Origin of the sequence: Sphingobacterium sp. UBA7249, from assembly GCF_002472835.1 — a bacterium.
Classification (GTDB): Bacteria; Bacteroidota; Bacteroidia; order Sphingobacteriales; family Sphingobacteriaceae; genus Sphingobacterium; species Sphingobacterium prati.
The window spans coordinates 1-49,637 of sequence record NZ_DKST01000016.1 but is presented as its reverse complement, the minus strand read 5'-3'; the positions used below and the strand labels follow the sequence as shown (position 1 = coordinate 49,637).

The following is a 49,637-nucleotide window of genomic DNA, read 5'->3' as shown; positions in this document are numbered from 1 at the left end:
ATATTTTGATAGTAGCAAATTGCAATCTTTATATTTCTTAATCTGCCAACACTTCCTGCAACATGATTCTATTAAATTTTTCCGGTTCTACAAATGCAGCATAATGCCCTGAGTTTTCAAACCAGATGATTTTTTTTTGAGGCGCTTTTAATTTTCTGAAAAATTTATGTGCAAGTGTGGAGGGGGCATTATAGTCACACCGACCGGCGATAAAGTAAACGGGAACTTTTACTGCTGGAACCGTTTTAAATAAATCTATCTGCATTACTTCATCCCACATTGCATTCATTGTAAAGGCCTGCCCCTTGGCTATCAGGCTATCTTGATAATATTGCTTGGCAAAGGAATCCATATTTTCATAGAGCTTACCAACATTGCTGCCTTCGCAAAAATCACCATGAAAGTGTCTGAGCCATTTTCTTGATAAATACAGGTCTGATAATTCATTTTTAGAGCGAGACGGATAGTGCTTACGGAGCTTTTGCAATTGAGCCATTGCTACACTATCCTTTTTCAATGTGGCCTGTTGAATTGAATAACCGAGCGAAACCTTTTCATTCAAATACATATTGGTGACCTGTCCCACACCAATATAAGCCTGAAATAGCGATGGATATTTTTGAATCAGATGTATGCCAATAATAGAACCAAAAGAATAACCAACCAAATATATTTTATCTTTCTTAAATCGCTTTTTAAGGACCTGTATTAAACTTAGCGCATCATCTTCAAGTTGTTTGATGGTAATGCTTCCGGGCGGTAGTGTATCGTTGTAGGATAAGCCTGTTCCCCTTTGGTCGTAAGTAACCACCGTGAAGCGCTGTTCCAATTCCTTATTGTGTGTTTGCCAAAAATAAAAATCGGAAAAGCCAGGCCCACCATGCAATATAAGTAAAACAGGATTTAATACATTATTACTTTTAATAAATACGCCGTGTTTGACACCATTTAATTCAATACGGTTGTACTCCTTGATGGAATTAATCTGGGCTTTACAAAACTGCCAGCTGATTGAGATCATTATCAAAACTATGAGGAATTTTTCTTTCATGAGGTTCTTTTTAAAATACAAATAGAATCATAATGGTATCACCCTATTTTACTATTACTATTTATCCGATTCTCTTTCCAGTGTATTATAAAAGCTTTTGATTAAATAGCCATTCCGCTTCCACCAACTACTTTTATACCTTCGGGAAACTTTCTCCAAAAACGTATATATCTATATTTAGCTTCAAAAGGCTTATTATTATAGTGTCCTTTTAAATCCATCTGCAAAACAATGACAGCCAAATCCGCAATAATATTCAGTTCTTCGACTTTGGGAATGATTTCCTCGACTTTTAAATTTCCCTCGCGATAGGTTTGTAAATCGATTTCTTTGTTTATCGTCTGACCACTTGGAACTACAAAAAGTAAATCAGTATGCAATAGCTTGTCGAGTATTTCCGTATCATTATTTTTGATGGCTCCGTAAAGTGTGTTCTCGAGATTTAAAATTTCATCCTTTGTTATCATTTCTTATTCATTATTAATGTTGATTTAACTTCTGCTTGAGTTGATTTCCTATCGTAGGTGTTGTATAAATTTTCAGGAATTTGCGCGAGCGTCGATTCATGTACTTTATCTCCAAGCGTATAAAATTCCTGAAAACTCATAATAAGAGGTTTCCATTTATCGGGATCAACCCGATTTGGATGATTATCCATAATAATTGATTTATCCAAAAATACCCTATTTATCTTTAGTTCAAATGTGATAATCTTCCCCTGCTGTGATGGTTGATCCTCTGCCAATTTATGAATGGCGATGACGACAGCTTCCATTTGTACAGGGCATTCGTTTACCCGATACGCATTGATGGTTTCGGATGGGGTTCTCGTCAATCCGGCTATTTCAAATTTATTTTTTTCAAAACGATACCCCTTTAACATTTTTGATTGTGAAACAGGATTAGAACCTGTGGTTCTGGCCAGTAGGTTCACTGCTTTTGTCTCGTTTACCGATGGCAGATTTAACACGGCTTCTTTGGTTAACAAAAGGTTTTTGGCAGTTTGGGATGATGCTCCAAGACCAATGATGCACCTCCAACCCAACCAGAAAATCGACGACATAGGCGCAAGATTATCTGTACCATCGGGATTTTTAGTACTGATAAGTACTACCGGTGTGCCGAAGTATAAAATGGAGGGATAACTTTTAATATGCATGTATTGTACCTTTTAAGATTTTTACTGAACTTTTATGTTCTTTTTAAAATTAACGATATCCGACATTCATTAAAATCCGTTTCTTGCGGATCCGGTCAAGTTTTTTTATAGACTTTAAGAAATCTCCGTTTTGTGCCTTTAAAATCTATACAACTTACTCCTCAACCGCCTGATAGATATCTCTTTCCATCGTAATCCCATGTTGCTCTAAAAAAGTGGGCATATTAATCCCTGCTTTTTGCATGGCCTCGCGTATGACCAATCTGGCATTGTCCATGCGCTGCCGGTCAACCCAGGTGGCAACTGTTATTACCCAAAGGTCTCCACTATCGCCTGTCTTTTGAAAGATTTCATATTTCAAAAAGCCAGGCTGCTGCCGAAGTGTATTTCTGATGAAAAGCGATTTTTCGGAATACGCCACGATAGCTTTTTTGGGAATACTAATTTTATCAATGACGGCCACCTGATCTGTAACAATGTGCTCTTCTCTGTTATTCTGTTCCATTTTGAATTGATTTGTGTGCTGACTAAAAGTTTTCATCGCCATAAGGATAGACATGATAAGGATGATGGTTTTTAATGTTTGTTTCATAGGACTTGTATTTATTGTTTCCAATTCAGTTTACCGCTTTTGTCAAACATTTCGATAGATGGGTTGCCCAGACTATCGACCTTTAGAATAATCCGCGGTATTTCGTTATTATCCTTCATTACCAAAGCCGCATTGCCGTTTTCCGTAAGCAGGTTGATACGATTGATGTTTTGGCCCGGCTTACCGGACAGGTCTTTGTCGTTAATCAATAGCCCGGCTCTGAAATAGTTGTATTGATATTTATTCTTTCTGCATTAAAGTTTTGCGTGTTGTCCAAGTATAAATAGACGATACACGCTATCAAAACTAGGTTGGAAAGTATTAGGGCGAATATTAGGATTTTTAGTGGTTTAGAAATTGTTTGCATAATTTAGTATCATTTTGTGGTACATTACTCTTTTACTCTACCGTTTTTCTCGTACTGATTACAATCCTGTTCCACGCATTTATGGTAACAACTGCCATGATGATCTGTGCAATTTGGTTCCCATTAAAAAATCGTTGGGCCTGTCTGTACGTTTCATCGCTTAACCCGCTTTGGCTGATTATGGTCACCTCCTCGGTTATAGCTAAAATTGTTTTCTCTTGTTTGGTAAATAATCCGGTTTCTTTCCAGGCGTTGAGCAGAAAAATTCGCTGTGCGGTTTCGCCCTGCCTTAATGCATCTGAAGTGTGCATATTGATACAAAAAGCACAACCGTTGATTTGTGATGCGCGAATTTTAATCAGATAGAAATGCGTTTTAGAAATCCCCGAATGTTGCAGGTAATGTTCCAGAGCGAACATTGCTTTGAACGCATCCGGCTCCAGCTGTTGTATGTCTATTCTGTTTTCCATATGTATTGGTTTTGTGTATCATTATTTAGCTTTTAAAAGCACCATCTTTATAGCCAAAATCGTTAATATACTGGCCATGAACCATTTTTGTACTTTTATCCAAAGTGAATTTTTTGTAAGAAAAGCAGTCATTTTTTCAGCGGTCATTACAATAATAAAATTGATAGTGAAGCTGATGATAATCTGTGTAATACCCAATGCCATGATCTGACCGATTAAGGAACCATATTCGGGCTTGATAAATTGAGGGAAAAACGACAGGTAAAATACAGCCATTTTGGGATTCAACACATTGGTTAAAAAGCCCATCAGGAACAGCTTTCGAGGCCTGTCCTTGTGAATATGCCCATTCGCTTCGAAAAATGTTTTGCCATTGGGTTTTATGGTCTGATATGCTAAGTATAACAGGTAAATAGCGCCTGAAATTTTCAGTGTTCCATAAGCAAACGGAACGGCCAGTAAAATAGCCGTCAATCCAAATCCTGCCAGTACGATATGAAATAAAAAACCGCTAATAACGCCTATCAAGGATACAAGTCCGGCCGTTTTGCCTTGTGTTATACTTCGTGAAATAAGGTAAATCATATTTGGTCCTGGGCTTATAACCATCAGAAAAGCTGCTAAAGCAAACCATAAAAGTTCATGAATCGGAATCATCGTTGTTTAAATTGAAGCAGTGAGTTTTTTGGATATTAAATTGTCCAGTGAATATTTTCCGCTGCCCTGAATGAATAGTGCCAGGCATAAGCCAATCATCAGCAAATGATATTCGTATCCCTCGCCCTCTTTATCGCCAAACCAGTTCATGAAAAATCCATGCTCAAGATGTCCTCCCGATAAAATGATCCCTGTAAAAAGACCTGCCATTGCGATCGCCCAAAAACGTGATGCAAAGCCTATTATAATAAAAACAGGTGCAAAAAACTCTATTAAAATCACTAATAGCCCCACCAGCCACGGCTGTCCCATCTGTTGAAAATTTTCCAAAGTTTGGGCAAACCCAAAGCCACCAAACCAGCCCAGCATAGCCTGCGCTCCGTGTGGAAACATAACGATACCTATTGTCAGGCGAATGACCAGACCAGTATAATCATTGTGTGTACTAAAAATTTTCTGTTTCATCATTTCTCTCATTATTTAATAATATAATGGTTCACAATACTTTTCGCACGAAAAGTCCAAAATTACTGTAGTTTGTAGCAAGACGTCCATACTGATCAAAATTTACGGCCAATCCAAACTGCATACCTCCGGCATCTATTCCTGCTCTTGCATATTGATAGCTCCTGCTATGTCCGTTCCGGTTCCATGTGGTCATATATTGAAATCGGGCATATAGGTTTACAGGTCTGTTTACGGCACCCTGATATTCAATAAAGCCCATAAGTTCGAAATTGGGCACAGACCATATATCCATCCTCGGGTAAATCAGTACAGTGGTTGTTTTCCTTTTATGAAAGTACTGAAAAAATACAGATGGTCTTACTCGGTTGGCAGGAGTGAAGATGGTACCAACTCCTGATGTCCATCGTTTGCTCATCGTATAGGAAAGGTAAGACTGGCTCATAATTTCATTTCCACGGTTTTTATCATAAGGTATAAGAACCGATGAAGTGTGAAAGAACCCGAAGGATTTTTCCGGATTGAACCTTGTAGCAAACGAATGCTGATAGTAGTAACTCGAATGCCCGACAGTGATTTCTACAGGTATTTGCGCCCGGCTATGCGAGTACCATATGCTGAAAAACAAGCAGGCCAACAAGTGTTTTATTATCGTTTTTTCTTTCATCGTTCCTTTCTAAACTCATTGTATTTGTTAAGCTGTGCCGGAAAATGGTTACAATCAACCACTGCTTAATATATTGACAAGTTAAGTGCTGAAAACGTGACAACTCATTTAGTATATTTTTCTTCCTTACGTGATTTGTCGTGTATTTTCTCAACGAAAGAAACACTGATGTGCTGCGGGGCATTTTCGACAGGGTTTTTGATCCCGATAGAACACGTAGCTAAACTTCGTTGTACTTTTTTTCACACCATACAAATATATGAAGGAGCCGGTCCGTCAATACTGTAAGTATGGCGGTAAAAAATGTAGTTTTTTCTGTTTTTGATGTAGAACCCGTGATTATACAGGATTTTCGACCGTATTTTTGAACTCAGTGGGGAGCTGACCGTCGTAGCTTCTGAATGCACGGGAAAAATGAGAAGAGTCTGTGTAGCCAAGTTGAAACGACACCTCCTTGACGGACATATTCCAAAAGCTCAACAGGTACTTTGCCTCCTGCATGATATGAAACTCAATCCATTTTTTTGCTGAAAGTCCAGTGTATTCAACTAAAATTTCGCTTAGGTATTTTGGGGATATATGCAACTGTTCAGCATAAAAAGCAACATCTTTATACTGCGAGAAATTTTTTGAAACTAATTCTCTAAACTTTACAACAGTATGTTCTTTACCGTTGAGTTCCCTTTTATTGCCCCGGTAAAGGTTCCAGAAATATTTCTGTGAAATAATCAGGATTGAATATAATATTCCCGATACTGCTTCGGGCTTATCAGCGATTGTCCGAAGTGTGCTGAAAAGCTGTTGCATTTCTTCAAATTGCCTGTCGGTAAGTTGCATTACACTTTTTTCATCGGGGCAAAAAAATTCCAGGGAATAGAAAAATGACCTACTGAAATTATTTACAAAAATATCATCATAGAAAAAAAGCGTGTCATTTGAGGGGAAGCTAGTATTGAGCCATTGGCAGGTCATTCCTGGGCCAATTGTCAACAGGCTTCCTCGTGTTAAATCATAATCTGTAGTGCCTATCCTGATCCGAGCCCCTTCACCATAATACAAACCGATAGTATAAAAGTAGTTTTTAAAGGGATTGGTGATTTTCAAATTTTCCATACAGGCTTTTGATGCCAGATAATAAGGCGCTATATTGCCATCATTTTTTTGAGACCTTAAATATCTGAGCAAATCAAAGTTATCTGAATGTTTTGGTGTCATAAGGAAGATCTTTAAAACTTAGTATAGTTCTGAGGATACTAAAATACGCAATTATTATTATTTGAAATTGTATGATTATCCACATCATTTAGATAAATAGCTATAATTGTATCGATATTTTAAATGGCGTTGTAGTTAATGAGTTCTGTATCAATTTCCTTTCAAAAAATCCAAAACCAACTTTTCAAACTCATCTTTGTTTTCAATGTTCGTAAGATGAACAACTGGCAGTATAGCTAGTTTAGAGTTTGCGATAGCAATGTTTATCTGCTCACGATGCACTGCTTTAGTCACTCAATCATATTTACCGGCAAACTATCCGTCTTACTTTTGCGTATAGCCCGATGTTAAGACTCCTAACGACGGTACAATTAATAAATACCTTTTATTAACTTTTATGTTCATAATTTCACTTTTGGCAATAAGAATTCAACAAAATTGTTTTGTTATGCTTTGTTATTGTTAAATAGTATTAATGGCATTGCCACTATCAAAGGAATGGAAGAAATTGTTCCATATGCGATGACTTCTAGCGCTACCACCATATTTACCCAAGGTATTGAATTACTTAAACAGCATCGCATTATGACCACCGCCAAACGTATTATGTTTAACGGTTACCTGACGCCCCGAAAACTCCAGGTGCGTCTCTGCATTACCAAAGCCACAACCTTCAATCACCGCATCAATATTGTTTTCCAAATCATCGTAGCCGGCGACAAAATATTCGATCATTATAAGGAGGGCACATCAAGTCAGTAAAAGACCTAAACGCTATCGGTCGCTTTAGCAACTATTTTCATTTATTACTTAAATCCCTTACCAGATATACAAACCGCATTTTAATTGTATGGATGATAGGAAAAATTGCTACCTGCGAATATTGGCCAGTGCTTGATAAAGATCCTCAGGTTTAACAGGATTGAATAACCATTGTTTAATTTCCAGTGATTCACAAACAGAAGCAACATTGCTGTATAGGGAATCAAATACTGGAATTATGGGCTGCATATATCTTTCATTAAAAACCTTTTCGCGAATCTTCTTTATGGTGTCTATTCCATTCATAATAGGCAAGTCGTTCATCATAAGGATTGCTCCAAAGCGACTGCCACGCATCAAGAGCTGCAGGACTTCGAACCCATTCTTTGCATGTAGCGCACCGATATTCTTTTTGTTCAATAGCTGAACCAACCTTTCGCGTTCACTTTCATCATCGGCAACGACAAGAACAGTGTCGATATTTGCAAGATCTTTCCATTCTTCTGTTTCCCAAATAGAACGTAAGTTGAGATCAAAAAAGAAATGGCTTCCAACAGCAACTTTACTTTCCAACTTCAGTTCACTCCCCATCATTTTTAACAAGCGATTGGATATCGTAAGTCCAAGACCTGTGCCGCCATACCGTTTAGTCATTGAAGTATCCTCCTGCGAAAAGGCTTCAAAGATTTCTGCCTGCTTACCTTCTTTTATGCCTATCCCAGTGTCCTGAACACTAAAACGCAGAACAGCAGTTTCGGCCTCCCGTGACAGGATTGAAATCTGAAATATAATTTTTCCTTTCGCAGTAAATTTGATAGCATTGCTCATTAGATTCATCAACACTTGTTTGATACGAAGTGCATCTGTCCAAATATAACTTGGTACTTCAGGCGCTATCTCTAAATGGAATTCCAGGCCTTTGCTTGTGATTTGAGCATTAAAAAGTTTGTTCAGCTGAATAATAAGTTCGTTGAGATCCGTTTGCTCAATTTCCAGTTCCATTTTACCAGCTTCAATTTTGGAGAAATCCAGAACATCATTGATAATGCCTAACAATAAAGTAGTTGATTGCTCGACTAGCCCCAAATACTCGCGCTGTGTAGCATTTAAACTGGTTCTGGTTAATAAATCGGTAAAGCCTACTATACCATTAAGAGGAGTGCGTATTTCGTGGCTCATATTGGCCAAAAACTCAGACTTTGCCATACTTGCCCGCTCAGCAAGTCCTTTTGCTCGTTCGAGTTCTTTATGCTGTTGAATTATTTTGCTAATATCTGTAGCTACACCAAGATATCCGATTACTTTGTCCTCGATGTTTCTGATCATGGTCACAGCTAAAGAAATGAACAATTGTGAGCCGTCTTTGCGGATGTAAGTCCATTCACGTTGCTCCGAACCATCAAGTTCAGCTTTTTCCACAAAAACGCTGAATCCCTTTACCGGATATCCCAGTTCAATGGTGAGTTGACGTTCCCTCAAATCTAACTCGCTCTGCAAATGAAAATGCACCGGGCTTAATTTACCGATTATTTCTTCACTAGCATACCCCAATAGGTTTTCGGCCCCTTTATTAAACAATGTTATTGTACCTTCCACATCCGTGGCGATAATCGCAACTGCGGAAGTAGCCTGGAGAATATCTTCAAATAGTTTTTTTGAATTTGACGACTCCGCTTCCATTCTTTTACGTCTGTCAATATCCTGGAAGGTACCATAAAGTCGTACACAGATGCCGTTTTCAAAATCGGCATTGCCCAGTGCGCGTACCCATAGTGCATGCCCTTTAAAAGTGATAATTTCCAGTTCAAGATCCCAGGGCTCTCCGGCAGAAATAGCCTGTTCAATGGCCTTCTGAATTTTATTCCGGTGCGGTCCTTCCTTGTAAAAATTCAACGAGCTTGTAAGATCAGGCTCATAATCTTTTTCTACTTCATGGATCTCTTTAGTGATCTCGGACCAAATAATTTTTTCATCCTTCAGGTTGTACTCCCAGCCACCTACCCGTGCAACCCTCCCGGTCCTTGTCAACATTGCTTGGGTATGTTTTAGATCCTTCTCCAAATAATGCTGCTCGGTGATATCAACCGCATTACCAATTACATATGCCTTCTTATTCCCGTTGGCCTGGAGGATATTATTAAACATCCAAATACGCATGCCCCCGGCACGAGTTACCGTACGCATTTCGCCTTTGACAACTCCCTTTTTTACAATTTCAGCCAGATAACTCTTAAGATTTGAATGGCCTTCCTCTGGCACAATATCAAAAAGAGAAAGCTTCTCTATTTCCATTTTGTCATAGCCTAGTAGTCTTGCTCCAGCCTCATTTACCGTAATAAAATTGCCCTCCAGATCATGGGTGCACATGAGGCTCTGTGAGTGATCAAAAAATGCTTTCAGCTTTTGCTCACTTTCTTTATATTTCTCCTTCTCTTTTCGATTGACAATCAGCGCCACCACTTCATCCCGTAGCAGCGAGAGTATTTGTTTTTGGTTTTTGTCGAGTTGCCTGGGTACCCTGTCAATAACGCATAACGCACCCAAAGCAAATCCATTGGCATCAACCAAGGGTAATCCAGCGTAGTACCGGATATGCGGATCCGCCGTTACGAGCGTATTGGATTTAAACCGGTCATCTTGAGCAACGTCCCGAATCTCCAATAGCTGATCTTCTGTGAATGTATATTGGCAAAAAGATAAGTCGCGTGGTGTCTCTTCCACGTCAAGTCCCACACGTGATTTAAACCATTGCCTTTCTTTGTCTACCAATGAAATTAAAGAGATAGGCATATCACAAACGCGTGAGGCAATCTCAGTGATACGGTCGAACGCTGATTCCGCAGCGGTGTCCAGAATTTCATACGCGTACAGTGCCTGAATCCGTTGCGACTCATTTTTTGTCAGTGATTTTGCATCCATAAAATCACAAATAAAAGTTTATAACAAAAAAGTTAAATTTCTACACCTTCATAACAGCATTCCATCAATCACCATCTTCCATCGGCAATATACAACAACATACAATATAGGCTAAACACTTGAACTAATAGCGATTAATACATACAATATAGTGACTAACAAATGGCACACAAAAATAGTTTGATAAAAAAATAATGTTTCTTAAAACATAAGAAGCGACTAAAGCGCAAAACGAACAATTGCTAAAACGAAAAAGTTTTCATTAAAGAATATTTTTAACTACTTAACAAACATAAGACAAAAACGATTGTTTATACAACAAAAATTTATTATTTTCATAATGCTTTATCATTATTAGGATCTATTTTTTGAATTAATTACAACTTATATAATGCTTTGCCATGAAGAATTATGGAATTATCGTCCCATGTTACAATGAAGAAAACAGATTACCATATAAGGCCTTTATAGAGTTCGCTGAAAAACATCAATAGGTTATATTATATAAACCAGAGATACTAAAGGTATCATGATTTGCATCACCTATATTCCCTCCTTCGATTAAATCCCGCCCAAAGCTTACCGATTGGGACAATTTAAAATTTGGCGTATTGAACAGAGCTGTCAAAGTTGCCTGTGAATCCAAGCGAATACGATTGCCACTCCCCCAGTAATTATTGGTATCGAAAGTACCTGATTCCAATAGGTACCCGCCAATTTTCAGTGAGTTATAAAACGTGTTTCCATCAATTTCATTGCCATAGCTTTTGGAGAGAGTATTCGTGCTTGAGTCCAATACGATACAGGCAACTGGTGCCACGGTGGCTACTCCCCCACCTATTAAAGATATTGCCCTGGATTTTGGAATTTGTCACTCCCTCGGACAAGATGGAAGACCCGGAACTGGTCGTGAAATTATTGTTGCTGATAATTGTTTTATCAATTCGATCAGCATGAACAGCGCCTTTAGAATTATAAGGCGGATTTGTTTCGTGTGTAGTCAATATTACTGGCGACAAGACTATTGACAAGATTACCCATAAAGAATGTGTTAAAGCTATCGCTAAAATTGCCGATGATATCAAATCCATACCCATCAGTTGTCTTATTATTGATCAATGCAAAATTGTCCCGATTGGCATTGTCACTATCACTTTTACCATCCCGAAAAGCTTATAGAAGCATTAAAGAAATTCGTGAACAGCTTAACACCTGCAGATGTCTATTGTGGATGATCTGAACGAATTTGAAAAAAGAAAACAGATAAAAATCAATTCTTTGAACAAAAGAAGACAATTGTATAATCAACAAAAATTAATAAATTTATAAAGCGAAAGACTCCTTAAGAAAGTGGACTCAGATGTCCTAATTAGTTTGAAGACGTACAATAGGTATGATCATGAATTTAATAAACTACAGCTGAACTCTACAGACTTAAGTATCCCGTAAAGAATGCAAAGTATTACAAATTCAATTAGTTAAATATATTTAAACATTTGTTAATCAGTGGTTTTTGTAGCGCATGTTTTTTTAATAGGGTTTTTGTTGATTATTGGAACCGTTGACCGGCTTAGCGCACAACAACAACGACCGTTAAAATTTTCCAATTTATCTGTTGATGATGGCTTATCTCATACAGATATTACAGCTATAAAACAGGATAAATTCGGTTTTATCTGGATAGGTACCTTGTTTGGACTAGACCGCTTTGATGGCTATAAAACTAAATTGTTCTATAATGCCAATGAACCTAAGCATAGCGCTTTAAAAAACAGAATCAAAAGCATTTGCCTGGCTGAAGACGGTAATATATGGATAGGTTCTGAGGATGGCATCCAATACTTTGATCCGAGAACGGAAAAATATACAGACGTGCTGAGTCTTCGGAATGGTCTGCGTGGCAAAACTTGTTCGCAACTGTTTGTTAGAGGGGAGGTATTGACAGCCTTTGTGGATGGACAGCTACGCTTGTTCAATATCAAGGGTAAAACATTGAAAAACATACCATTAAACTATCCTAAAGGAACATCTTTTAACAAAATAGTTCCAGATAGTAGCGGTAACTTTTGGTTGGCAGCGAATGATGGACTATGGTTTTTAGATCGTTCACTCCATTTCAAAAAATGTGTCTTGGCAACTGATATTAAAGGATTAGATGGTCTGTTTTTTAATCAATTCGGTGAATTATTAATAACAGCTGGCAATGTACTTACATTGATGAAGCCTTCAGGCCAGGCGTGGTCTGACAGCCACAACTTCAACATGCATAGACAGATTGTAATTCCCGGTTGCAATAGTATCAGAGATCTTGTACAGGATGGGAACCTTAACTATTGGGTGAGCACTTATGCCGGCTTGTTTTGGCTTGACAGCCAATTAAAAATTAGACAAATTGTAAGAGCGGGTACTAAGGCCGATAGTTTTAACTCTAATCACCCGGATCACCTGCTGATTGATCGATCGCAATGTTTGTGGGTAACCACTTGGGCAAAAGGAATCAATATTTGTGATTTGAACGCGAAGCCTTTTTTTACATTGAAGCACACAGAAGATCAGAATTCATTATCCGGGAATTACATCCGATCGATGCTCGGGGAGGCTGACTCCAAGATCTGGATTGGCACAAATGGTCAAGGGTTAAATGCCTTTGACCCAAAGACACATAAAGTTGAGCGTTACAATAGTCATCGTTTTGTTAAACTTAAAACCAATCAAATCAATGCTATGGTGCTTGATCCAGATCGAAATCTATGGATTGGTACCGAAAATGGTATAAAAATAATCAATAGCAAACGTGATAGATTACTTGAACCCGTTGGATATAGTCAGTTTCCGACACACCCCATATCTAGTTTGGTAAAAGACTGTTATGGGAATATTTGGTTTGGTAGTTATGACAACGGCTTTGGTAGTATCATTCGCAATAAACAAAATGTATATCAGGTAAACTATCGAGGAAATGGATCAGCACATAATGTTTGGGCTGATGATGTAAAACCTGAGCTTTTTGTATCCACCACTAATGGGTTATTACGGCTTCTTATTGACAGTGTAGGTAATGTGATTAAGACCTTTAGGTACCAGGTAACTGATAGTGCCAATTCGTTAAGTTCTAATTATGTTTTTCAGGTACAAAAAAAAAATGACAGTACGTATTGGGTTGGTACAATAGGTGGTGGCCTAAACTGCCTGACATTAAAAAAGAATAATAATTATAGCATAAGCCGGTATGGGAATGAATATGGCATATTTAATGATGTAGAAGCATTTGAATTTGACAATACGGGTAATATCTGGATGGGTGGCAGAGGTCTGGCCCGTTTTAATACGAATAGTAAATTATTAACTCGGTTTGATAAGAATGATGGCTTGCAAGGAAATGGCTTTAAAATAGGGGCAAGTTATGCCGGCCGGGATGGCCGGTTGTATTTCGGCGGAATGAACGGGCTTAATTATTTTTTCCCCGACAGTATCAAAACCAATCCTGTCGCTGCCCATCCGGTATTTACGGGCTTGCTAATTAATAACATAAGTACTATTGTCGGAAAAACGATCAATTATTGCGATACGCTTTACTTAAATTATCTTCAAAACAACTTTGTTATTTCATTTTCTGCAATGCATTATGCCAACCCTAAAAAATGTCAGTATCGTTATAAACTGATTGGTTATGATACGGAGTGGAAATTCACTGACGGTAGTAACCCTACTGCTACTTATAGCAATCTGGATTTTAATGATTATTCTTTTGTCGTGGAGGCTACCAATAACGATGGCGTTTGGAGTAAAAACAAAAAGTCAATAGTTATTACTGTATCATCCCCATGGTGGAAGTCTACTTTTGCTAAAGTTATATATTTTCTTATCGTGCTTTCAGGTCTGGTTGGCATTTATATATATCAGGCTCGATGGTTTCGGTTAAAAAGGGAACTATCATTGCGCGAGTTAGAAGAACAAAAACAAGGGGAACTTTATCAACAACAATTAAAGCTAAACCAACAGATACAGGAAAAGATTAGGGTTTTAAATGAAGCTGACGAGTTTAAAAACAATTTGGTCTCTATTTTAGCGCATGATTTCAGGTCTCCCTTATGCTCGACAATAGATATTGTCCGTTTTATACGTCGTAAACATGATTTTGAAAAAGAAGAACTGGAACAAATTTATAATGATATTGAAAAAGACGCAACCCAAATGCTGGATTCGTTCGATATCGTTCTGCAATGGATCAGGCAACAGTTGTCGGGTTATCAGTTTAAGCCAGAAACACTAAACTTGTACGATTTGTTTAATGAAACGGCTGGTTTGTTTAGTGAGCAATTGGAAGCAAAAAAAATAGTGTTTATCAATGAGATCCCAGATGACGTAATCTTTGTCGCCGATAAAGAGATGCTGCAGTTTGTTAATCGAAATTTATTGTCTAATGCAATTAAATTCTCACCCGAAAACGGTAGGATTATTATTGGATGTACAGCAACTATAAGGGAAGTTATTATCACTGTTTCGGATGATGGACCAGGTTTAGACCAAGTCACGCTTGACAAGTTATTTGCCATCTCTAGGCAGCCAGGAGCCTCAACACAAATGGGGGCCGGGATTGCACTTTCTATGTGTAGGGATTTTGTTGCTAAAATGGACGGCCGTATTTGGGCAAAGAATAAGCAGCCGACAGGCTGTGTATTCTATTATAGCTTTCCTAATGCTAGAAATAGTAAATAAGAATGCAGAATAATTGGTAATTTGGGGTGCCGCACTTTTGGTAGTTTTTCTATTCTACATGCTATAGCTTTCGATCGGATTTGCGAACAGGCCGGAAACACGGTCTACTGCTTCTGCTATTTTGGGTTCCATTTCCCGGCCATGATTGCGAAGTATGATCTTCTTAGGACATCGCCTACCAAAACATGAACTTTGTATTTACTATTTTCCATTTATGATGCACTTTTACTTTAACAAAAGTTGTGCATTCTGATTTACTGATTACGATACACACTAATAGAATAGCCCACCATAACCAATGGTTTTGTTGATGATTCTTAATGTTATTTCAACGGCAATAAGTCTTCACTCAACGGGCAGATCTTTTCATCTAACTTCCGGCTATTGGAGATATTACCGAATTGGTATAAAATTGTTGTGTATCTCAATGAGTTATCCATTGCTTTTTTAAACCAATTATTAAATTAAATAACCTAACTATGAAATTAAATGTACATAATAAAAAGACGTTATTTTATCAGAGTCCATCTTTTTTTATAAAGCTGCTTACTCTGGGAATGGTTGTGCCTACGTATGAGGCCAATGCCGAAATCATTTTAACAAAAAACAAAGAGACAGTTGTAAAAACAAAGCTGAAAATTTTTAACACATCGGCATTAAAAGCAGATAAATTTAGTGGTAAAATTGTTGATGATAAAGGTTTGCCTATAATTGGGGCAACGGTTAAAGTGAAGGGAACCTCCAAAGCCGTTTCTACCGATGCTAATGGTGGTTTTATTTTAGATGCAAACAAAGGAGATGTATTACAAATATCCTTCATGGGTTATGAAAGTAAGGAAATTACAATAACCGATACGGCTATTATATTAAGTATTACAATTAATAAATCTTCACAAGGCTTAGGTGAGGTTGTTGTTGTAGGATATAGTACTCAAAAAAAGGAAACTGTAACAGGCTCAATATCTACTATTAAAGGGGCTGATGTAGCAAAAAGTCCAGCAGCCAACCTCTCCAACTCACTAGCTGGCCGTGTGTCTGGGGTTATCCTAAATAACCGCTCCGGTGAGCCTGGATATGATGGTTCAAGCATATCTATACGGGGATCAGCTACTACTGGGAATAATGATGTTTTGGTAGTAGTTGATGGTGTCCCGGGCCAAATTGGTGGGTTAGAAAGACTAAATCCCAATGATATTGAGAGTTACTCGGTTTTAAAGGATGCATCTGCTTCAATTTATGGATCCAGGGCAGCTAACGGTGTAATATTGATTACAACAAAAAGAGGCAAATTAGGTAAACCTATAATCTCTGCATCTTTAAATCAGGCTGTTGTTACACCCACACGTTTACCTAAAATGACTGATGCAGTCACCTGGGCACAAATGTCAAACGAGGTGTTATATTCTAATAACCCAGCCGGGGGGATGAATCAAAAGTATTCAGAAGAGCAACTACAAAAGTTTAGGGATGGTTCAGACCCTCTAAATTATCCAAATACTGATTGGCAAAAAGAAACTATTAATAAATCAGCTTCGCAAAATCAAGCAAATCTATCGGTAAGTGGGGGGGGCGAAAATGTTAAATATTTTGTGTCAACCGGGTATTTAGATCAAAACTCTTTATATAAAGACAATACCACACAATATAAGCAATATAGTTTCAGATCTAATATTGATGTAAATGTGACTAAAGATCTCAAATTCGGCTTGTATTTGAATGGACGAGAAGAAGATAGGAAGTTTCCTGTCAATAGTGCATCCTGGATTTTTGAAAATATATACAGAATGTACCCCACTATAGCGCCAAGATACCCGAATGGCTTACTTAATTACGCTTTAGAGGGGCGTAATCCAGTTGCATTACAATCAGATTTAGGCGGTACTTTTAAAAATCCCAAGCAAGTATTTAATGGTATTTTGAAAGGTAGCTTTGATATGAATGATTGGGTTAAAGGTTTAAGTGTTGATGGTTTTGTATCTATTGATAAATATTGGAATTTTACTAAGCAGTTTAATTTGCCATATAATTTGTACACTTATAATCCTGTTACCAATGAATATGATATTCGTCCGCAGGGGGGAACAAATAATCGGCCATCACTTTCCGAATCGCAGGAAAACTCAACTCAAATAGTTAGCAATATAAAGTTGAATTACAGCAAACGCTTTGCTGAGCATTCGATCAATACATTTGTAGGCTACGAACAGATGAAGTATGAATATAACACATTTAAAGCCGGTCGGATAAACTATCTATCGGCACTTACCCCTGAATTAGATAATGGAGGGCCGGCAGCTACAGATCTTTCAAACGGTGGTAGTGGTAATGTAAATACCCGAAGGTCTTTTATTGCTAAAGTGTCTTATGATTATAACCAAAAATACCTTTTAGATGTTCAGGGCCGTGCAGATGCATCATCTGTTTTTCCGCCAAATTCACGCTGGGGCTATTTTGGTACGGTTTCGGCAGGTTGGCGTATAACACAGGAGAGCTGGTTTCCTAAAAATAAAGCAATTAACGAATTAAAACTGAGGGCTTCTTATGGTACTTTAGGTAATGATGCTATTGGCGGCTACCAGTTTATCAACCAGTTTAATGCTAATAATACTTTTGTTGCAAATACTGGTAGTGGCAATGTTATCCAACCAGGGGTGAATATCGGATTATTAGCGAACCCAAATATTACCTGGGAAGTTGCCAAGAAAACCGATATAGCCATAGAGGGCCGTTTGTTTAATGACATCAATTTTGAATTTATCTATTTCCGCCAACAAAGATCTAAGATACTTGCCTATCGCGGGTCGGCAAATATTCCTGATTTGGTGGGCATAAGTGGTAATATACCCCAGCAAAATTTTGGAAAGGTAAATAATAATGGTATAGAGGCAACTCTTGGCTATACTAAGAAATATGATGACTTTGGCTTTAATGTGACCGGTAATTTTACTTTTGCCAAAAATAAAGTGATAGATATTGGCGAAAATCAATCTATCCCAGATTACCAGTGGCAAACGGGTAAACCAATGGGAACTAGTAATTATTATCAGGAGATAGGAATATTTCGCACCCAATCAGACTTAGATGCTATAGGAACCAAATATGCCGTACCTCAGGGATATACTGCTAGACTTGGCGATTTGATTTATAAAGATGTAGACGGAAATGGCGTAATTAATGGATTAGATCAGGTAAGAAGTGAATACAGTAATCAACCACAAATAACATATGGATTGGTACTTGGTGCAAATTATAAAGGATTTGATCTAGCTATGGTACTTGCCGGTCAAGCCAAGGTATCACAGTATTTATTGCCATTATCAGGCACAGATTTTTATAATTTTTATGATAGTTGGGCCAGCAACCGGTGGACACCGAATAACCCAAATGGGTCTTATCCACGTGCTGTCGAAAGAATTGAAAAGGATTACAATGGAGGGAATTTTTCCAATACTTTTTGGTTAAGAGATGCAGCTTTTTTACGCATAAAGAGTGTCGAGTTAGGTTACAACTTTAAACTTTCTGGTTCCTCTACCAAATCGTTAAGAGCTTATATGAGTGTATTTAATCTTTTTACACTAACTAAAGTAAAAGATTTTGATCCGGAATCAGACAATACGATAGGAACAAATTATCCACAGCAACGCATTTTTAATTTGGGTGCAACTATATCGTTTTAAGGTAATAAATTATTTAGCATAAAAATACTAAAATGAAAAAACTATATAAATCTTGGATACTATTTATGATAGCTATAACTGCGGTTACAATATCATGCAAGAAAAATTTTTTAGACCCTCCTTCAACTACAATTATAACAGAGGACATAGTCATTACCGATCCTAGCGCCTTTGAAGGCTATGTAGGAAGCCGGTATAGACAACCAAGTACTTTAGACAAAGCTTTTAATTTCCTGCAAATGAATTGTTTTGGAGACGAAGGTTTTAACATTTTCACCTCACAACCAGGCTATCAACTTGGTCAATTAAGCCCTGATAATTCGGTAGGACTTGACAATTATTGGAAAGATTCTTATAAAGCTATCCACGATTGTAACTATGGTCTAAAAAATATTGGAACTGTTAAATTTACAGAAGAAACCAGAAGAAAGCAGGTTAGAGCAGAGTTAAGGTTTTTAAGAGCATATCGTTATTATACCCTTACTACGTTTTATGGAGGCGTCGTTTTAATGGGTGATGAAGTGTATAACCTTGAAGACAATTTTGATATACCGGCTTTATACACCCGCTCATCTTTACAGGAATGTGTGAAGTATATCCTTGACGAGCTGACTGCAGCCGCTGCTGACTTACCCAAAGATAACGATGGTAGTTGGGCACTTGGCCGGGCCACCAAAGGTGCGGCACTTGCACTTAAATCCAGGCTGGCATTATTTGCGGCAAGTCCACTTTATAATTCAGGGACTTGGACTGATGCAGCAAAAGCTGCAAAAGAAGTGATGGCGCTAAATAAATATTCAATTGATAAAAGCATGGGTACCGAAAGTTACCGTCTGCTTTTTTTGAACTCTAAAAGTTCAGAAGTTATCTTTCAGCATTTGTATACGCTAAATGCTTCGCATGATCCATTTGAAAGGAATTACAGCCCCAATGGTTATGGCGGTTGGACAGACTTAACAATTTCTCAAAATTTGGTAGATGATTACCAAATGAGCAATGGAAAAATGATCACGGACCCTACTTCTGGATACGATCCTCAAAATCCTTACATAAACAGGGACCCACGATTGCAGCAAACAGTTTTAACGAATGGTCAGATGTACAGAGGCAGACCTGTTGAGTTTTTTTTACCAGGTGGAAAAGACACTAAAGATGGTCCAGATGCTCAAAATACGCAAAAAACAAGTTACACCTTACATAAATTTCTTGACGATAATCAACCCATTGTTCCAGCCAGTACAAGTGGTCAGACTCCATGGATATCAATGCGCTATGCGGAAGTATTGCTAAATTATGCTGAAGCTCAAAATGAGGCCAGTGGCCCAGATCAAAGTGTTTATGATGCAATAAATGATATTAGAAATAGAGCAGGTATGCCGAATATTGCCCAAGGTCTTTCCCAACCGCAGATGCGTGATGCGATAAGACAAGAAAGAAGAGTAGAGTTGGCACTTGAAGGTTATCGCTTTTTTGATGTACGTCGCTGGGGAATTACAAATATAACAGAAACAGCCCCTATAAGAGGGATGAGTATAACTAAGGATAATACCGGAAAGTTAACTTTTGCAGTCCAAAATGTTATAAACCGTCAGTTTTCCCCTTACCAGATATGGTTACCTATCCCACGCGATGTTATTGTTTCGTCCAAAAATAAAATGGCGCAAAACCCAGGATACAATTAAATGTTAATAATCTTTTACCGTTCTATAAATCAGATTGTTTAAGAAATTAATCTCCCTGAGATCCTTGATCAATCTGATTTTTTATGAATATGTTTTGAAGGGTTTGTGTGAATTAGTTCAGCAAACAGATAATAAATTTGAGTTTATATTTAATAAAAAAGTATGAAAAATTACATCATTAATAACACAAGGTATTTCTTGTTTATTTTAAAAATCTTCTTTTTTACAGCTCAGATACCATGTTTTGCAAATATTCAGGTGTCGGCTCACAGCACTAACCAAAAACCAGAAATCAATAGTCCTGGCCGCTTCGGTGTAGGAACAGGTAAGAATTTTTTTTATTATATACCTGTAAGTGGTGAAAGGCCCATGGTGATATCAGTAAGTGGATTGCCAAAAGGCATTCAGTATAATAAGTCTAAGGGTGTAATTTTTGGGAAGCTCAACCAAAAAGGTGATTATGCTTTAGTTATTACTGCAAAAAACAAATCAGGTAAAGCAGTGAAAAAAATCAACATTGTGGCTGGGGATACATTAGCGTTAACCCCTCCCATGGGTTGGAGTAGTTGGTATAGCTATGGAAGAAAAGTAACTGAAAAAGATATTTTAAAAACAGCCTATTTGATGAAGAAATACAAACTTGATCAATATGGTTGGGGTATTCTTGAAATTGACGATCCTTGGACAAATCAGCCCGATAAAGAAGATCCTTTATGGGAACAACTGAAACAAAAGAAAAATTCGTTAGTATATGAATACCATGAAGGTCCTACAAAAGATCAAGATCGAGTAGGAAAATCGCGTGACCAAAACGGAACAATTTTACCGAATAAGTATTTTTCAAATATTAAAAAAATAGTAGACCAAATCCATGGCCTTGGTTTCAAGGTTGGAATTTACAGCTCGCCTGGTCCGTTAACTTGTGGCGGAGTAACAGGAAGTTACGGTTATGAATTGCAAGATGCTCGTTATTTTGCGAGTACTGGCTTTGATTATTTGAAGTATGACTGGTGCAGTTATGGAGTTTTTGCTAACGATACCACAAGAGCAGAACTGATGAAACCTTATACATTGATGGGAAACGCATTAAAAGCTCAATCACGGGATATTATTTTCTCCTTATGTCAATATGGTATGGGTAATGTATGGGAATGGGGTGCTGAAACAGGGGGACAGCTTTGGAGAACGGGTGTTGATGTTCATGACGACTGGAAGTCGGTATATGCTGCATTTCGTATGTTGGCAGATAAATCGGCTTACGTACAGCCCGGAAGGTGGAATGATCCCGATATTTTGCAGATTGGTGCTGTGGGTGCGGCGAATAGAAATGATCAGGCTAATCATTTAACCCATCAGGAACAAATGACGGTGATGAGTATGTGGTGTGTACTAAGCGCTCCTATATTCATTGGTGCCAATTTGGAACACCTGGATTCATTTAGTCTTTCCCTGCTTACCAATAACGAAGTAATTGCGGTGAATCAGGATATTTTGGGTAAGGCGGCAGAACTTAAATATACTACAGATAGTAATGTTGAAGTTTGGGCAAAAACCATGGCGGATGGGAAGACTGTTATTGCACTTTTAAACACTACCAATTCAGAAAAAAAAGTAGATTTCGCCTTCTCCTCTATCGGAAAAAACGGTAAATATAAGGTCAGAAATCTGTGGTTGAAAAAAAATATAGGTGAGCATTTAACTCATATTGAAACACTAATACCTACACATGGGACAATCTTAATCAGCTTAGAATAATACGTACTTTATTTCTGATGATCTAAATCAAGCCACATTGATAGCACGAAATATGCTACAATGTGGCTGATAACATAAACATTTTTGCATTATAGTTGCAAAATGTTTAATATTGGTTTAGGTTTGGTCGATAATATTGATTGCTGTGGACTTAATAATTCAAGAATAATTATTTCATTATTACCCTTTTTAAGCCATTCTCCAGGGACAAAAAGGGTTTGTTGCGGCCCTATAGACCAGTAGCGTCCGATATTGTGACCGTTAATCCAAACTACTCCTTTGCCCCATTTTTGCATATCCAGATAAGTATCACCTGTTTTAGCTATATAAAAAGTTCCTTTTTTCAAAACAGGGCTTTGCATTATTTTTTTTGTCTTTTGCTGGAATTTGATCGCTTTACTACTCTCGAAAGGAAGGCTAAACATATGCCATGAAGTCAAATCATGGTTTTGGAATGAAACAGATTCCGTTATACCTTTATCATTTTGCAAGAGGTATTTGCCAAAATTGATCCTTCCCAAATTTTCAACTAGTATGTCTAGTCTTACTCTCCCCTTGGGTAGGGAAATCGCCAAACTATCCTGGTTTAATCTTCTATCTAAAGTCCCCGCCGTTTTTCCATTGATCATGATCACAGCATAGTCACGTAGTCCTTTTAACTTAAGGGTGCCAGCTTTATTTCCTTGAATAAAGGTACGGTATAATACAAATCCATAATCCTGATTCAATTTTTCGAAAGTAAGAGGGGTTTCATTTATTATCGGTTTTGGCAAATTATCAAGCAACAGTACCGAATTTGTTAATTGAATTGACTTGATACTGATTGCAGGTTTTGCTGCAGGCACAGGAGGTAAGGTACTGCCAGCAGGTAAGTATTTCTTTATCACATTTCGAAACGCCATAAACTTTGGTGTAGCGTTCCCCGCTTCATCTAGAGGGGCGTCGTAATCATAACTACTTGTCTGGGGTTCATAAGGTTTTTCATCGTTATAATTAGCACCATTCATAAAACCACGGGTAGTGCCCCCATGAAACATATACATATTAATAGAAATACCGGCCGACAAAACACGATCCAAACCCTTTGTATATTTTTCAGCAGGCACTGTATGGTGCTCGGTTCCCCACCAATCAAACCATGCTGGGTACCACTCGGCAACATAAAATGGCCCTTTGCCACCATGATTTTCACGAATCAATTTTCTTACCTTAGCTGGCTCGTCAATGAGGTTAACAGCCGGTAACAAGCCTGGCAGATGTCCAGCTGCAATTGATTCTGGAGGATCACAGGTATACAATAATCCATCAAAACCAGCTTCCTTGAATAGACGTTCATTAATCGCTAGATATTCTTTGTCATTACCATAAGATCCGTACTCGTTTTCAATTTGAACCATTAAAATATTGCCACCATGGTTAACCTGAAATGGAGCCAGTTGCTTACCTACTTCCTTGATATAGATCTCATATTCCTTAAGATATTTCTCCTCCTTACTCCGAACCATTAATCCTTTTTCATTCGATAGCCAGTACGGAAAACCGCCGAATTCCCACTCAGCACATACATACGGACTGGGCCTTAATATGACCCATAAGCCTTCTTCTTTTGCTATTTTAACAAATTCTGCAACATCATTATTGCCACTGAAATCAAAATTCCCTTTCTGTGGTTCATGCAAATTCCAAAAAACATATGTACCAATCGTGTTTAAGCCCATAGCTTTTGCCATTTTCATTCGTGTACGCCAGGCTTCACGAGGAACACGTGGATAGTGTATTTCTCCACTGATAATTTGCAACGGTTTTCCATCTAAAAGAAAAGACGTATCCCCCAGCGTAAACGTATATTTTTGTTGATCTATGGTTAACCTTTTCGATTGATTGTTGGTTAATCTATCGGCGTTAATAGCATTGTTTTGAGTATTTTTTATGATACTATCTTTGGTTGTGGAAACTTGTGCAAAGATTTGTAAGGGCTGAATTAATAAAAAAATCGAGAGGAGTCTAAATTTTAAATTTTGCATTCGATTGATCTTTAAAAAGTTATTTTTAATAAATGATTACAGAAAAAACATTTGTATAATGATAAGATAGATCGCAATATATGCTATTGTCTATTGCGTATCGATATCAAACATACTCTTTATGTGTATACAATAGATGGCGAACACGCCAGATCGTGGGATATGCCCGTTCAGTAGAAGTTTAGCAACGTTGGAGTTTAGTATAAAAAAAGGTAGTGGTTAACGTCATCCAGGAGTTGTCCGTTATGTACGAGTTACATCCACAAAGATCCGTACGTAAAAACGGAAGTCTCTGCACAATACGGAAGCCGTTTTACGTTAATCAAATCTACGGAAAAGGATGATTCTGAAGAGGAGGAACTTTAGGCCTACATTTGGGGACAGGTCACTAATTATAGTTAAACAATTTGAAGACGCTTGTAAAGTGCTGTGCGGTAAGCGTTGGCTATGGGGACCAATTGCTTATTAATGATTAAAGTTCCGCCTTCTATTTTATCTATTTTATTTAGGTTGATAATAAAAGACCGGTGAACCCTAAAAAAAACATCAACTGGCAACTTTTGCTCTACGGAAATCAAAGTTGAATGAATAGAATAAATCTGATCCTGAAGATAAAATTTTACATGATCACCCTTTGCTTCCAAATAAAAAATCTCGCTGGTTTTAATACTTTTAAGCGTATTTGAAACGCGAATAAAAATAAATTCACTATTCCTGCTAACATTTGCCTGCTCTTCAGTGAGACTAAACATTACTTTAGCTTTTTCAACAGCTTTTAAAAAACTGGATGCACCAATGGGTTTAACCAGAAAATCTACAACGTTTAAATTGAATGCATCAACGGCATATTGAGGTAAGGAAGTGGTAAAGATAATGAGAGGGCGTGTACCTTTTAAGCGTTCAGCCAATTCCATCCCGCTCATCCCGGGCATTGCAATATCCGTGAATACAAGATCAATCTTATTGCTTTGCAGTTCTTTCAGGGCATCCAGGGCATTTGTACATTCTCCTACTAATTTTAAAGATTGATCTAAAGCGATCATTTCTTTTAGTACAGCGCGAGACAGTAGTTGATCATCGATAATTAAGCAATTCATGTAATAGTTTCTAAAGTTGCCCCAATAAATACCTCGTTACTATCCAAAATTACAATTTATTTTATACTTATGGCATACCCTTGTTTCAATCCCATAAATATGGCAACAAGGATTAAAATTGAATTGATAATTTTCAGAATCATATATCCCACTATTTAGTATTAAAGCAAAAACAATTTTATCTTTCTATTAACAAGGCGGCAAATAACTAAATTACTTGCCGCTATATCTTCTATTATCGTGTGGTGTAACCTCCATTTGCGAAAATAGTCTGCCCTGTCACCCACCAACCATCTGTTACCAAAAACTCCACAAGTGGCGCGATATCTTTAATATCTGTCAATCCACCCAATGCTGAAGCTGATTTGTGATAAGCTACCGCATCATCTGTTTCTTGACCATAAAAAAATGGGGTGTCCATTGGTCCTGGCGCAACTGCTGTAACCGAAATACCTCTGGCGCCAAACTCTTTGGATGCTGCTCGTGTAAAGTGCTCTACAGGTGCTTTGGCCCCGGCATAGGTTGAATAATATCCAGTAAATGCCGCAAGCAAGGAGGTTACGATTGTGTTGATCTTTCCATTATCATTTAATCTCTTGCCCGCCTCCTGGATGAAGAAATAGGCTACTTTGGAATTAATGTTACTCATACTATCGTATTCCTCCTCTGTTGTTTCGGCAAATGGTTTTTTCAAAACCTTTCCAACGGTATTAATAGCTATATCAACACCGCCAAACTGTTCGATTGCTGCATCAAAAAGCTTGGTTATATTTTTGACATCAGTCAAATCTGCCTGAAATAAAAACGCTTCACCACCTATACTGTTGATATCAGCCAAAGTCTTCTCGGCGTCCGCTTTTGTACTTTCGCTATTGTAATGAACAACCAATTTTGCTCCCTTGGATGCAAAATTGCGGCTTAATAAGCCTCCTAAGTTTTTTGCGCCACCCGCAATTAAAACTACTTTCCCATTTAAATCGTTTCTTGCCATTTTTCTCTTTATTTAATGTTCAAAATTTTTAGTACAAAGATGTTTATCCCATTTGTAGATTTTATGGTGAACTTTTCGGAATTTCAATTGCCGTTGCTCTTAGCTTTGTGTTCCCTTGGTTATTCTTGCCAATCATCCTGCTTTACCTCTTTTGGCCCAGAAAGACAATAGGTTATCCAATAGACCTCTAATATATGGGCAGAATCGTTAGCCGAAACAATATGTTTCTGGTCATTCTGTGCTATCTATTTTATCCTTATGATAGTTCCCGGAAACTATTAGCTATAAAGATTCTGGACGCGAGATCCAAATTAAATGCTATTACCATAAAACATTATGAAAAATTTAGTATGTACTGTACAAAAATAGGAATAGCGCCAAGGGCTAAAATAGGCTGGAACAATAAAAACTATTTTTGTCGCTACTGCACTACAACTTTATTGACATATTGCCTAAAACAATCAAATATTGAATCATTAAAATTCATAAGGCACTCCTTGGAGAGAGTTTTCAATGCTTAAAATTCAGTTTAAAGCAGATACCTAAAACTTTCTAGCATGTATACTTATCTGCTTTTTCTTGCCATAGATGCCCTTACGTGATTAAACTTACAGCCTAGATATCCGCACATGGTTCTGCAGTTTCTACAACGGCATATATGCTGATATTCCGTAAAAAATCTAGTCGTTCGCAAAATAAGTAAAACGCGATTCATCAAAATTGGAACCTAAAGGCAACTTAAAGATAAAGCACATTTTCACATCCAATAAGTTGATAATAAACTATAATGATGAACTTTTTATCAACATAAGAAATATTGAAATCATTTCTTTTCTGCAAAGAAATTTCCACATCTATTATTTTCTCTTTTCTCGGGACAATTACTCTTTTCAACCGTATACATATTTGCTAGCCTGAACACCATCTAGCGCAATGTCCATTCAAGTACTGGTTCATTGCGAATTAATCTGCTGTATAAACTGTAAAATATTTAGATGAATAATTATGGGATACGAAATTGAAAGAAAATTTGAGCAAAAATCGATTGAGCATTTCGATTTTAGTTATAAGATTTTTAAAAACTGCTTCTTTGAAGATTGTAAGGTGGAAAACAAAGACTTTACAAATTCAATTTTCCAAAATTGTCGTTTTACTCGTTGCGAATTCAAGAACTGTAACTTTCAGTCTGCATCTTTTCAAAAATCAGGCAAATGGACAAACTGCTCATTTACATGCTGTGATTTTTCTAAAGTGATTATTGACAACCTACAAGTTGACACAGTAGCTTTTTCAGATAATTATATCAATAAAACAGTTTTTAACGGTACCGAACTAATAAATGTCGTTTTCGAGGGAAAGATAAACTCATCTTGGTTTTTTGGCATCCCACAAAAAGAGAGCCTATACGCTGTCAGCTTTTTTGCCTATAAAAAAGCCAAAGCTTTAAGTGTGCCTACTATCAATTTTGAAAAAGCACTATTACAGGATGTTATTTTTTCGAGATGCTTAGATCTTTCGAAAACGAAATTTCCCAAACAAGAACAATTGATCATTGTTAAAAATCCGTCTAAATTTTTCGCCAATTTTCTCGCTAAGGTTAAACAAGTATTTGCCGATGCTGCACCAAGAAATTACTGTACAGAGCTGGTTGACACATTTTTATTTGCAGCTGACAGGCAAAGTATGCCAATTATCGTTGTCGACTTAGACTCCCTTAACCTTTCGACACATAATATGCAAGATAGATTGATTATCGAGCTATTAAAAGGAATTAATTAGTAATTATTTACAAAATAAAAAGGAAGCTAAATAAATTATATTTCATTTTTCTTCCCAATTATAAACGTTGTAGCTTTTGCATATTTTAACGGATGAAGAACTATATCATTTTGTAAAAAATGACGATAGGCGCGCTTATACGGAATTGTATAATCGTTTTAGAGCCCCCCTTTTGGACTATACACTCAGGAAAATAAATAAATCGAACATAGCAGAGGATATAGTACAGGATGTATTTGTTAAATTGTGGATCAACCGAGGTCATATTGATTTAGAAGGTCATTTTGTGGGTTATATTTATCGAACCTTACGAAATTCCATTTTTGACTACCTATCGCATTCAATACATGTGCAACGTCACCTGGATTCTGTAGAGCCTCTTACAGATTACGAGTACAACACCACCGATTTTAAGGTGCGAGAAGAATCATTATGGAATATTATTCGACATTTGTTGGATCAATATAGTCCACATGCACAACCAATCGTACTCCTGCGGATGCAAGGTTATAAAAATCCTGAAATTGCCAAGATGCTGAATCTCTCTGAAAAAACGATTCGCAATCAACAGTCGGCGATTATCAAATATTTGAAACTAAAGATTCCGAATTTAAACCTTAAATAAATTAATAATATTTCTATTCCTTAATTTAATTGCTGCTGCTATAAAATTAAGGAAAAAGACGTGATATGTACATCTTTTCAAATAAATCTGAACTTTAGACAGAAATGCCATAGTCAACAAGGGGAATGGAAATCAGCTTCGGATTATTTAGTCAGACTTTTTGACCGGACAATCTTTCAAAGAGAAATTATTTGAAATTATTAAGGGACAATTTTGATGTATAACCGTAATGTATATATAGGTATGTTTTGGTAATGGAACTAACATACTTAATTACAATACTTTTCATGTATTATTATTGGGTAAGGCTGCTTCGATATTATATCTGAGCAGCTTTTTTATTTTTTTCAGGACAATTTTAATACTCAACCGTAAAGTACTATTTGGGTAGCGACCACTACAATATCAGTACTGTTTAAAGTAGAGAATTCAGTACTGATAATATATTTTAAAAAAAACAATGGCTTTAGAAAAATATGAGAACTCATTCAACACGGTATTCAAAAAAGATCAAAGAACTTGTTGTTCATGCGATTGTCAATGGCGAACTATGGCTCGAGGAAGCAATGGAGATTTACAATATCAACGATAGACGAACCGTTATCGACTGGTTGCGAAAATATCAACGTCAATTGAAAAAAAGTAAGGCTATTGGCGGTTTATAGGCAGTGCACATCTTTTATTTATATTAATTTTCTTGCTTTACCACGTACAAATGCTACCATTTTTTAATTTAAAACACATTGAATTACACAGAGCCAGCCTCCGAAAAATAATATTCAACTGATGGTAAACACTTTACAAACTACTATTAAAATGAAGGAAGCAAAATATCCGAATATATATGTTCAATTATTTTATTTTTTTTCGGGACAATTTTAGTTTTCGATCGTATACATATGTGTTGTGCATTTAATCACACGTGGATAGTCATGAGTATCACAACTCAACCATCTCAAAAAAAATAAATTACAGTTAATTATATCAATAATAATAAATTTAATATGAAAACAAAAGTAGAATCTAAAAGTAAAATGATTTACAAAAAGCCAATGGTTAAATTGGAGATCATTCAAATGGAGTATGGCATTGCTGCTGGCTCTTCCCCAGTGGTCCCTGGTGGTCCGGACGGAACTAATCAACCTGATGTGAATGACTGGACTACAGATAGCAAAAGCAATGATTTAACTTTCTAAAGTATTTTATGAAAATAAATTCTAATCCAATAATTTTTGCATCCAGGATTCAAAAATTGATTATTATGTTAGTTTGTACGGGCTTAATATTTGCATCCTGTTCTAAAGAGAAAGAAGTCAATACAACACCCGAAGAAACAGGAAATGTAATCTTTAGTATGAGTGCTGTTACAGATAATATTATCGCTAATCCAGTCACCAAAGCCACGGCGAATACTGCATCTAAACCTGAAGGTTCCTCAAAGACAGTCAAGTTAGAAAATGGTGTGATGGCAACAGCGTCTGCTTCAGAAGGCACTTATAGCGGTATCGGGGCACCGATTGCTGTTAAGGCAGCATCGGCTCGTGCTGCTAACGGAACTGTTGCCGGAAAGGTAACTCCCGGTGTTAATTATCGCATTTTAATTTACGATAATACCGGAGCATTTGTTAAATCGGTCTCGGCGGTTTCGGGTACCGATATGCCTATTATGTTGCCAATAGGGAAGCAACTTGTATGGTATGCATATTCCTATAACGATGACAATGCAGTCGCTGAACCCGCTGACCTAAATAACCCCAGTATTACTACACCAAATGATAAAGATCTGTTGTATGCAACCGGATCATTTACTTCGAGCGAATCCGTGACTAAAATTCCGATTACTTTTGATCATAAGCTAGCACGCATAGATGTTCATGTGAATTCGGATCAATTATCTGCAACCATCACACAGATAGCCGGAACGATCGCAAATACTAGCGGAATTAATAGCGGAACATTAGATCTACGCACTGGAGCGGTTTCGAATATTTCCAATACAACTATTGGAAATTTGACCTGGACCAATGCTGACGGAAGTACCACGCCCAGCAACCAAAAATATGCGTCATACTATACTGCCGATCCTAGCGCATTGACTAGTATTCAACTTAAATTAACACAATTGGATGTTTCCTATGTTAATAATAGCACCGCAACTTTGATTACTCCGGCTAGTCCAAGCACTGTTTCTTTTGGAACTTATGCGCCAGCTGTCGGTAAGATATTGTTGGCTGACTTAAAGCTCTGGAAAGTAATTCCTGTTAAGAAGATTTTACACCTTTCAACTACCTCGATCTATGGATATGCAGCAGAGAATGCAGCTTCCGCAAATGTAATAGGCGATGCGCGCAATTTTGGTACTACTGCTGCAAGTGTAGTAAAAAGTGCTGGTTTTACCCATGTAGGACCTAATTTAACTTCAGTACAAAGAATAGCAGAAATTAATGCTAAACCAGATATTATAATTATCGGGTATGCGTATACGCCAAATGCAGCCGAACTAACCGCTTTGACTGCTTATTTAAATGCTAAGGGTGTAATTATCTGCCAAATGGAGGACCCTGCTGGACTTCAAACCACACTCAGATCGTTTTTAGCGAATCCTGCAATTACAGTTTCAAGCAGAAATTCTGCAGGGGCAGTATATCCGTTAAATTCTGTTAATGATGAAATATTAAATGGTCCATTCGGAAATCTGACCAGTGGAAAATACTGGGGTGAGGACGCAAGTGCTACAGGCGTTATTTCCGGACTAAACCTGGCGAATATCACTGTCTATAGCGGTGGTTCGGGATATAATTGGCCTACTAGCAATCCCGGAACAGTGTCGATGTTCAAACATAATACACTTAATTTATTTGTCGTCGGTGACGGTGGTTTCTTATCCAATCACAATACTGTCGGAAATAGTACAAGTAATACAATTGAACCATTTGCCGTAAATGCCAATAATTTCCCGATTTCAAGAGCATATGGTATTGCGAGTACAAGTAGCTCTCCGGCGGGTACTTTACCTGCCGGCAGCTGGCAAGTGAGTAACTCGATCGTTTTTGCGAATACAATGGCTTGGGCAATTAAAAGAGCTCAGTTTTATGGAATAAATACGACACCATAATAATATTCTTTATCAATCATTTGGAGGTAAAAACACAAAAATACCTCCAAATGTTAATATAAATAACTCTTTCGATTTTTATATATGAGCTATTTATTGAATTGCTTTTCAACAAAATTGGAAAAATTCAAAAAATCAGTTTTAATGATGAGTCCGATACAATATCGGACTCATTTTTTATATCAAGAAAGTCGTTTCTTCTCATCATTTTGTAACCATCATGAGGGTGATAAATGGTTTTCGAGGAGATTAAGATGTAATAATATGATTTAAAGGATTTCAAGACTAACAGCTTTATCAATGACATTAAGCTGTGTCTTGTCAAATTTACCTGTAGCTATATTGTAAAGGTAATAAGATCCCTTTTTAAACTCCTTACTATTTTTATTAAAAGTAGCGATACCTATTTGTCTGGCTTGAGTTGATAAAATATTATCAAAATTCCAGGAAACAATATCACCAGAACTATCATCCGGCAATTTCATCACTTCAGAAACATCCAATGTCTCTGCAGAACAACGATAAATAGTCCTTCCTTTTGAAAAGTACCAATACTTATTGTAAACAATGAAGTTTGTTGCACCGTTCATATCAGGAATATTCCTAGTAAGGATTACTTGAGCTTTTTCCGGCCTGCTGTTTGCTTTGATCGTTATATTATGCAAAAAAAACTCGTTCCCTTTACGAGTTAAAAATCGCCACTTCGCTTGTCCAGCTTCTACACCAGGGAGTTCGGCCGCTGTAACATAGCTATGCCCTTTGGTATCATCTGGATTAAAAGCATCATCATAAACACTAACACTCCCTCCATACAACAGATTGCCAAAAACTCGAAAACGCTCATTTCTGTGATCAAAACCACCGACAAAATTGGCTGCAAAAATTTCACCGAAAAAACTCAACTTACTGATAATAACATCTCTTTTACCAAAATTATAATCCAGAGAATCATCCGAATTTATAATAGCCCCTACCTTACCAGAAGCCACAAAGCGACATTTTCCATTCATTAGAATTAAACCTGGAAGCCGATTGATATTGGTAAACAACTCCATATAGCTTGGCTGGAGAGGCTCTCCGGAAATAACAGAGCTGTACCTAGGATACTCTAGTATTGGCAGATAACTATATAAATCAAGAGCTACTAACGGGTAATCCCCCTCTAATGTCGCAATATGAACACTCCATTGCGGAAGCGGGCTAATCTGTATTCTAACGGGTTTCCTTCCCAATCTTACCTCAGCAAATTCTCGAAAGTGCTGAAAAGAATCATTTTTATTAGGACCTATAACGGACAAAACAGATTCGCCGTTTTCAGTCTCTGTAAGCAAATACGATCCATTTATAATGCCGGCAACGACATGGATATAAAATTGCTTGGTATAGGTTATTTTGGTTTGCTTATCGAGCACATGTAAGACACAGCTATGTGTTCCAACACCGAGATTCTCGCTAGCTACAGATAGCTCCAATGTATTACTAATGGTATCCTTTCCTTTCGACCAGTAAATGGCCAACTGACTAAGATTTTCTCCGCTCAACGTACCTGACACTTGGGGTTTGAATTGAATTTTACCTCCATACCTATAGCTATAACTTTTACCATTAAGATCCTCCCCGTTCATATCAACAATTTCCAGTTCATTGATGTTTTGGTAGACATAGTTTCCCTTATCCTTTGTACATCTATTAAAAAACTGAAAAAGTATAATCGATACGATTAGGACTGCCCATCTCTTCATAATTGTTCCAAATTATTTATGGTAAATATATCCTTGGTAATGATCTATCCCCATTTGGATATACTTCATTATCCTGGAAAAATTTTTTCAATTGCTCAATATACATAAAGGTAACGGGGTAATAATACTCTAAAGGATATAAAGGCATATTATTCCAGGAATAATTAGGTTTCTCTGGTGGAAAAAGGGGCGCGGTAATATCCAAGCCTGGTTTATAGATCCGTATCCACTGCTGATATACCTCCGGTTTGTACTGCCCAAAGTAAGAACGCCAAGTTGTCCACCATACAGGTTCCGTCAATTGATCACTTATAAAAAATCGACAACTTGTTCGTGTGGCCTTACCAATTTCGAAATTCGTATTATCTCCTAAATCAATTGCCAAAGAGAATACCCGTTCTTTAAGTGCCTTATCTTTTTTAATCGAGATAAATAGTGTGTCCACAAAATACCCAGAACGTATAATTGGCCTCGATAAATCTACTAACGCTAGATTTATCGATGTTTCATCCTTATTGATTTTAACATTGTATTCTCTATCTTCTTTGTGTTGTTGACCTATAATTAACACCGGGATAGCAAGAATTACTTTATCAACCTCAACAGATTGCTTAGCAAAAGAAAACGAAGTAGAATCCAGATAAAGCTGATGATGGTTTGCCCAAGCAGTCGGCTGACCAAACTCAACATAGGAATTATCTACATCAAATAAATCCAAATTATCTTTCTCTTGACATCCCGTCACCAAGATTATAACAGTTAAAAAAATATACAAATACCGCATATATTTAATATTTATTGTGGATTAAGTAACTGTTCATTTGATGGCAGAGGAAACATAAATATAGCCTCACTAGCCGCGATTGAATAGCCATTTCTATATATCGGATGAAACAAGCGCTTATAATAAGTATACAGATAGCCCTCACCAATATATTCCCGTCTTACCTCATCCATGATATAATCTTGTAGGGTTAGCAGAGAGATGCCTGCCTTTCCAGCAAGCTTTGGCAACCCTCTATGTATCCTTAAGACATCAAGATATTTTAAAGATTGATTTATATTTTGATTCAAATAAGATTCCGCCAGAATGAGGTAAATTTCAGGAAGATTGATCAGCTGCATCTCAAAAAAATGCATGTTGGCAGGTCTTGTACTTTCTTCACTATCTAATATCCAGAATTTAATAAAAAAATCTTTGACGCCCCACATTTTGTAGCGGTAGTCCGAAATACTTCCTGAACCCTGTGTATAAATATGAGCTAGAAAATCTGGGAAATCCGGGATCAACACCGTGCTTATATATAAATCCCCGTCGAAGATACCATCCATATTTCTTTTTAAATCTTTCACATATAGGCCCCAGATATTTTCGACAGTCCACCTTCTATCAACCTCTTCCGCTAAGATAATATCCTCCTCGTCAATCAACCTGATAGATTTATTGAAGCTTAATTGGGTCAACAATTCTTCTCCACGCTGAATAGCTTTAGGTCTATCTTCGGCCCATTGTGCTTGTCTAACCAACAAGGCCATGACAGCATAATAATTCATGCGAATGCCTCTGCGGTCCAACAGGGCATTATAGGGCTGCCCTTCAACGTTTCCATTATGGTCTTTTCCTTTCGTTATAATTGGATCTTCTCTCAGTAGGCTTTTTGCCTCCAATAAGTCTCGCTCAACTTTTGACAAAAAATCTTTACTTGTAGAGAATTTTTCTGGTTGCTTGGAGACGGCGGAATAATAAGGTACAGCTGGTGTATTCATTCCTTTTACAAGGGTTACTGGTCCAAATAACTTAAAAATTTCCAAATGTATATAAGCCCGTAATCCTAAGAGTTCACCTTTTACAAGATTATAATAAACATCTGATCGTATATTATCTAGATAGGATAACATCAAATTACATTGATATATAGCACCATACATTTTTGACCAGATCACATCTCTTTTTTGCTGAAATGCTAAATTATGAAAGTCAAATTGATTTTCAGCATAATAATCATGTTGGCTATCTACAATCCAATAGCCAGCCATTACATCTAACATACCAAACTTCAATTCCCGACCATACAAACCTGGCTCGGCCAACTGCAGATATATTCCAGCCAGGGCTTTAACAAAGCCTATCCGATCCTTTAATGCATCGTCTACATAAATTTCATCCTTCGGTCTTACATCAAGCCATTTATCACATGAACTACTGCCCAGACACAAGAAAAATAGTATTAGCACTCCTATCTTTTTCATTTTTAACGCATTAAAACTGAGCCATTATTCCAAAATTAAACGTCGCTGCAAAAGGATAGTCTAGTCCACGCTCCATCTTTACAGAACTTAAACGGACAACATCATTCATCGCAAAGTTTACCTTCAAGCGTTGTAATTTATAGCGCGCGATCCATTCCTTCGGGAGATCGTAGTTAATCAATAACATCGAAAAACGTAAGGTGTTTTCACGCTCGACAAATCGACTTGATAAATATGTTTTTTCACGTATACGTCTATCTTTAAAAGCGACAACATCCCCGGGAGTCTTCCAACGCTCCTGATCGGCTGTAAGATCAGTATTCATTTGGCCATCATTATTTTCTATACGATCTACAAGTGTGTGATTATAAACATCACCGCCAAGGGTATAGGTAAAATGAGTCTGTATATTTAGCGATTTAAAATTAAAAATACTGTTTAGTGTACCGAACAGCCTAGGCTCTTTATTTCCAATGACGCCAATATCTGCGACGTCCCATTGATCTGTTATCCGTCCTTCTTTTGTTAAATAAATTTCTTTCCCCGAAGCAGGATCTATGCCTAAAGATTTTACCCCTTTAATATTGTTTACAGATGCTCCCTGCTGATAGAATGTGTTTTGCTCATACGTTCCATCGTCGTTCTGGACTAAATTACTTTCATTTAAGACATCAAGGGCGTCCGAAATTTTCATCAATTTTCCGCTGTTCTTTATTGCCGTGGCCCCGATACTCCAATTTAATCTTTTTGAAATATTTTCGACCAACCTTATAGACCCGGCACTTTCAAATCCACGATTTTGTAACTGCCCCATATTTTCGAAATAAGAATTATTTGGGATACCTACTGAAGGAGCTACAGTTATTAAAGAAATCATCCTATCTGTTAATTTATTGTAATAGATAAGGCTGAATTTAATACGTTCATTCCATACATTACTCGTAACTCCGATATTCCAAGACCTAATCTGAGGCCACTTCAGGTTAGGGTTGCCTTCATAATTATACCTATAGGCATTTTCTTTGAAATAAGCCTGCCCCTGAGGAAAGATATACGATGAGGAATTCATATTTGCAATAAACGCTTCTGTACCATTAACTCCTGTATTAACAAAAAATCTTAATTCTTGTATATTTTTTTCTTTCAGAAAAGCTTCTTCGTGAAGATTATAACCTAAACCAACACTCCAAAAATAGCTGTACCTATTATTTTTCCCAAAATTAGAGGCGCCATCAATTCGATAAGAAAAATCACTAATATATTTATTCTTATAAATATAATTGCCCGTAAACAATATTCCGGCAAGGCGGTTAATTCTACTATTCCCTGAGTTTATTTTTGCCTTGGCATTTGCTTCAATCCAATTATGGTCAATCGTACTATTACTATCGATACCAAATCCTCTCCAATGTAACGCTTCTTCATCAAATTGGTCAGACTTAATCTCACCTATTAAATTGGTGTTCCACTTATGGTTAATACTTTCTTTTTTATACGACAAATTAACGTTGGAAGAATACCTAAGCCCCTTTATTCCAACACGACTATACGCTCCGGTACTATCTGCTTGCATATTTGCAAAGCGAGTATGCTGGGCTGAGGTAAATTTCTCATCTATTGATCGATTTCGTTCCAGAATCGCATTCATACTCAAGGTGAATTGTTCTCTTAAATTCCACTTTAATGAAAGTCTATTTGACCAAAAATTACTTTTCTTTTGATCCCGATGTGTTAAGTCGACATTATATAGCGGGTTGAACTTTACCTCTGTCAAAGTTTCATCAGCATACTCCTTCATTAGGTTTCCCTTCCCATCATATAAGGGCTGATAGGGATTCATTCGTGCAAAGGACGCAAATGAACCGTACGGGGAATTATATGATTTAACAGCTTGGACGTTTGTATAGTTGGTAAGCATTAATTTTTCTGAAATACGGTATTGAAGAGTGAGAGCGGCATCCTTACGTTCGCGGCCTGATTTTTTCATCGCTCCTTTGAGATCTGTAAGGTTCCCCTCTACACCAAAACGTAATCGATTACTCCCTCCTTCAAAACGTATTGAGTTTCCCAAGGATAATGAGGTCTGCAAAGGCTGTGATAACCAATAGGTATCGATTCCTTTCAATACTTTGATTCGTTTATTATTATAGAGCTGGTCATACAACACCTGTTGTTCTATTATAATATCCGGATCAGTATGAAATGTAGAAGCATCGTACAAACCAGAAGACTTCTCATAATCCAATTTTTGTACAGCATTCATCAAGTTATAATCTCTTAGATCTGGCACTGTAATAGCTGCAGTAGTGTTGTAAGTGACGGAGGTCTTTTGTTGATTGGGCATCCGAGTCTCTACCACCAAAACCCCATTTCCCCCTCGAGAACCATAAAGCACAGTTGAGCTTACATCTTTGAGCAAGGATATACTTTCTATCCGATTAATATCCAAGTCATAGAGTCTTTCCAAGGGTACTTCAAAACCATCCATTATAGCCAGCGGTGTATTTAAGGAATAGGTACCTATATTATTGATACCGCGTAAGTATATTTCGGGAATTACATTTGGATTAGCGCCTGAGACTATGTCATAGTCTAAATACAAGGCTGGATCAAGACTTTGTATAACTGAAAAAATATTTCTGTGATTGAATTTTTCCAATTCTCGCCTTGTTATTACAGATGAAGCCCCCGTCATAGAAGGGACGGGTCGACGGGTATACCCTGTATTAACCACAACCTCTTCGATGACGCGAGTCTGAGCTCTCAAAATGATATCGATTTTCTTCTTTCCCCTAATGTTTACAGTTTGCTGTTCGTAGCCCAACATGGTAACGGTCAAAATGCCGTTGGTATCGACTTTTATCTCATAGCGACCATCAGAATGGCTTTTAGTAACCTCTTCTATCGCACCTCGGAATCGTATAGAAGCGCCTGACAGGTAATTACCACGATCATCCTTCAGTACTCCGGTTAAAATATAGGTTTTAGGCGATTTGATTATTTGACTGGTTTTATTTTTCGCTTGCTTGCCATCCTTTTGAGCTCCTTTCTCGCTCATGATAATTGTATTCCGCAGCAAAAAAAACTCGAAAGACTGTCCTTCCGAAATTATAGCTAACACCTCTTTTAGATCTCTATTCCTTACATCTAAGCTTATTTTCTTTATATCCTTTAACAGTCCGATATCCCCTACAAGATCCATTTTTGCCTGTGTTCTGATTTGCTCCAGGACCTCATACATCGATTGATTTTTAATATTAAGGGTAATAAGTCGCTGCTGTGCATAAACCATTAGCGTCTGGCATAACATCAATATCCAAACTAATAATAACCGAAGTTTTACAAAAGAATTACTCACGGCAAATTGTCTCATTAGGGCTAGGCATTGACATTCATAAAAACACCAAAATTACAATAAAAAAAAGTCATAAATTAAAACAGCATAGTCCACAAATTTTGTTTCCTAATTTAATTTGTCAGTCTTTTTGTTTATAAAAAGTGTATTATCCTTCCATTCGTAGTGAATAGGTATCACCTTCTCCAATATTTCTAACACCTGCTTAATATCTTGGTTTCTATTGATACGCCCAAACAATTGTTTATTAGGTAGGCCTTGATCTACCTGAACAGAAATGCGGTACCAATTACTCAATTCCGATCCTAAATCGTAAATATTTAATTTACGAAGATCGAAGTATCCTTCCTTCCAATCGATGTACCTGTCAATCTCATTACTTGTTATTAGCTTACTATTTTCATAGAGTTGTCCTGCAGTCATTATAATCGGTTGTACTTTATTATTCCCAATCTTCAGCGTTACTTTGCCTTCCAATAAAGCGACCCTATTTTTTGTTGTAAAGTCCGCATTAAATTTTGTCCCTAAAACTTGAATATCTCGCCCTTGACCATGGACTGTAAACGGCGTTTTTTGATTTTCTTCATAAACTGTATTTACCTCAAAATACCCTTCTCCTATCAAATATACTTCACGATTCTCCGAATGACCGACAGGATACTTTATTTGCGAACTCGAATTTATCCAAATCTTGGTACCATCAGTAAGCTGGACACTTGCCAAGCCTCCTCGCTCTGTTTTTAAAGTATGCATAGGTGTCTTGTCTACATCAGCGGTCTTAATATATTGTAGTTCTCCTGAAGCAAGCCTACTAATTGCGTAACCTTTAACTCGAAGTGTATCCCCATGACGAATGTCATCCAGTGGATATTCCGAATCATCCTCCAATACCAAAATCGCATGCGAAGAATTTGGCGCTTTAATATCATCCAAACTAGCAAATTTACCCATAGATGGGGTGCTCGATCGGTTATACCAAAAGAAAGTTAATCCTATAATAACAATTGCCGCCGCAACAGAAGACCATCTAACAAGCGTCTTAACTTTTGATGTTTTTAAAATTTTCTTATCCAATAGGGCTACAACTGTATCCACTTCGGACTCGTCGAAAGACCGGTCATTTTCTTCGTTCTCAAACCAAGTTTCAACCAGCTCCCGCTCCGCATCCGTGCATTGGTCTTTCGTGTATCTATGTAATATGTCTTTGTTTATTTTCATGTTACTTTGCCAGTAAAAAATTAACCACTATTTCCCTAATCAACTTATTAAAAACAGAAATATGAACAATATTACGTAGGGGAGCTTAGACTTTAGGAATTTAAGGATAGACGAAGACAGATTTCGTATTGTTTTTTCAGATACACTTAATTTTTCTGCAATCTCAGTATTATTATATCCCTCCATTCTAAGCCTAACAATAGATTGTGCTTTATCACTATACTTATTCAGCACTTGTTCTATCTGTTTCTTAAACATTTTTTCTCTCAACTGATAATCCGCTTTGATTCCCCCATCATTATGTGGTACTGTATCTTCTATTGAAGATAAATATCGCTGGGAATGAACAGATTTTGCCATATGATCTATTATTCCATTACGCGCTGCTTTGAATAGATAAGATACGACAGTTCCCTTAACGTCTAATGTCTCACGTTTTTCCCAAATCCTGCCCCATAGATCATGGATAAGATCATGCGCATCTTCTTTATTCATTTTTTTTAATACATAAGCTACTAGCGGACGTTTATATCTATCATAAAGTTCTTCATATGCCCTTCGATCCCCTTGTTTTATGAAATCGAAAAGCTTCTCATCAGAATATTTTTTTATTGACATGTAAAGTTATCCTAATTAGCTAAAATCAAATTTGAAAATCTCAGTCAGTTCTTACATGCGACATACTGCATATTGAGACAGGCAAGGCCTTCGTACGCTGATAAAATATAGGTCTAGATCTCTGATCGCTCACTCTTCCGAATATTGACCGAAAAGCCGTGAATATATTTATTTTTATACTGTACATCTCTTTCCTTAGGAATTGGTAAAATCCCCTTAAATATAGCAAAAAACTAGCATATATTTGAAAACCAAAATAATGTTAAAGAAAGGATATGCAACTGGACTTGAAACTCTTAAATGCCTGAACACTAAATATACTAAGTTTCAGTTCTCACAAATAATATCTTAACGGTTACTCAAAAATGAGGATTATTGTTTGTCTAATTTCAATAAATTATCAATGCAAGCCAAATTTAAAATAGAACTGATAGCAACGAATAATACTTTTTAGACATTACGGGATACCATACCGGCATATGAACCGGCGGTCGATCTGGCCATATTAAACTTAAAATACCGAGCTGTCACCGAGTAATGAATATTTTTTTTGTGCTAACCCCGTAACGTATTTTAAAAAGGAACCATATTTAACTGAAAATCTGTAGTTTTCCAATCATTAAACGCAACCAACAAATCGCTATTTACTTGCAATGGGATACTTTGCGTATTTGTTGATTTTATGTTGTCCTTCTCTTTAGCTACACTTGCTATGACTGAAACGTGGTTGACAGCTTGATGATTTCCTATTCTACATACACTTAAATCCGGCGAGATGGTAATATCCATATCTATATTTGCTGCTAAAGATAAACCCTTAATCGTTAATGCTCTAATCTCTTCGCCTACTATCCTACTGATAGTTAAAGCAATACCCTTATTTTGCTGTGTCGTTAATCGCATTTGCGAGTTATCCGCAGTTACCAGTATGGTATCCACGTCTCCTATGTTAGTTTTTATATTTTCCAATTTTATCATAGCACCGTTAGGCATAATACTATTGAAAGTATACGTGCCGCTTGCTGTTCCTCTAATCTTTCGTGTTAAGTTCTTTCCTGTCGGAAGTAAATATGCCCCTGGCACTAAGTAACATGGGTGACTACCAGGAATTTCACTATAAATCTTTCCATTGATATGCCCTGCTTTTAAACCTAACTCATCGGTGATCTCAATATCTGCAGGACTCAGCATAAAGTCCATTGCAAAGCCCAATACACCAAACGGACCATTAAATGGCATATCATGATCAGCAAGTGTAAAGGCTCCGTTGGACATAATGCCTATCGTAATCTGCTTGTCTAGCCTAAATCCTGGCTTTTTATTATAGGTATAGGTTAATTTACCATCTACGGCACTAAACTCTAAGAAGCAGTCTGGATTGGTTTCGTTGTTACAATCATAGCAGTATAATTTAACGCCATCCAAGCTGTTTACGGTACTCAATCCATCTGCTGAAAGCTTAGGACCAGTATGACCTGCGGGGTATACAAATCGATAAGGATATAAACAATGAGAATCGCTAAGTTTATCAAAATATCCACTGTCCCACACTTCACCTGCTGGTATAAAAAACAATAAAGGCGTATTATTCCGATCACAGCCTCTAAGGAAAGTTGTCTCAATTGAACGAATCGCATAATCTACATTATCGGCGAAAGTACGACCCCAATCATGAAAATGAATCAAAGACTCTTTGCTTAACAACTTTCCATGTATAGCGGTCAGTTCTTCTATGATGTCTGCTTCCTGGATACCTGTAATATCCACATTATTTGTCCAAAGGTTATCAGCAACTTTAGCGGACATGGCTGTACAGAAACCCGTTGCCAATCCTCCATCTCCTTTACCTTTTAAAAAGTAGGTATAAAATACAAAGAAAGCGGCTGTTAACATAGGATGGCCAAATATTGGGTCGAAAGATTCATGCCATACCTCACTTGAACCAAATGTCTTTTTAAAGGTATCAAAACTTGGCTTTCCTATATTCGGATTATGGAATGATAGGTTGTTTTTGCCAAAGCGATAGGGTATTTCTAAAACTCCAGCTTGAGAGACACTGCGTTCATTACTAAGCATACCATCTGGATTTCTGACCTGTACTGAAACTACAGATGAATTACCTTGATTAAGAAAACCTATCATAGTAAATGTTAATTCTTTGCCAGAGGCTGCCACTTCTGCTGCAATACTCTGATTATTAATCAGTACCGATGCTCCCAGCACAAATGCGCTACCTCTCAATATTGTTGAAACTCCAGGCATCATCTGATCGGCAAACACGTCTAATTGCGGTTTTATTCGAATATTTACCCGGTTGCTTTCAAAATTATCTACTACTCGAAGTATAAATAATGCTTTAGAACCTCCCGAAATATCCAATGGTAAAACGACATTCATACTTCCATCAGCGTTTACATGATGCTGTAATTCTATAGAACCATCAAAAATAACTTTATCTGAATTCGCAAAAGTATTTCCTTTTACCACAATTGTATCTCCTGGAAAAGCCTCATATGTACTAACAGATGTAATAAAAGGTCTTGTTAACTGTTCATTCCAAGCATCTAAAGAAAACTGAAAAAACTCATTAACACCATCTAAGCCATGATTATAGCCCGCTTGTCCGTCATAACCGCGTTGTCCGTTTGCACCAACATCGCCATTGCGCGCATTATGACAATAATCTTTATCATTTCCACTTCGACCACCCAATCCTCCATCGCCCCCCAATGCGCCTGCACCTCCTTGGCCTGGCTGTCCTCCTTGATTTTTCCAACGAAAGCTGTTGTTGGTAACCGTTCCTTCCAATGTACCCTGCAATACACCAATGCTGATATTACCACCATTTCCGCCATCACCGCCGCGACCACCATCGCCGCCATTTCCACCATTGCCTCCTCTACCACCATTTCCCGCATTTTTTTTACATTCATTAATTATTGGCCAATATGTACCCACACTTCCTCCTTGCCCATTTCCTCCTCGTCCTCCTCGTTGACCAACACCTCCTGTAATGCCATCCTCTCCATTTAAATCTATATTTGGTAAATTGGTCATGTTCTTAACCCACATTTCTAAGGATGGTGCCTTTCTGCCATTTGCTCCAACTATTCCAGCGGTCCCTTTCCCTCCATATCCTCCAGCATACCCACTTCGTTGATCTTGATTGAATTCACGTTGTGCTGTATTATGATTTGGGATCCCATCTAAATATGGATCATCAGCATGCCCTTGGGTATAACCTCCAGGTCGTCTCCATGAAATCTCTGCATTAGGACCACATATCACTTCCTCTGCCAAAATTATAAGCTTATCTACATCTGCAGACACTTCTAATCTACAATTTGTCAAATCCAATTTCTTAGCAATAATTATAGCTTCATTTTGTGATATGATATTTAAAGTGTTAAAATGATAATCCAAGGTTCCCAATTGTTGCCAGTTTTGAGGTTTATTTCCTTTTAGATTTTCTGTAAATAGCTTTTTATCATAAACGAATAACTGACCATCTTTTTTAGTGAACATATTCAAGCTTTCCTTAGTTCCCTTTACTTCGCCATTCGCCAGCTTTTTGTTCAATTTCTTCACCTTACCAAAACCTGCCTTTCTTTGGTCCAGCGGTCCTTCTTTCAAAATTTTTATATAGTTTAAGCTATTTTTATTGGTCAGTTCTGTTGCCATCAAGCGACGTTTAGTTGCCATATCAGCTTTGATCAGGTCAACAGCCAATGTTGCCCAATGTTCAATAGGCTTAAAAACAAAACCAGGTTGAATCCATATATTGCCCTTTTGTATCGTTCTATTTGCAGTGAATTTCATTGTTCCCAGTGAACTTACACTTTCTACGCCCGCCGCATTCATAATCTGTTTAACACGTTGTAGTTTTTTCCTAGCCTCATAAGATTCATAATTTACATGCACGACAACTCCCTTTAATGCTTCGGATAAGGTCTTCTCCAATTCTCTGGAATACTTAAAATCTTGTTGTATGGAAGCTAATGTGGATACACCGGCACTCACATTAATCTGACCGATTGTCCCCTTAAATGTCGAATCTTCACTTTTCAATGAAGCCCCCACTCGAAATACACTAGATGAAGCATCTTTAAATTCACCTATAATTTTTTTTCTTGCTACGACCTGATTATCTGTTTCTAAATACGTTTCGCCACTTTCATCCCGATATAACCGAACCATCTGAGGGCTTCCCCCAAGGAGTTTTTGCGTACTTTTTAATTGACTCTTTTCTGCCGTTGTTTCTATATCTGCCGTCAGAAATCCAGATTCATCAATGTAAATTGAAACCAGTAAATTATCAGACTCTATAAGCATTTGCTTATTCCCATTTATCGAATTGGGGCTGACCATCGCTTCTATGGTAAATGATTGCAATTCTTTTGAATTAACAAACATATCCATATCTAAATATCCACCGTTAACTTTAAAATCTCCATTTGTGGAGGTGAGCTGAATGTCTCCTTTCAATTTTAACGAAGAGGAAGTGCCAACATCATTAAATACCGCATTTCCTGTGGTTTTTAATACAATTAATTTTTCCATGATTTTTATAGTTTAATGAATGAATTGGTTCCTCTCTCTTCTAGTGGACGGAAAAGAATCAACATATTGTAACGATCAGATTAAAGTTAAGTTTAAAAAAAACCTTTACAGACTATCAATGAGTAAGTGACTGCAAACTCAGTGTGAATAAGGAGAATCAATTAGCGAGCAGCTGTTCGACCTGTTACCTGTAACTCGTCACCAAGATCTCGGCACTCGTCAGCAAGATCTATCAACATCTATATCAACCACAACCATATATACGCGTCACTCCGTGCTTGAGAGGTGGGGCAACCGTCCGATATCATACATCATTCAATGAAGACAAGCTAGGTATTGAAAACAGAGAATCTTTCCAAGGCCATTAAACTTAGGAAGGTTGCCGGAGGCGCTTCTAAAAATCGACTAAAAGTTTAAATGCATAAGTATGTTTTTCGAGAAAATGCCTATAAGGAGATAATTGCCTATAAAGGAAGCGTGATCGTAATCCGGACAGTAAAATCTTCCTCATCAGTTTTTTTGTCAATTGTGAGTGAAGCGGATTCTGCTGATTCATCACTACTGAGCATACGTAATCGTTCTTGTACTCCTTTTAAACCAAATGAGGTGCTTTTGAAATTGCTATTTCCAGTTTTAGGAAACTGATCAAAACCAACACCATTATCCAGAATTTCAATCCTAATTTCCTTTTCTTCTAAAGCTGTCCGAATCAATATCTTGCCTTTTTTGTCATGGAGGTGCCTCACACCATGATGTACGGCATTTTCGACAATTGGCTGAATCAGCATTGACGGAATCTTTTTATTGCTTTTGATTAAGCGTTCATCCGATTGAATGCTATAGGTAAATATATGATCGAAACGTTCTTGCTCAAGATCCAGATACAGCTTGACCAATTGAAGTTCGGAAGCGATGGTCACCTTGGAGAATTGAGAATTCTCAAGTACGATACGGCTTAAAGTGGCGAATTTCTGAATCAGCTTGCTGGCCTGTACCGCATCATTTTCGACTACATAGGCCTCAATAGAATTTAAAATATTGAAAATAAAATGTGGATTCATCTGCGAACGAATAGCTTTCAGTTCACTTTCATATAATTGTTGCCGGAAGTCAGAGGCCAATTTTTTTTCCTTTTCCATTTCCAGGATCTCGCTCTGCTCCCTGATCTTGCATTCATTTTGTTTCAGCTCATGCTGTAAAGTCAGGCTAAATTCCTTCTCCATCCGATTAATTTTAGCCTGATGCGCCAGTCGATAGAGCAAAATCAGTACCACTGCAAGAAAAACAAAAGACACTAGACCGACTTTAAACCATAAACCTTGATACCACAACAGTTTTACAGACACAGGGATATCTAGTTGCGCTTTCGACCAATTTCCATCCTGATCCCCCACCCGAAGAAGAAAACGGTAATCTCCGCCTGCAACATTGCTGTAAACAGCCTGCTGAATTGCGTCTGAATCAATCCATTCCCGATCAACCCCTTCTAATTTATAGCTAAAACGTAAGGTCTTGTCCGCAAGCTGGCCGGGTACAGCAAACTGAAAAGAAAAGGTATTTTCATCAGGCTGGAGCCCAATCTTTCCATTTACAAGCCGATAGGTATTATCGCTGTTGAGTATCCTGAACGCGCTTATAACGGGCGCTATATTTTCGGCTTTATTTCCAATCTCAGCCATCGGCCCTTTGATCAGACCTTTATCCGTCATCCAAACCAATACATCGAAATCAAAATAAAAACTATGGGTCGAAAATTGCTCGGGCGGGAATATGCCTTGACCTGCTCCCAATTGTAAAAACGTTTTGGACTTTGGATCAAAAATCATTACTCCATCTCGAGTGTTCATCCAGATTCGTCCTTTTGTATCATTTTTTAGGGTATGGGCATAAAACAAGGGGAAACGATTACGGTCATTAGCCTGCAGGAAACGTGTTTTCCCTGGCTGTTCAATAATCATCCCTATACCCTGTTGACTACTACTGTACCAAAAGCAGTGATCGATATCCAAAAGAAAGGAAAACACGGTATTGGCAGCAAGACTTTCTACAGACTGCCGCTGATGCTTGAAATTAATAAACTTCATATTCACCTTATCCACTACTTTAACTGCACCGAAACCATCCATACCTAGCCATAGAGAGCCAGAAATATCCTTTCCTAATGTGATTACTTTATGGTCAATAAGACCACTCTCTTTATTGTACAAGACAACCTTATTGGTAGAAAGATCATATTGATATAGTCCCGAACTCCAGGAGCCGATCCATAGGATATCTCTTCCATTGACTGAATCCCAAATCACACTATTGCAGTCGGTTCTCTCAAGACCAAAAGAGTTTCCAACAATCTTTAATGCCCTAAGCTCTTTACTCACCGTATCAAAAACATAAATCCCGCTGTCTACGGTCGATATATAAATATAAATCCCTATAGCCGTAAGTTGGCTGACCTTAAGGTTATTCAGGGAGAAAGCTGATAAACGTAGCTTAAAATCTGGAGACAATTCACCAATCTGAGCGTTGGAGATATACCACTTCTTGTCACCTACTTTTAAGATATGCCGGATAGGGTCAGTTTTAACAGGTATGAGGTCTTTAATTAAATTTAACTTTTTCGAATAATAAAATAGACCATGATCTGAACATATAAAATATCCCCCCTGTATGGATACAATGCGATTGATTTTAACAGCAGATCCCTCTGGAGCAGCTCTATTCCACGGTATCTCAACAACCTCCTTATGATATAGGTCATAACTGTACAGCTTGCCCCCACTATGGGCTGCCAATATTTTATTCTCTTCCGAGAAAAAGGAGACATCAGCGATATTGTTATCATAATGTGCAACATTAGGACCAATACCAAGAATATTTCGCTGTGCAATCCGCTTTTTTTGAGGCAATAACCGTATTAGATCATGATTATAATAGGCAGCAAAAACCTGCTCCCCTGCCATACAGATTCCCGTAACCGCATTTTCACCCTTGTTCGACAGATCATAATGAACTGTCTTCCCAGAATTGGGTTCGTAAGAAAATAAACCATGATAGCGCGTACCTATCCACAGAATCCCATGTTGATCTTCTTGGATGCGGAAAATAGTTACATAAGCTGCCGGTGTTAGTTTTATCGATGATATGTGTCCCGATACTGGATCCAGAATCTGCAGGTCTGTTTCTTGCCCACCAAAAAACACCTTACCTCCTGACTCATGAACAGCATAGAGTTCATGTTTCTCAACATCCCCGCCAGCCGCTTTGGCACTATAGCTAGTCCAGGCCTCATGCTGAGGTTTGGACCGATCATAACATATTAAGCCCCGGTTATAGCTCGCAATCCAGATCTTATTATTACTACCTATGCTGAGATTTCCCAAATCATACGAAAAATCTGAATGTTGTGTAAAACTAACGGGGAAAAAGGTATTCCCATCAAAATAGCACAGACCTTTTCCCGTTGTGATCCATACGAATCCTTTTTCATCGACAGCGGCATCTCTGATTTTGTCACTGGGGAGTCCCTCACGACTGGTAAAATGAAGAAAGTTATAAATCCGTTCCTGTGCCAGCCCTCGCGATAAGGTAACCATCACAACGACAAATAGCCGAATAAATAACTTTACGTTTGCCATAACTGCAGGTTAAGTACGGGATAACAATTCCATAAGCAGACTTTTTTTGGTTGGAGAAACCTCTAGCTCTGATCCGTCCACAAGCTGTAAGGTCCCTCCTTCCCCTTTCTTATAGCGAATTACACAGCTAAGATTAACGATCGTGCTCCGGTTGATCCGCAAAAAACAATCACCATCGAGCAATCCTTCAAACTCTTTCAGTGTCCTGGAAACAATGATCTTGTTACCTGCAGAAAAATAGAACACCGAGTAGTTACTCATCGCTTCGATTTTGACGATTTCATCTTTCCTTACAAAATAAATACCTTCTGAAGTAGACAGGGCCAACCGCGATGCGCAGGTGCTCGCCATATGAATTCCCTGTTTCCGGCGCTGTTTTTTCCATTCAATCCGTTTGGATAATTTTTCAATTGCAGCCGTTAGTTCATCAGTATCCACTGGTTTGAGCAGATAATCCAAAGCATCGGCGCGCAG

General features: G+C 37.5%; 34 protein-coding genes. 10 read left to right on the top strand and 24 right to left on the bottom strand.

Annotation, left to right across the window (positions count from 1 at the left end):
* Positions 1 to 37 precede the first annotated feature (37 nt).
* The 10 genes from B4A24_RS13855 to B4A24_RS13810 form a co-directional block, all read right to left on the bottom strand.
* Entirely contained in the window at positions 38 to 1,051 is a 1,014-nt protein-coding gene (locus B4A24_RS13855; RefSeq protein ID WP_293945728.1) for an alpha/beta fold hydrolase, read from the bottom strand.
* A gap of 101 nt (positions 1,052 to 1,152) precedes the next feature.
* Positions 1,153 to 1,518 carry a nuclear transport factor 2 family protein gene (locus B4A24_RS13850; protein ID WP_293945726.1) on the bottom strand — a complete coding sequence of 122 codons (366 nt, stop codon included), beginning with the start codon at positions 1,516 to 1,518 and terminating at the stop codon, positions 1,153 to 1,155.
* Entirely contained in the window at positions 1,515 to 2,210 is a 696-nt protein-coding gene (locus B4A24_RS13845; protein ID WP_293945724.1) for a flavin reductase family protein, read from the bottom strand. Before B4A24_RS13845 ends, B4A24_RS13850 begins: the two co-directional genes overlap by 4 nt.
* Positions 2,211 to 2,364: 154 nt before the next feature.
* Entirely contained in the window at positions 2,365 to 2,802 is a 438-nt protein-coding gene (locus B4A24_RS13840) for an antibiotic biosynthesis monooxygenase (protein ID WP_293945723.1), read from the bottom strand.
* Positions 2,803 to 2,813: 11 nt separating this feature from the next.
* Entirely contained in the window at positions 2,814 to 3,011 is a 198-nt protein-coding gene (locus tag B4A24_RS13835) for a hypothetical protein (RefSeq protein WP_293945721.1), read from the bottom strand.
* A gap of 190 nt (positions 3,012 to 3,201) precedes the next feature.
* Positions 3,202 to 3,639 carry a carboxymuconolactone decarboxylase family protein gene (locus B4A24_RS13830; RefSeq protein ID WP_293945719.1) on the bottom strand — a complete coding sequence of 146 codons (438 nt, stop codon included), beginning with the start codon at positions 3,637 to 3,639 and terminating at the stop codon, positions 3,202 to 3,204.
* Between the two features lie 21 nt (positions 3,640 to 3,660).
* Positions 3,661 to 4,296: a LysE family translocator gene (locus B4A24_RS13825; RefSeq protein ID WP_293945717.1), complete on the bottom strand. Its 636-nt coding sequence runs from the start codon at positions 4,294 to 4,296 to the stop codon at positions 3,661 to 3,663.
* Positions 4,297 to 4,302: 6 nt separating this feature from the next.
* The gene (locus B4A24_RS13820; protein ID WP_293945715.1) at positions 4,303 to 4,764 is read right to left on the bottom strand and encodes a DoxX family protein; all 462 of its coding nucleotides are present in this window, start codon (positions 4,762 to 4,764) and stop codon (positions 4,303 to 4,305) included.
* A gap of 28 nt (positions 4,765 to 4,792) precedes the next feature.
* Positions 4,793 to 5,428: a hypothetical protein gene (locus tag B4A24_RS13815; RefSeq protein ID WP_293945713.1), complete on the bottom strand. Its 636-nt coding sequence runs from the start codon at positions 5,426 to 5,428 to the stop codon at positions 4,793 to 4,795.
* Positions 5,429 to 5,767: 339 nt separating this feature from the next.
* Complete coding sequence (locus B4A24_RS13810; RefSeq protein WP_293945711.1) at positions 5,768 to 6,643, bottom strand: helix-turn-helix domain-containing protein; 876 nt, start codon at positions 6,641 to 6,643, stop codon at positions 5,768 to 5,770.
* A 459-nt stretch (positions 6,644 to 7,102) separates the two neighbouring features.
* On the opposite strand from B4A24_RS13810, the gene B4A24_RS13805 reads away from it, so the two are divergent.
* Complete coding sequence (locus B4A24_RS13805) at positions 7,103 to 7,405, top strand: hypothetical protein (protein WP_293945709.1); 303 nt, start codon at positions 7,103 to 7,105, stop codon at positions 7,403 to 7,405.
* Positions 7,406 to 7,513: 108 nt separating this feature from the next.
* Here B4A24_RS13805 and B4A24_RS13800 read toward each other — a convergent pair whose 3' ends face one another.
* Together B4A24_RS13800 and B4A24_RS13795 are read right to left on the bottom strand one after the other, a co-directional pair.
* Positions 7,514 to 10,324, bottom strand: coding sequence for a PAS domain S-box protein (locus tag B4A24_RS13800; protein ID WP_293945707.1), 2,811 nt, complete (start codon positions 10,322 to 10,324; stop codon positions 7,514 to 7,516).
* A gap of 487 nt (positions 10,325 to 10,811) precedes the next feature.
* Complete coding sequence (locus B4A24_RS13795) at positions 10,812 to 11,144, bottom strand: hypothetical protein (RefSeq protein ID WP_293945705.1); 333 nt, start codon at positions 11,142 to 11,144, stop codon at positions 10,812 to 10,814.
* A gap of 725 nt (positions 11,145 to 11,869) precedes the next feature.
* On the opposite strand from B4A24_RS13795, the gene B4A24_RS13790 reads away from it, so the two are divergent.
* From B4A24_RS13790 to B4A24_RS13775, 4 genes are all read left to right on the top strand, one after another.
* Positions 11,870 to 15,043, top strand: a complete 3,174-nt coding sequence (locus B4A24_RS13790; protein ID WP_293945703.1) for a sensor histidine kinase — start codon at positions 11,870 to 11,872, stop codon at positions 15,041 to 15,043.
* Between the two features lie 479 nt (positions 15,044 to 15,522).
* Positions 15,523 to 18,720, top strand: coding sequence for a SusC/RagA family TonB-linked outer membrane protein (locus B4A24_RS13785; protein ID WP_293945701.1), 3,198 nt, complete (start codon positions 15,523 to 15,525; stop codon positions 18,718 to 18,720).
* Between the two features lie 32 nt (positions 18,721 to 18,752).
* Positions 18,753 to 20,402 (top strand): RagB/SusD family nutrient uptake outer membrane protein, encoded by a 1,650-nt coding sequence (locus B4A24_RS13780; protein ID WP_293945700.1) that lies wholly within the window; start codon positions 18,753 to 18,755, stop codon positions 20,400 to 20,402.
* Between the two features lie 162 nt (positions 20,403 to 20,564).
* Positions 20,565 to 22,157 (top strand): glycoside hydrolase family 27 protein, encoded by a 1,593-nt coding sequence (locus B4A24_RS13775; RefSeq protein WP_293945699.1) that lies wholly within the window; start codon positions 20,565 to 20,567, stop codon positions 22,155 to 22,157.
* An 89-nt stretch (positions 22,158 to 22,246) separates the two neighbouring features.
* Here B4A24_RS13775 and B4A24_RS13770 read toward each other — a convergent pair whose 3' ends face one another.
* From B4A24_RS13770 to B4A24_RS13760, 3 genes are all read right to left on the bottom strand, one after another.
* Positions 22,247 to 24,181: a glycoside hydrolase family 35 protein gene (locus B4A24_RS13770; protein ID WP_293945697.1), complete on the bottom strand. Its 1,935-nt coding sequence runs from the start codon at positions 24,179 to 24,181 to the stop codon at positions 22,247 to 22,249.
* Between the two features lie 398 nt (positions 24,182 to 24,579).
* Positions 24,580 to 25,278, bottom strand: a complete 699-nt coding sequence (locus tag B4A24_RS13765; RefSeq protein WP_293945695.1) for a LytR/AlgR family response regulator transcription factor — start codon at positions 25,276 to 25,278, stop codon at positions 24,580 to 24,582.
* A gap of 235 nt (positions 25,279 to 25,513) precedes the next feature.
* Positions 25,514 to 26,269, bottom strand: coding sequence for an SDR family oxidoreductase (locus B4A24_RS13760; RefSeq protein ID WP_293945693.1), 756 nt, complete (start codon positions 26,267 to 26,269; stop codon positions 25,514 to 25,516).
* A gap of 1,005 nt (positions 26,270 to 27,274) precedes the next feature.
* Here B4A24_RS13760 and B4A24_RS13755 point away from each other — a divergent pair.
* The 5 genes from B4A24_RS13755 to B4A24_RS13735 all read left to right on the top strand — a co-directional run bounded on the left by B4A24_RS13755 (position 27,275) and on the right by B4A24_RS13735 (position 31,788).
* Positions 27,275 to 28,048 carry a pentapeptide repeat-containing protein gene (locus B4A24_RS13755; protein WP_293945691.1) on the top strand — a complete coding sequence of 258 codons (774 nt, stop codon included), beginning with the start codon at positions 27,275 to 27,277 and terminating at the stop codon, positions 28,046 to 28,048.
* A 76-nt stretch (positions 28,049 to 28,124) separates the two neighbouring features.
* On the top strand, positions 28,125 to 28,673 hold the full coding sequence (locus B4A24_RS13750; RefSeq protein ID WP_293945689.1) for an RNA polymerase sigma factor: 549 nt from the start codon (positions 28,125 to 28,127) through the stop codon (positions 28,671 to 28,673).
* Between the two features lie 476 nt (positions 28,674 to 29,149).
* Positions 29,150 to 29,338: a hypothetical protein gene (locus tag B4A24_RS13745; RefSeq protein WP_293945687.1), complete on the top strand. Its 189-nt coding sequence runs from the start codon at positions 29,150 to 29,152 to the stop codon at positions 29,336 to 29,338.
* Positions 29,339 to 29,677: 339 nt separating this feature from the next.
* Complete coding sequence (locus tag B4A24_RS13740) at positions 29,678 to 29,869, top strand: hypothetical protein (RefSeq protein ID WP_293945685.1); 192 nt, start codon at positions 29,678 to 29,680, stop codon at positions 29,867 to 29,869.
* 65 nt (positions 29,870 to 29,934) lie between these two features.
* A complete protein-coding gene (locus B4A24_RS13735) occupies positions 29,935 to 31,788 on the top strand; it encodes a hypothetical protein (protein ID WP_293945683.1) in 1,854 nt (617 codons plus the stop codon).
* 269 nt (positions 31,789 to 32,057) lie between these two features.
* Here B4A24_RS13735 and B4A24_RS13730 read toward each other — a convergent pair whose 3' ends face one another.
* The 9 genes from B4A24_RS13730 to B4A24_RS13690 all read right to left on the bottom strand — a co-directional run.
* Positions 32,058 to 33,530 carry a PKD-like family lipoprotein gene (locus tag B4A24_RS13730; protein WP_293945682.1) on the bottom strand — a complete coding sequence of 491 codons (1,473 nt, stop codon included), beginning with the start codon at positions 33,528 to 33,530 and terminating at the stop codon, positions 32,058 to 32,060.
* 16 nt (positions 33,531 to 33,546) lie between these two features.
* Positions 33,547 to 34,314: a DUF4843 domain-containing protein gene (locus B4A24_RS13725; protein ID WP_293945680.1), complete on the bottom strand. Its 768-nt coding sequence runs from the start codon at positions 34,312 to 34,314 to the stop codon at positions 33,547 to 33,549.
* An 11-nt stretch (positions 34,315 to 34,325) separates the two neighbouring features.
* Entirely contained in the window at positions 34,326 to 35,780 is a 1,455-nt protein-coding gene (locus B4A24_RS13720; protein ID WP_293945679.1) for a RagB/SusD family nutrient uptake outer membrane protein, read from the bottom strand.
* Between the two features lie 10 nt (positions 35,781 to 35,790).
* Positions 35,791 to 39,153, bottom strand: a complete 3,363-nt coding sequence (locus B4A24_RS13715; RefSeq protein WP_293945678.1) for a SusC/RagA family TonB-linked outer membrane protein — start codon at positions 39,151 to 39,153, stop codon at positions 35,791 to 35,793.
* Positions 39,154 to 39,243: 90 nt separating this feature from the next.
* Positions 39,244 to 40,353 (bottom strand): FecR family protein, encoded by a 1,110-nt coding sequence (locus B4A24_RS13710; RefSeq protein ID WP_293945676.1) that lies wholly within the window; start codon positions 40,351 to 40,353, stop codon positions 39,244 to 39,246.
* Between the two features lie 39 nt (positions 40,354 to 40,392).
* Entirely contained in the window at positions 40,393 to 40,971 is a 579-nt protein-coding gene (locus tag B4A24_RS13705; protein ID WP_293945674.1) for an RNA polymerase sigma factor, read from the bottom strand.
* Between the two features lie 573 nt (positions 40,972 to 41,544).
* Complete coding sequence (locus tag B4A24_RS13700; protein WP_293945672.1) at positions 41,545 to 45,531, bottom strand: hypothetical protein; 3,987 nt, start codon at positions 45,529 to 45,531, stop codon at positions 41,545 to 41,547.
* Positions 45,532 to 45,995: 464 nt separating this feature from the next.
* Positions 45,996 to 49,163, bottom strand: a complete 3,168-nt coding sequence (locus B4A24_RS13695) for a sensor histidine kinase (protein WP_293945670.1) — start codon at positions 49,161 to 49,163, stop codon at positions 45,996 to 45,998.
* A gap of 9 nt (positions 49,164 to 49,172) precedes the next feature.
* Positions 49,173 to 49,637, bottom strand: a 465-nt coding sequence (locus B4A24_RS13690) for a LytR/AlgR family response regulator transcription factor (protein WP_293945668.1), incomplete at its 5' end; no start/stop codon positions are given.

Excerpts from the sequence above, each read along its gene's own strand:
- B4A24_RS13740 (WP_293945685.1), top strand. The coding sequence starts at position 29,678 with ATGAAAACAAAAGTAGAATCTAAAAGTAAAATGATTTACAAAAAGCCA.
- B4A24_RS13830 (WP_293945719.1), bottom strand. The coding sequence starts at position 3,639 with ATGGAAAACAGAATAGACATACAACAGCTGGAGCCGGATGCGTTCAAA.
- B4A24_RS13815 (WP_293945713.1), bottom strand. The coding sequence starts at position 5,428 with ATGAAAGAAAAAACGATAATAAAACACTTGTTGGCCTGCTTGTTTTTC.
- B4A24_RS13735 (WP_293945683.1), top strand. The coding sequence starts at position 29,935 with ATGTTAGTTTGTACGGGCTTAATATTTGCATCCTGTTCTAAAGAGAAA.
- B4A24_RS13755 (WP_293945691.1), top strand. The coding sequence starts at position 27,275 with ATGGGATACGAAATTGAAAGAAAATTTGAGCAAAAATCGATTGAGCAT.
- B4A24_RS13720 (WP_293945679.1), bottom strand. The coding sequence starts at position 35,780 with ATGAAAAAGATAGGAGTGCTAATACTATTTTTCTTGTGTCTGGGCAGT.
- B4A24_RS13715 (WP_293945678.1), bottom strand. The coding sequence starts at position 39,153 with ATGAGACAATTTGCCGTGAGTAATTCTTTTGTAAAACTTCGGTTATTA.
- B4A24_RS13730 (WP_293945682.1), bottom strand. The coding sequence starts at position 33,530 with ATGAAGAGATGGGCAGTCCTAATCGTATCGATTATACTTTTTCAGTTT.
- B4A24_RS13785 (WP_293945701.1), top strand. The coding sequence starts at position 15,523 with ATGAAATTAAATGTACATAATAAAAAGACGTTATTTTATCAGAGTCCA.
- B4A24_RS13705 (WP_293945674.1), bottom strand. The coding sequence starts at position 40,971 with ATGTCAATAAAAAAATATTCTGATGAGAAGCTTTTCGATTTCATAAAA.
- B4A24_RS13855 (WP_293945728.1), bottom strand. The coding sequence starts at position 1,051 with ATGAAAGAAAAATTCCTCATAGTTTTGATAATGATCTCAATCAGCTGG.
- B4A24_RS13850 (WP_293945726.1), bottom strand. The coding sequence starts at position 1,518 with ATGATAACAAAGGATGAAATTTTAAATCTCGAGAACACACTTTACGGA.
- B4A24_RS13770 (WP_293945697.1), bottom strand. The coding sequence starts at position 24,181 with ATGCAAAATTTAAAATTTAGACTCCTCTCGATTTTTTTATTAATTCAG.
- B4A24_RS13810 (WP_293945711.1), bottom strand. The coding sequence starts at position 6,643 with ATGACACCAAAACATTCAGATAACTTTGATTTGCTCAGATATTTAAGG.
- B4A24_RS13845 (WP_293945724.1), bottom strand. The coding sequence starts at position 2,210 with ATGCATATTAAAAGTTATCCCTCCATTTTATACTTCGGCACACCGGTA.
- B4A24_RS13710 (WP_293945676.1), bottom strand. The coding sequence starts at position 40,353 with ATGAAAATAAACAAAGACATATTACATAGATACACGAAAGACCAATGC.
- B4A24_RS13760 (WP_293945693.1), bottom strand. The coding sequence starts at position 26,269 with ATGGCAAGAAACGATTTAAATGGGAAAGTAGTTTTAATTGCGGGTGGC.
- B4A24_RS13765 (WP_293945695.1), bottom strand. The coding sequence starts at position 25,278 with ATGAATTGCTTAATTATCGATGATCAACTACTGTCTCGCGCTGTACTA.
- B4A24_RS13800 (WP_293945707.1), bottom strand. The coding sequence starts at position 10,324 with ATGGATGCAAAATCACTGACAAAAAATGAGTCGCAACGGATTCAGGCA.
- B4A24_RS13775 (WP_293945699.1), top strand. The coding sequence starts at position 20,565 with ATGAAAAATTACATCATTAATAACACAAGGTATTTCTTGTTTATTTTA.
- B4A24_RS13695 (WP_293945670.1), bottom strand. The coding sequence starts at position 49,163 with ATGGCAAACGTAAAGTTATTTATTCGGCTATTTGTCGTTGTGATGGTT.
- B4A24_RS13780 (WP_293945700.1), top strand. The coding sequence starts at position 18,753 with ATGAAAAAACTATATAAATCTTGGATACTATTTATGATAGCTATAACT.
- B4A24_RS13820 (WP_293945715.1), bottom strand. The coding sequence starts at position 4,764 with ATGATGAAACAGAAAATTTTTAGTACACACAATGATTATACTGGTCTG.
- B4A24_RS13700 (WP_293945672.1), bottom strand. The coding sequence starts at position 45,531 with ATGGAAAAATTAATTGTATTAAAAACCACAGGAAATGCGGTATTTAAT.
- B4A24_RS13825 (WP_293945717.1), bottom strand. The coding sequence starts at position 4,296 with ATGATTCCGATTCATGAACTTTTATGGTTTGCTTTAGCAGCTTTTCTG.
- B4A24_RS13725 (WP_293945680.1), bottom strand. The coding sequence starts at position 34,314 with ATGCGGTATTTGTATATTTTTTTAACTGTTATAATCTTGGTGACGGGA.
- B4A24_RS13840 (WP_293945723.1), bottom strand. The coding sequence starts at position 2,802 with ATGAAACAAACATTAAAAACCATCATCCTTATCATGTCTATCCTTATG.
- B4A24_RS13745 (WP_293945687.1), top strand. The coding sequence starts at position 29,150 with ATGAGAACTCATTCAACACGGTATTCAAAAAAGATCAAAGAACTTGTT.